The sequence below is a fragment of the Nocardioides sp. genome (assembly GCF_964228225.1).
Taxonomy (GTDB): domain Bacteria; phylum Actinomycetota; class Actinomycetes; order Propionibacteriales; family Nocardioidaceae; genus Nocardioides.
In genome coordinates, this window is sequence record NZ_CAXQZB010000049.1 from 111,935 (window position 1) to 168,508 (window position 56,574).

The 56,574-nt window shown below is 74.6% G+C and carries 50 protein-coding genes and 2 tRNA genes (1 of these 52 running past the window's edge); 21 read left to right on the top strand and 31 right to left on the bottom strand.

Annotated features, from left to right (window positions below; genetic code table 11):
- Together ACERUJ_RS12180 and ACERUJ_RS12185 are read left to right on the top strand one after the other, a co-directional pair.
- Positions 1-585 carry the end of an HNH endonuclease signature motif containing protein gene (locus ACERUJ_RS12180; protein WP_370248805.1) on the top strand. 687 nt of this gene lie to the left of the window's left edge, so only the last 585 of its 1,272 coding nucleotides appear in the window; the start codon falls outside the window, past its left edge; the stop codon is at positions 583-585.
- Between the two features lie 208 nt (positions 586-793).
- Positions 794-1,726 carry an NADP-dependent oxidoreductase gene (locus ACERUJ_RS12185; RefSeq protein WP_370248806.1) on the top strand — a complete coding sequence of 311 codons (933 nt, stop codon included), beginning with the start codon at positions 794-796 and terminating at the stop codon, positions 1,724-1,726.
- On the opposite strand, the gene ACERUJ_RS12190 is transcribed toward ACERUJ_RS12185, so the two are convergent.
- Together ACERUJ_RS12190 and ACERUJ_RS12195 are read right to left on the bottom strand one after the other, a co-directional pair.
- Positions 1,716-2,549, bottom strand: coding sequence for a hypothetical protein (locus ACERUJ_RS12190; RefSeq protein ID WP_370248807.1), 834 nt, complete (start codon positions 2,547-2,549; stop codon positions 1,716-1,718). The genes ACERUJ_RS12185 and ACERUJ_RS12190 overlap by 11 nt on opposite strands.
- A complete protein-coding gene (locus ACERUJ_RS12195) occupies positions 2,546-3,730 on the bottom strand; it encodes a hypothetical protein (protein WP_370248808.1) in 1,185 nt (394 codons plus the stop codon). Before ACERUJ_RS12195 ends, ACERUJ_RS12190 begins: the two co-directional genes overlap by 4 nt.
- 98 nt (positions 3,731-3,828) lie before the next feature.
- Between ACERUJ_RS12195 and ACERUJ_RS12200 the strand changes: the two genes are divergently transcribed.
- Entirely contained in the window at positions 3,829-4,845 is a 1,017-nt protein-coding gene (locus ACERUJ_RS12200; protein ID WP_370248810.1) for a hypothetical protein, read from the top strand.
- On the top strand, positions 4,842-5,606 hold the full coding sequence (locus ACERUJ_RS12205; protein ID WP_370248811.1) for a hypothetical protein: 765 nt from the start codon (positions 4,842-4,844) through the stop codon (positions 5,604-5,606). Before ACERUJ_RS12200 ends, ACERUJ_RS12205 begins: the two co-directional genes overlap by 4 nt.
- On the opposite strand, the gene ACERUJ_RS12210 is transcribed toward ACERUJ_RS12205, so the two are convergent.
- Both ACERUJ_RS12210 and ACERUJ_RS12215 read right to left on the bottom strand, forming a co-directional pair.
- Positions 5,593-6,633: an adenosine deaminase gene (locus tag ACERUJ_RS12210; RefSeq protein WP_370248813.1), complete on the bottom strand. Its 1,041-nt coding sequence runs from the start codon at positions 6,631-6,633 to the stop codon at positions 5,593-5,595. The two genes, ACERUJ_RS12205 and ACERUJ_RS12210, sit on opposite strands and share 14 nt — an antisense overlap.
- Positions 6,633-7,358, bottom strand: coding sequence for a DsbA family protein (locus ACERUJ_RS12215; RefSeq protein ID WP_370248815.1), 726 nt, complete (start codon positions 7,356-7,358; stop codon positions 6,633-6,635). Before ACERUJ_RS12215 ends, ACERUJ_RS12210 begins: the two co-directional genes overlap by 1 nt.
- A 102-nt stretch (positions 7,359-7,460) precedes the next feature.
- Here ACERUJ_RS12215 and orn point away from each other — a divergent pair, with 102 nt between their 5' ends.
- Together orn and ACERUJ_RS12225 are read left to right on the top strand one after the other, a co-directional pair.
- The gene (orn, locus tag ACERUJ_RS12220) at positions 7,461-8,093 is read left to right on the top strand and encodes an oligoribonuclease (RefSeq protein WP_370248817.1); all 633 of its coding nucleotides are present in this window, start codon (positions 7,461-7,463) and stop codon (positions 8,091-8,093) included.
- A 51-nt stretch (positions 8,094-8,144) separates the two neighbouring features.
- Positions 8,145-8,220, top strand: a tRNA-His gene (locus ACERUJ_RS12225).
- Between the two features lie 57 nt (positions 8,221-8,277).
- Here the strand turns inward: ACERUJ_RS12225 and ACERUJ_RS12230 are convergent.
- Entirely contained in the window at positions 8,278-9,054 is a 777-nt protein-coding gene (locus ACERUJ_RS12230; protein ID WP_370248818.1) for a pirin family protein, read from the bottom strand.
- A gap of 89 nt (positions 9,055-9,143) precedes the next feature.
- Entirely contained in the window at positions 9,144-9,602 is a 459-nt protein-coding gene (locus ACERUJ_RS12235) for a hypothetical protein (protein ID WP_370248820.1), read from the bottom strand.
- 116 nt (positions 9,603-9,718) lie between these two features.
- On the opposite strand from ACERUJ_RS12235, the gene ACERUJ_RS12240 reads away from it, so the two are divergent.
- On the top strand, positions 9,719-10,198 hold the full coding sequence (locus ACERUJ_RS12240) for a GNAT family N-acetyltransferase (protein WP_370248821.1): 480 nt from the start codon (positions 9,719-9,721) through the stop codon (positions 10,196-10,198).
- Between the two features lie 19 nt (positions 10,199-10,217).
- On the opposite strand, the gene ACERUJ_RS12245 is transcribed toward ACERUJ_RS12240, so the two are convergent.
- Positions 10,218-11,168: a pirin family protein gene (locus ACERUJ_RS12245; protein ID WP_370248822.1), complete on the bottom strand. Its 951-nt coding sequence runs from the start codon at positions 11,166-11,168 to the stop codon at positions 10,218-10,220.
- Positions 11,169-11,263: 95 nt separating this feature from the next.
- Here ACERUJ_RS12245 and ACERUJ_RS12250 point away from each other — a divergent pair, with 95 nt between their 5' ends.
- Positions 11,264-12,886 carry a phytoene desaturase family protein gene (locus ACERUJ_RS12250; RefSeq protein WP_370248824.1) on the top strand — a complete coding sequence of 541 codons (1,623 nt, stop codon included), beginning with the start codon at positions 11,264-11,266 and terminating at the stop codon, positions 12,884-12,886.
- A gap of 436 nt (positions 12,887-13,322) precedes the next feature.
- On the opposite strand, the gene ACERUJ_RS12255 is transcribed toward ACERUJ_RS12250, so the two are convergent.
- On the bottom strand, positions 13,323-13,682 hold the full coding sequence (locus ACERUJ_RS12255; protein ID WP_370248825.1) for a hypothetical protein: 360 nt from the start codon (positions 13,680-13,682) through the stop codon (positions 13,323-13,325).
- Positions 13,683-13,851: 169 nt separating this feature from the next.
- Entirely contained in the window at positions 13,852-17,409 is a 3,558-nt protein-coding gene (locus tag ACERUJ_RS12260; protein ID WP_370248827.1) for a hypothetical protein, read from the bottom strand.
- A 230-nt stretch (positions 17,410-17,639) separates the two neighbouring features.
- Between ACERUJ_RS12260 and ACERUJ_RS12265 the strand changes: the two genes are divergently transcribed.
- The 4 genes from ACERUJ_RS12265 to ACERUJ_RS12280 all read left to right on the top strand — a co-directional run bounded on the left by ACERUJ_RS12265 (position 17,640) and on the right by ACERUJ_RS12280 (position 20,636).
- Positions 17,640-17,712 (top strand) — tRNA-Lys (locus ACERUJ_RS12265).
- Positions 17,713-17,854: 142 nt separating this feature from the next.
- Entirely contained in the window at positions 17,855-18,361 is a 507-nt protein-coding gene (locus tag ACERUJ_RS12270; protein ID WP_370248828.1) for an Ltp family lipoprotein, read from the top strand.
- A 156-nt stretch (positions 18,362-18,517) separates the two neighbouring features.
- On the top strand, positions 18,518-19,429 hold the full coding sequence (locus ACERUJ_RS12275; RefSeq protein ID WP_370248830.1) for a sulfite exporter TauE/SafE family protein: 912 nt from the start codon (positions 18,518-18,520) through the stop codon (positions 19,427-19,429).
- 142 nt (positions 19,430-19,571) lie between these two features.
- Complete coding sequence (locus ACERUJ_RS12280) at positions 19,572-20,636, top strand: DUF732 domain-containing protein (RefSeq protein WP_370248831.1); 1,065 nt, start codon at positions 19,572-19,574, stop codon at positions 20,634-20,636.
- A gap of 52 nt (positions 20,637-20,688) precedes the next feature.
- Here the strand turns inward: ACERUJ_RS12280 and ACERUJ_RS12285 are convergent, their stop codons facing one another.
- The 7 genes from ACERUJ_RS12285 to ACERUJ_RS12315 are packed head-to-tail and all read right to left on the bottom strand — an operon-like array spanning position 20,689 to position 26,235.
- Complete coding sequence (locus tag ACERUJ_RS12285) at positions 20,689-23,061, bottom strand: penicillin acylase family protein (RefSeq protein ID WP_370248832.1); 2,373 nt, start codon at positions 23,059-23,061, stop codon at positions 20,689-20,691.
- Positions 23,062-23,113: 52 nt separating this feature from the next.
- Positions 23,114-23,437 (bottom strand): co-chaperone GroES, encoded by a 324-nt coding sequence (locus tag ACERUJ_RS12290; RefSeq protein ID WP_370248834.1) that lies wholly within the window; start codon positions 23,435-23,437, stop codon positions 23,114-23,116.
- A 46-nt stretch (positions 23,438-23,483) separates the two neighbouring features.
- Positions 23,484-23,732, bottom strand: a complete 249-nt coding sequence (locus ACERUJ_RS12295; protein WP_370248835.1) for a DUF3618 domain-containing protein — start codon at positions 23,730-23,732, stop codon at positions 23,484-23,486.
- Positions 23,729-24,514, bottom strand: a complete 786-nt coding sequence (locus ACERUJ_RS12300; protein ID WP_370248836.1) for an energy-coupling factor ABC transporter ATP-binding protein — start codon at positions 24,512-24,514, stop codon at positions 23,729-23,731. The genes ACERUJ_RS12295 and ACERUJ_RS12300 overlap by 4 nt, the downstream gene beginning before the upstream one ends.
- Positions 24,511-25,179: a cobalt ECF transporter T component CbiQ gene (gene cbiQ / locus ACERUJ_RS12305; protein WP_370248837.1), complete on the bottom strand. Its 669-nt coding sequence runs from the start codon at positions 25,177-25,179 to the stop codon at positions 24,511-24,513. Before cbiQ ends, ACERUJ_RS12300 begins: the two co-directional genes overlap by 4 nt.
- A gap of 1 nt (position 25,180) precedes the next feature.
- Positions 25,181-25,549: a PDGLE domain-containing protein gene (locus ACERUJ_RS12310; protein ID WP_370248838.1), complete on the bottom strand. Its 369-nt coding sequence runs from the start codon at positions 25,547-25,549 to the stop codon at positions 25,181-25,183.
- Positions 25,546-26,235, bottom strand: coding sequence for an energy-coupling factor ABC transporter permease (locus ACERUJ_RS12315; RefSeq protein WP_370248839.1), 690 nt, complete (start codon positions 26,233-26,235; stop codon positions 25,546-25,548). The genes ACERUJ_RS12310 and ACERUJ_RS12315 overlap by 4 nt, the downstream gene beginning before the upstream one ends.
- A 121-nt stretch (positions 26,236-26,356) precedes the next feature.
- Here ACERUJ_RS12315 and bcp point away from each other — a divergent pair, with 121 nt between their 5' ends.
- Positions 26,357-26,836, top strand: a complete 480-nt coding sequence (gene bcp / locus ACERUJ_RS12320; protein ID WP_370248840.1) for a thioredoxin-dependent thiol peroxidase — start codon at positions 26,357-26,359, stop codon at positions 26,834-26,836.
- 132 nt (positions 26,837-26,968) lie between these two features.
- Here the strand turns inward: bcp and ACERUJ_RS12325 are convergent, their stop codons facing one another.
- The 8 genes from ACERUJ_RS12325 to ACERUJ_RS12360 all read right to left on the bottom strand — a co-directional run bounded on the left by ACERUJ_RS12325 (position 26,969) and on the right by ACERUJ_RS12360 (position 35,703).
- On the bottom strand, positions 26,969-28,318 hold the full coding sequence (locus ACERUJ_RS12325) for an NAD(P)/FAD-dependent oxidoreductase (RefSeq protein WP_370248842.1): 1,350 nt from the start codon (positions 28,316-28,318) through the stop codon (positions 26,969-26,971).
- 59 nt (positions 28,319-28,377) lie between these two features.
- A complete protein-coding gene (locus ACERUJ_RS12330; protein WP_370248843.1) occupies positions 28,378-28,896 on the bottom strand; it encodes a flavin reductase family protein in 519 nt (172 codons plus the stop codon).
- Complete coding sequence (locus tag ACERUJ_RS12335; protein WP_370248844.1) at positions 28,893-29,417, bottom strand: NAD(P)H-dependent oxidoreductase; 525 nt, start codon at positions 29,415-29,417, stop codon at positions 28,893-28,895. Before ACERUJ_RS12335 ends, ACERUJ_RS12330 begins: the two co-directional genes overlap by 4 nt.
- A complete protein-coding gene (locus ACERUJ_RS12340; protein WP_370248846.1) occupies positions 29,414-30,559 on the bottom strand; it encodes an LLM class flavin-dependent oxidoreductase in 1,146 nt (381 codons plus the stop codon). Before ACERUJ_RS12340 ends, ACERUJ_RS12335 begins: the two co-directional genes overlap by 4 nt.
- 88 nt (positions 30,560-30,647) lie before the next feature.
- Positions 30,648-31,844: an SfnB family sulfur acquisition oxidoreductase gene (locus tag ACERUJ_RS12345; RefSeq protein ID WP_370248847.1), complete on the bottom strand. Its 1,197-nt coding sequence runs from the start codon at positions 31,842-31,844 to the stop codon at positions 30,648-30,650.
- A complete protein-coding gene (gene sfnG / locus ACERUJ_RS12350) occupies positions 31,841-32,971 on the bottom strand; it encodes a dimethylsulfone monooxygenase SfnG (RefSeq protein ID WP_370248849.1) in 1,131 nt (376 codons plus the stop codon). The genes ACERUJ_RS12345 and sfnG overlap by 4 nt, the downstream gene beginning before the upstream one ends.
- Positions 32,972-33,125: 154 nt before the next feature.
- Positions 33,126-34,457: an acyl-CoA dehydrogenase family protein gene (locus tag ACERUJ_RS12355; RefSeq protein ID WP_370248850.1), complete on the bottom strand. Its 1,332-nt coding sequence runs from the start codon at positions 34,455-34,457 to the stop codon at positions 33,126-33,128.
- Positions 34,458-34,464: 7 nt separating this feature from the next.
- Positions 34,465-35,703 carry an acyl-CoA dehydrogenase family protein gene (locus ACERUJ_RS12360; RefSeq protein ID WP_370248851.1) on the bottom strand — a complete coding sequence of 413 codons (1,239 nt, stop codon included), beginning with the start codon at positions 35,701-35,703 and terminating at the stop codon, positions 34,465-34,467.
- A gap of 157 nt (positions 35,704-35,860) precedes the next feature.
- Here ACERUJ_RS12360 and ACERUJ_RS12365 point away from each other — a divergent pair, with 157 nt between their 5' ends.
- The gene (locus tag ACERUJ_RS12365; protein ID WP_370248853.1) at positions 35,861-36,772 is read left to right on the top strand and encodes a LysR family transcriptional regulator; all 912 of its coding nucleotides are present in this window, start codon (positions 35,861-35,863) and stop codon (positions 36,770-36,772) included.
- Positions 36,773-36,955: 183 nt separating this feature from the next.
- On the opposite strand, the gene ACERUJ_RS12370 is transcribed toward ACERUJ_RS12365, so the two are convergent.
- On the bottom strand, positions 36,956-37,717 hold the full coding sequence (locus ACERUJ_RS12370; protein WP_370248855.1) for a sporulation protein: 762 nt from the start codon (positions 37,715-37,717) through the stop codon (positions 36,956-36,958).
- A 197-nt stretch (positions 37,718-37,914) separates the two neighbouring features.
- Between ACERUJ_RS12370 and ACERUJ_RS12375 the strand changes: the two genes are divergently transcribed.
- Positions 37,915-38,913: a DUF4349 domain-containing protein gene (locus tag ACERUJ_RS12375; RefSeq protein WP_370248856.1), complete on the top strand. Its 999-nt coding sequence runs from the start codon at positions 37,915-37,917 to the stop codon at positions 38,911-38,913.
- A 24-nt stretch (positions 38,914-38,937) separates the two neighbouring features.
- Here the strand turns inward: ACERUJ_RS12375 and hemE are convergent, their stop codons facing one another.
- Positions 38,938-39,987 (bottom strand): uroporphyrinogen decarboxylase, encoded by a 1,050-nt coding sequence (hemE, locus tag ACERUJ_RS12380; protein ID WP_370248857.1) that lies wholly within the window; start codon positions 39,985-39,987, stop codon positions 38,938-38,940.
- 69 nt (positions 39,988-40,056) lie between these two features.
- On the opposite strand from hemE, the gene ACERUJ_RS12385 reads away from it, so the two are divergent.
- Both ACERUJ_RS12385 and ACERUJ_RS12390 read left to right on the top strand, forming a co-directional pair.
- Complete coding sequence (locus ACERUJ_RS12385; RefSeq protein ID WP_370248859.1) at positions 40,057-40,668, top strand: DUF3000 domain-containing protein; 612 nt, start codon at positions 40,057-40,059, stop codon at positions 40,666-40,668.
- Positions 40,668-42,017, top strand: coding sequence for a ribonuclease D (locus ACERUJ_RS12390; RefSeq protein ID WP_370248860.1), 1,350 nt, complete (start codon positions 40,668-40,670; stop codon positions 42,015-42,017). Before ACERUJ_RS12385 ends, ACERUJ_RS12390 begins: the two co-directional genes overlap by 1 nt.
- Before the next feature lie 28 nt (positions 42,018-42,045).
- Here the strand turns inward: ACERUJ_RS12390 and ACERUJ_RS12395 are convergent, their stop codons facing one another.
- Positions 42,046-43,380 carry an extracellular solute-binding protein gene (locus ACERUJ_RS12395; protein ID WP_370248861.1) on the bottom strand — a complete coding sequence of 445 codons (1,335 nt, stop codon included), beginning with the start codon at positions 43,378-43,380 and terminating at the stop codon, positions 42,046-42,048.
- A gap of 274 nt (positions 43,381-43,654) precedes the next feature.
- On the opposite strand from ACERUJ_RS12395, the gene ACERUJ_RS12400 reads away from it, so the two are divergent.
- Positions 43,655-46,318 (top strand): reprolysin-like metallopeptidase, encoded by a 2,664-nt coding sequence (locus tag ACERUJ_RS12400; protein ID WP_370248862.1) that lies wholly within the window; start codon positions 43,655-43,657, stop codon positions 46,316-46,318.
- Positions 46,319-46,335: 17 nt separating this feature from the next.
- Here the strand turns inward: ACERUJ_RS12400 and ACERUJ_RS12405 are convergent, their stop codons facing one another.
- Entirely contained in the window at positions 46,336-46,953 is a 618-nt protein-coding gene (locus ACERUJ_RS12405; protein WP_370248863.1) for a hypothetical protein, read from the bottom strand.
- Between the two features lie 23 nt (positions 46,954-46,976).
- Positions 46,977-50,897: an ATP-dependent RNA helicase HrpA gene (gene hrpA, locus ACERUJ_RS12410; RefSeq protein WP_370248865.1), complete on the bottom strand. Its 3,921-nt coding sequence runs from the start codon at positions 50,895-50,897 to the stop codon at positions 46,977-46,979.
- Positions 50,898-50,996: 99 nt separating this feature from the next.
- Here hrpA and ACERUJ_RS12415 point away from each other — a divergent pair, with 99 nt between their 5' ends.
- Entirely contained in the window at positions 50,997-52,529 is a 1,533-nt protein-coding gene (locus ACERUJ_RS12415) for an FAD-dependent oxidoreductase (RefSeq protein ID WP_370248866.1), read from the top strand.
- A 27-nt stretch (positions 52,530-52,556) separates the two neighbouring features.
- On the opposite strand, the gene ACERUJ_RS12420 is transcribed toward ACERUJ_RS12415, so the two are convergent.
- Positions 52,557-53,525 (bottom strand): hypothetical protein, encoded by a 969-nt coding sequence (locus tag ACERUJ_RS12420; protein ID WP_370248867.1) that lies wholly within the window; start codon positions 53,523-53,525, stop codon positions 52,557-52,559.
- Between the two features lie 96 nt (positions 53,526-53,621).
- Positions 53,622-54,158 carry a hypothetical protein gene (locus ACERUJ_RS12425; protein ID WP_370248868.1) on the bottom strand — a complete coding sequence of 179 codons (537 nt, stop codon included), beginning with the start codon at positions 54,156-54,158 and terminating at the stop codon, positions 53,622-53,624.
- Between the two features lie 159 nt (positions 54,159-54,317).
- Between ACERUJ_RS12425 and ACERUJ_RS12430 the strand changes: the two genes are divergently transcribed.
- Entirely contained in the window at positions 54,318-55,046 is a 729-nt protein-coding gene (locus tag ACERUJ_RS12430) for a response regulator transcription factor (RefSeq protein ID WP_370248869.1), read from the top strand.
- A gap of 29 nt (positions 55,047-55,075) precedes the next feature.
- The gene (locus ACERUJ_RS12435) at positions 55,076-56,506 is read left to right on the top strand and encodes a sensor histidine kinase (RefSeq protein ID WP_370248871.1); all 1,431 of its coding nucleotides are present in this window, start codon (positions 55,076-55,078) and stop codon (positions 56,504-56,506) included.
- The last annotated feature ends 68 nt before the right edge of the window (positions 56,507-56,574 follow it).

Consider the following 56,574-nt stretch of genomic DNA (forward strand, 5'->3'; position numbering starts at 1 on the left):
CGTCGCTCGATGGCCCTCGGTGAACTCGGCCGCAAGCAGCTCGCTCTCGAGTTCCCGTCAGAGAATGCCGAGCCCAAAGGCCGCAGGGACCTCACCCTCTACGTCCACCTCTCCCAAGCCGCCCTCGAGGCCGGTGCCGGGATCGGGCGGTTGGAGAACACCCGCATCCCCGTCACCCTGGACCAGATCCGCGCCTGGTGCGGTGTCGCGGGCACCAAGGTGACCGTCCGACCCGTCCTGGATACCGGGGCAGCGCGTCACACCGACGCCTACGAAGCCACCCCGATGATCCGTGAAGCGGTGATCCTGCGCGATGGGACCTGCGTCGCCCCGTACTGCACGCGCCCCGCCCGGGGCGTCGACCTCGACCACATCGAACCGTTCGACCACGCCCACCCCGCCCGCGGCGGGCCCACGTCGACCGAGAACCTCGCGGCGCTGTGCCGCACGCACCACCGACTCAAGACCCACCACGACTGGACCTACGAACCGATCACCACCCCGGACGGCAGGTCGTACCTGTGGACCCTCCCGTCCGGCAGCCGCTACCTCCGCGGCCCCACCGGGACCACCCCACTCGACTGACGCGAGCACCGGCCCCACAGCACCGACAGGCGACACCCACCCCGGGTGCCGCCTGAACGTGCTGCCCTGAGGGCCGCCCGGGCGCGTATTCCCCGCCGGGGACGTCGAGAACGTCACTCCTGCGCGGGAAGGCGCTCCGGCGTCGGCGGGTTGGACGGAGAGTGGGGCCCGATCGGCCCCGGACCGACCAACGCGAGGAGACACGATCATGCGCGCAGCCAGCTACGACCGCTTCGGAGGAGCCGAGGTCCTCACCGTCGGGGAGCAGCCCGACCCGCCCGTGGGACCCGACGTCGTGCTGGTGCGGGCCAAAGCCACCAGCGTCAACCCGGTGGACTGGAAGATCCGCGAGGGCTACCTCCAGGGCGCCTACCCCCACCACCTGCCGATCGTCCCGGGCTGGGACGTCGCCGGCGTGGTGGAGGCGGTCGGCCCGTCCGCGCCCACCGACCTGAAGGTCGGCGACGAGGTGTGGGGCTACGTCCGTCGCGACGACGTCGCCCTCGGCACCGCGGCCGAGCTGGTGGCGGCGCCGGTGCGCACGGTGGCCCGCAAGCCCGCGGGCCTCGGGTTCGAGGAGGCGGCGGCCGTGCCGCTGGCCGGCCTCACCGCCTACCAGGGCCTGGTCGAGGCGCTCGAGGTCAAGCCAGGCGAGCGGGTGCTGATCCACGCCGCCTCGGGCGGGGTGGGCCTGTTCGCGGTGCAGATCGCCGCCGCGCTCGGTGCCGAGGTCATCGGCACCGCCTCCCCGGCCAACCACGACCTCGTCACCCGGCTCGGTGCGAGCGTCGTGCTGGACCACCGCGGCGGCCCGATCAGCGAGCAGCTGGCGGCCCACGGCGGTCCCGTGGACGCCGTGCTCGACCTCGTCGGCGGCGACGCGCTCAGCGACGCGCCCGCCCAGGTGAAGGACCCCCGCCGGATCGGCTCGATCGTCGACGGCGGCGCCGCTCGCGACCTCGGCGGTCACGCCATCTTCGTGCGCCCCGAGCCCACCCACCTCGACGCCCTCGCCGAGCTCGTCGACGCCGGCAAGCTGGAGGTCGTCGTCGCCGCGACCTTCCCGCTGGAGCAGATCGCCGACGCCCACCGGCTCTCGGAGCAGGGCAGCCCCGGCGGGAAGATCGTCGTCACGATCTGACGTCGTCGGGCAGCAGGGCCGCCTGCAGCGCGACCAGGCATCCACCGATCTCGCTGTAGGCGGCCCGCTCGCTCAGCGGCGCCAGGGCCGCGGCGAGATCCGCCTCGGCCTGCAGCACGCGCTGGCGGTAGGGCCCGTAGAGCGGCGTGAGGGCGTCGAGGAACGACGTGGCCCCCGACCCCAGCGCCTCGACCAACGGGTCCAACGCCGGCGCGAGCTGCCGGTGCAACGAGGGGTAGCGCGCGAGCAGCGGCCCCAGCACCTGCAGGAACGGCTGGTAGGCGGCCGCGGGCGCGAACGCCTCGCCGCTGAACGGCCCGAACGCCGGTGCGAGCGGCACCAGCGAGCGCAGTCCCCCGTCGTCCTCGGGGCCGGGCGCCGGCAGCGGCGCCGGGCACTCCTTGAACACCGCCGCGTCCGAGGCCGGCACCTCCCCCGGACCGCCCGGGTCGACCGGGTCGACCGGTGTCGGCTCGTCGGTGGGCTCGGGATCCGGGGTCGGCTCGTCGGTGGGCTCCGGCGCGGGACCCACCGGCGCCGGCGGCCCGGGATCGATCGGGACGTCGGTGACCAGCCCCGGCGGCACCACGGCGTCGGGCACGACCGGCACCGACGACGGCGCCGCGGGGAGCACCGGGGCGGGCGCGGCCTGCGCGTTCACGAGGGGGGCGGAGGTCGTGGTGGTGGTCTCGACCCGCTGGACGGCCGTCACACCGAGGGCGGCGAGGTCCACCACCACGATGCCCAGCACCACCGCGCGGGCGATCCGCAGCCGACGCAGCGAGAGGCCGCCGGCCCCGCCGGTGCCGCCCGCCGCACTCACGACGCCGCTCCGGCCGCGCCGATGCGTCGGTTGAGCACCGCCAGCGCACCGAACCCCAGGACCGCGACCACCAGCGCCAGCAGCAGCTGCCACCAGCGCAACGCCCAGCCGCGGTCGATCACCGTGTCGGTGACGGCCGGTGCGGCCGTCGAGGCCGACGTGCCGGCCACACCGCTGCCCGGCACGGCCGCGCCCGGGTCGGCCGGCGCCGGGAGTGCGGCGCCGGATCCGTCCGAGCCACCCGCGTCACCGGGCACCGCAGGGGCGGTCGGGGCCGGATCCGTCGTGCCGGGGGCGCCGGGGGTGCTGGGGGTGTCGGCCGGGTCGGCCGGGTCCGCCGGGTCCGCGGGCGCCGAGGAGGTCGGGTCGGAGGGCGTGGTGGTGGCGGGCACGAACGTGCCGGCGAGGTGCCACTGACCGGTGAACTTGTCGAACGGGCCGCCCTCCACCTGGCTGGACCAGGTGAGGACGAACGCGCCAGTGCGGGCGTCGTAGGTGCCGCCGACCGGGGTGGTGTTCCCGGGCCGCGAGCCGTCGGGCTTCGGGGACCCCTGCTGGAAGTACTGGTTGTTCCAGGTGACGCTGAACGCGCGCAGGTCGCCGCTGAGACGGGTGCCGCTCAGCGTGATCGTGGGCGCCTCCACCCGGGCGCGGGTCTGCACCTCCGGGCTGGAGGTCACCATGCCGAACGCAGTGCCGTAGAACTTCACCGGCGCGGTGATGCGGCGCGCCTGGGCGTTGCCGGCGCCGTCGAAGACCGGCGACGGCGCGGGCTGCAGGCCACCGGTCACGAGACCGCCGTCGGTGCCCGGCGCGAGCAGCGTGTAGGTCTTGTCGCTGCAGGCCGAGTCGTTGTTCGACAGGAACGGGCCGCCCTGTCCGCCGTCGGGCAGGATCATCCGCAGGTAGGTGCCGCTCACCCGGCCCCCGGCGCACGAGCCGGGGCTGAGCCGGAAGGTGCCCACGAGCTCCTGCGCGGGCGCGGCGGCCCGGGCGGGGGCGAAGGCCTGGTGAGGCGTGACGGCGGCGTCTGCGCCCACCGGGGGCAGCAGCGCGAACAGCGCCGAGGACAGCGCGGCGGCGGCCGCCGTGGCGCTGCCGACGCGCAGGGCGCCGAGGAGTCGCGGGGACCGGGCGCGGCGATCGCGCGGCACGGCGGGGGTCGGGAGCGTCGGGGACATCGTCATCCGATCTGGAGGGCGGTCGGCGGTGAGATTGGACAAACCATAGCGACTTACTACTGAATGGGCACATCGCCCCGCCACCCCAGGAGTTCCCCTTGCCCGACCCGGCCTCCCGCACCCGCCCCGCCCGCCGCGGCGCCCTGCTCGCGGCCCTCGCGATCGGCCTCGGCCTGATCGCGGCCCCGGTGGCCTTCGCGATGTTCGACCGCGCGCCGCAGGGGGCGACGATGATCGCCGACTTCGAGCCGTTCATGACCGCGCCCCGGCTGGAGGGGTTCCAGAACGACATCGCCACCATCGACGCCGCGGTGCGCGAGGTCGACGCCAGCACCGACCCCGTCGTCGTCGAGGCCCGCGAGGCGAGCGCCGGGTACGCACCGCTGAGCGAGCAGTGGCCGCAGATCCACGAGGACATGACCGGCCTGCTGGACGACGTGCAGGCCAACCTCGGCAACTACCAGGCGGTCGCGGCGCTCCCCGACTTCGCCCTGTTCCCCTGGTTCTTCCTCGTCCCCGGCGCGCTGATCACCGCGCTCGCCGGCCTCGGGCTGCTCGCACCGCGACGCCGGACCGCGCTCGTGCGAGGCGGCCTGGCCCTGCTCGGCGCCGGTCTGATCGCCGCACCGGTGGCGTTCCAGATGTTCGACCGCGCCCCTGCGGGCGGGCGGATGATGGACGCCTTCGCCACGATCCAGACCACCGAGAACGTCACCCGGATCCAGGGCTACTTCGCCACGATGGCCGCCGGACAGGGGGCGCTGCGCCTGGACGTCGTGCCCGCCGTGGCGCAGCGGATCGGCCCGGACGCCGCCGCCGAGACGCTGCCGGCCACCACCGCCCTCGACGCCGCCTGGATCGGCATCCTCGGGGACATGACGCCGATGATCGGCGCGATGAGCGACAACGTCGACTCCTACCAGGCGGTCGCCAGCCTCCCGCCGTTCCCGCTGTTCCCCTGGTTCTTCGTCGCCCCGGGCGTGCTGCTCCTGGCGATCGCCGGGCCCGGTCTGCGGGGCCGCCGCCCCACCGAGGAGGCCGCCACCCGCGCGCCCTCCCCCACCCCGTCCCCGGCCGACGCCCCGGCGCCGGGCCTCACCGAAGGAGTCCGATGACCACCCTGTCGACCACCGTCCTGCCCCCGCTGCGCCGCACCTCGCGGCGTCGTCGTCTGGCGACGCTGGCGCTGCTCGCCACGGCGACCGGCGGCGCACTCACCGCCTGCAGCTCCGACGACGGCGGGGACGCCCCGGCCGGGGGCGACGCCTCGCGGGCCGGCTCGGTGGCGCTGGTCGGCACCTTCGCCCTGGACCCCGGCGCCTGCGACGGCGCCCCGAGCGGCAGCTACTTCCGGATGGTCAACTCCGGCGGGACCCTCGAGGAGGGCCCGTACTTCCCCAACCCGGACAGCTCCTGCAGCGACCCGTCGATCACCCCGATCGCCCCCGGCACCGACGGCGGCCTCGTCACCGGGGGCTACCAGCCCTCGCCCGACCCCGCCTTCGACGACCAGGGCAACGCGCAGGCCGACGGCATCACGGCGCCGGCCGGCTTCGCGGCGATCCAGTTCGGCCTCTCGACCCAGGAGACCGACCCGCAGACCGGCACCGAGGTGCCCGCGCCCGAGATCCTCGCCGCCGACGGCGAGCTCAGCGGCCAGATCACCGCCTGGAGCGCGTCCTGGAACTCGCTGTACTTCAACCAGGGATCCCCCAAGCCCGACGGCTCCAGCCCGGGTCTCACCGCCCCGGTGTCAGGCACCTACGACGAGGAGACCGGCCGGTTCGTGCTGGAGTGGGCCAGCGCCGTGGTGGACGGCCCGTTCAACGGCTTCACCGGCGTGTGGCACCTCGAGGGCACCTTCACGCCGGCCTGATCCCCGCCACGGCGTCGAGCTCGGCGCCCACCCGGGCCCGTACGTCGGCGGGCGCGAACGAGACGGCCAGGCCGGTGCGCACCAGGTCGACCAGGCCCGCGTCGTCGAGCCCGAGCAGGTCGGCCGCGATGGCGTACTCGCGGTTGAGGGTCGTGCCGAACATCGGCGGGTCGTCGGAGCCGATCGTCACCCGCACCCCGGCCTCCACGAACCGGGGCAGCGGGTGCTCGGCGAGGGTGTCGACCGCGCGCGTGGCGATGTTGGAGGACGGACAGACCTCCAGCGCGATCCCCGTGCGCGCGAGGTGGGCGAGCAGCTCGGGGTCCTGCGCCGCCGAGCAGCCGTGGCCGATGCGCTCGGCGCCGAGCAGCCGCAGGGCGTCCCACACCGTCTGCGGCCCGGTGGTCTCGCCGGCGTGCGGCAGGGCGTGCAGGCCCGCAGCCCGCGCCCGGTCGAAGAACGGCTGGAACTGCGGGCGCGGCACCCCGATCTCGGGCCCGCCGAGTCCGAAGCCGATGAGCGAGGAGGGGCCGTGGTCGAGCGCGTAGCCGAGCGTGGCCTCGGCGGCGGGCACCCCCGACTCGCCCGGCACGTCGTAGATCCAGCGCAGCACGATCCCGAAGTCGCGCTCGGCGGCGGTGCGGGCGTCCTCGATGGCCTCGGTGAAGGCCTGGATCGGGATCCCGTTGACCACCGAGGTGTAGGGGGTGCAGGTCAGCTCGGCGTAGCGCACCTGCTGCTCGGTGGCCATCTCGCGGGCCACCTCGTAGGTGAGGTAGCGCACGTCCTCGGCGGTGCGGATCAGCGCGACCGTGGCGAGGTAGACCTCGATGAAGTGGGCGAAGTCGCGGAACTCGTAGAACGCCCGCAGCGCCTCGGGGTCGCTCGGCACTGTGCCGGGGTGCCGCTCCGCGAGCTCGGACACGATGCGGGGCGAGGCGGAGCCGACGTGGTGCACGTGCAGCTCGACCTTGGGCAGGGCACGGATCGCGTCGGTGATGACGGCGTCGTCGGGGTGGAGCAGCATCAGTCCTCCTGCAGCGCGGTGACGAGGGTGTCGGCGAGTTCCTCGGGGCCGCGGTCGGTGCCGAAGGCCTCGCCGTCGAGCACGACGGTGGGCGTGCCGGGGATGCCCTCCTCGATCGCGGCCTTCGTGGCCTGGTCGACGAGGTCCTCGAAGCTGCCGTCCTCGATGCCCGGGCGCACCTCGGACTCGACGGCGCCCGCCTGCACCGCGGTGGCGATGAGCGCCTCCGCGCCCGGGAACTCGTCGGCCTCCTCGGCCGGCTGGTCGGCGTAGAGCAGGTCGTGGAAGCGCAGCGCGACGTCGGCGCCGGCCGCCTCGCGCACCACGAAGAAGGCGTTGGCGGCGTCGGTGCTGTAGGGACCGAACCGGTCCAGGATCGCGATCGGGCGGTACTCCACCCGCACCCGCCCCTGCGCGACGAGGTCGGCGAGCCGGCCGTCGAGCTGCTTCTCGAGCTCACCGCAGACCGGGCACAGGAAGTCCTCGTAGAGCACCACCTCGTGCGGCGCGTCGGGGCTGCCGACCACCAGGCCGTAGTCGGTGCTGCCGAACGCCGCGGGCGTGACCTCGATCCGCGTGGCCCGGTTGTAGGCCACCGCGAGGAGCACGACCAGCGCGACCAGGCCGACGACGCCGGCGATCGAGAGCCAGCGACGTCGCGACTCCTCTCGGGCCTGGTCCGCCGCACTCGGGGCGGCGGGACGACGGGAGGGGGCGGCGGCCATCGGGCGGACCTCCTGGGATGCGGGACGGACGGGTCGTCCCGAGCGTAGTGGGGCCGGGCGCGCACGCCCTCGCCCCGAGGGACCCGGCTAGGGTGGCGGGTTGTGAACGAGCGCCTGGTGTGGATCGACTGCGAGATGACCGGCCTCGACCTCGGCGCGGACGCGCTGGTGGAGGTCGCGGCCCTGGTCACCGACTTCGACCTCAACGTGCTCGGCGAGGGCGTGGACGTGATCATCCGCCCGCCCGACGCCGCCCTGGAGCAGATGGTGCCGTTCGTGCGCTCGATGCACGAGTCCTCCGGCCTGCTCGACGCCCTGGCCGACGGCGTGAGCCTCGCCGAGGCGCAGGACACCGTGATGGCCTATCTGCGCGAGCACTGCGGCCCCGACGCGCGCCCGCCGCTGGCCGGCAACACCGTCTCCACCGATCGGGCGTTCCTGGCCCGCGACATGACCGACCTCGACGCGTTCCTGCACTACCGGATCGTCGACGTGTCCTCGATCAAGGAGCTCGCCCGGCGCTGGTACCCGCGGGCCTACTTCGCCGCCCCCACCAAGCGCGGCAACCACCGGGCGCTGGCCGACATCCAGGAGAGCATCGAGGAGCTGCGCTACTACCGCGACGCCGTGTTCGTGCCGCAGCCCGGCCCCGACACCGACACCGCCCGTGCCCTGGCCGCCCGACACGGCGGGGCGCTCACCGGGCTGGGCCCCGATTCGGACCCCGAGGCCTGATCCGTCTACACTCGTCCCGGCTCGCCGCTCCTGAGGAGCGAGGACGCCATGGTGGGTGTAGCTCAGCTGGTAGAGCACCTGGTTGTGGTCCAGGTGGTCGCGGGTTCAAGTCCCGTCACTCACCCCACGACGCACGCCGAGGCCCGGAGACCGACAGGTCCCCGGGCCTCGGCGCGTCTGCGGGTCAGGCCGCGAGCGTGGCGTGCATCTCCCAGACCAGGATCTCGGCCCCACCGGGCAGGTCCGCGGCGCGGACCCGCTGGCCCCCGGTGGCGGTGAAGCGCACGGCGTCGCCCTGGGCGAGCTCACCGGCGCCCTCGAGCACGACCTCGCCGCGGGCCACGAACAGGTGCAGGAACGGCGCGTCGGGCAGCTCGACGCTGCGCCCCGGCTCCAACCGGGCGGCGTAGAGGGCGGCGTAGCGGTTGCGGATCCGGATGGCGGCCTCGCCGTCGTGCTTGGCCATGCCGGACGCCACGGGCACCAGCCCGCTGGCGAGGTGGGCGTGCTCCAGCTCGAGCTGCTCGTAGCCGGGGTCGATGCCGTTCTCGTCCGGCACGACCCACATCTGCACGAAGTGCACCGGGTCCTGGTGGGCCTCCCCGGCCAGGCGCCAGGAGTCGTTCTTCTCCGAGTGCAGGATGCCGCGCCCGGCGCTCATCCGCTGCGCCAGCCCGGGGTAGATGATCCCGGAGTGGCCGGTGGAGTCCTGGTGCACGAGCGAGCCGTCGAGCACCCAGGTGACGATCTCCATGTCCCGGTGGGGGTGGGTGTCGAACCCGGTGCCGGCCTTCACGACGTCGTCGTTGTTGACCAGCAGCAGGCCGTGGTGGGTGTTCGCGCGGTCCTGGTGCGGACCGAAGGAGAAGGAGTGGTGGGAGTCGAGCCAGTCGTAGCGGCTGGCGAATCGGTCCGCGGCGCGGCGGATGTCGACCTGCGGGGTGAGGTTCACGGTGGCCATGACGGCGTCCTCGGGTCTCGGGAGCGGGTGGTTGATCACTCAACCATCACGCGCCCGTGGATCTTCCCGCCGGTGGCCCCCGGCGGGGCTCAGCGGCGGGTGAGCCGGAAGGCGCTGGTGCGCACCTGCTCGGACTCCTCGCGACCGTCGTAGTTGGTGACCCGCAGCTCGATGGTGTGGCGCCCGGGGCGGGTGACGGTGTCGCACACCGTCCAGGTGCGCGAGGCGCGGCGCGGGTGCTCCCCCGAGACGAAGGTCTGGTTGGCGATCCGACGACCGCCGGGGTTGATGAGCACCAGCTCGGCCATCCAGCCGTCGCCGGGCGCGGTGATGCGGTACTGGAAGCGGTAGTCGTGGCAGCCCGGGCGCAGTCGCTGGTCGGGGGCGCTCGCGCGGCCGTAGGACGGCGCACGGTCCGGCTGCTGGGCGAGCGGCAGGACGGGGGCGGCGGTGACATCGGCGGCCGGGGCAGCGTGGGTGGCGGCCGGCACGGCGAGCACGGTCGCGGCGGCGAGCAGGGCCGCGGCGGGAGCGAGGTGGCGCTTCATGATCTGAGTGTGACGCGGTGTCGCGCTGACCGGCCATGACGGCGCCCACACCCGGCCTGTGACCGTCGTCTCCGAGCGCGGCCCGGCAACGGCACCGCATCGGTCACACTGGCGAGGTGACCGATCCTGCCGGCCTGACCTGGACCGAGGTCGAGCCCGACGGCGCGGCCGCCCGCGACGTCTTCGAGCGCTACGTCGCCGAGCTCGACGCGATCCTGCCCGGTGGCTTCGCACCCGGCCCGGTCGTTCCGCCCTCCACCGTGCTGCTGGCGATGGAGGGCGCCGAACCTGTCGCCGGCGGCGGGCTGCAGTGGCTGCCCGACGGCACTGAGGGACCGGAGGCGGAGGTCAAGCGGATGTGGGTCGCACCCGCGTGGCGCGGCCACGGCCTCGGGGCCCGGCTGCTGGCCGAGCTGGAGGCCCGGGCGGCCGCGGCGGGGGCCCGGACGGTGCGCCTGGACACCCACCCCGCGCTCACCGGGGCGATCGCGTTGTACCGCAGGTCCGGCTACGCCGAGACGCCGCGGTACAACGCCAACCCGCACGCCGGGCTCTTCTTCGCCAAGCGGCTGGACCCGGCCCGAGACCCGGCCTGAGATTCGGCCTGCGACACGGTCAGTGGCCGGGGATGTGCCCGAAGCGGCCCTTCTGGAAGTCCTCGTAGGCGGCCATGACCTCGGCCTTGGTGTTCATCACGAACGGACCGGCCCACGCCAGCGGCTCACGGATCGGCTGCCCGCCGAGCACGACGACGTCCAGCGCCTTGTGCCGGCTCTCCTGACGCTCGTCGGCGGCGATGGTGAGGAAGTCGCCCGCGCCGAGCACGGCGGTCTGGCCGGTGCGGATCGGCTGGGCGTCGACGCCGACGCTGCCGTGGCCGTTGAGCACGTAGACCAGGGCGTTGTAGTCGACGTTCCAGGGCAGCTCCAGGCGCGAGCCGGGCTCGAGCGTGGCGTGCACCAGCGTCATGGGGGTGTAGGTCGACCCCGGGCCGGCGTGGCCGTCGAGCTCGCCGGCGATCACCCGCACCAGCACGCCGGCGTCGGGCGTGGTGAGCAGCGCGACCTCGCCGCCGCGGATGTCCTGGTACTTGGGGTCGGTCATCTTCGCGGTGCGCGGCAGGTTCACCCACAGCTGGATGCCGTGGAACAGGCCGCCCTGCTGCACCAGCCACTCCGGCGGCGCCTCGATGTGCAGCAGGCCCGAGCCGGCGGTCATCCACTGGGTGTCGCCGTCGGTGATCGTGCCACCGCCGCCGTGGGAGTCCTGGTGGTCGAAGACGCCGTCGATGATGTAGGTGACGGTCTCGAAGCCGCGGTGGGGGTGCCACGGCGTGCCCTTGGGCTCACCGGGCGCGTACTCCACCTCGCCCATCTGGTCCATCATGATGAACGGGTCGAGGCGGGCGAGGTCGATGCCCGCGAAGGCGCGGCGCACGGGGAACCCCTCCCCCTCGTAGCCCTGCGGGGCGGTGGTCACCGACCACACGGGCCGCGGCTGGTCCCCCAGGCCGGGGGCGCGCAGACGGGACAGGACGGTCAGATCGGCGACGGTCTGGGCGGGCATCGAAGGCTCCTCGGGTGGACGGGCGGGACACCGGTGACAACAGTAGTTGAATCTTCTACATTCCCCCAGGGGGTCGGGGCGGCTACCGTGACCGCGTGAGCTCCGCCCACCCCGATCTCCCCCGCGCGCCCGCCCCCGAGGACCGGCCGCCCGCACGCGCCGACGTCGTGATCCTCGGCGGGGGCCACAACGGCCTCGTGGCCGCCGCCTACCTCGCCCGCGCCGGGGTCCGGGTCACGCTCGTGGAGCGGCTGCCCCACCTGGGCGGTGCCGCGATCTCCGCGCCCGCGTTCAGCGGCCACCCGGTGCGCCTCTCGCGCTACTCCTACCTGGTCTCGCTCATGCCCACCCGGCTGATGGACGACCTCGACCTCGACCTGCGGCTGCACTCCCGGCGCACGGCGTCCTACACCCCGGTCGTGCGCGACGGCCGCGCCGGCGGACTCCTGGTGGAGCGGGTCGAGCGCGACGCCACCCGCCGCTCCTTCCGCGAGCTCACCGGCGGGGAGCAGGAGTTCCGCGCCTGGCGCCGGTTCTACGACGACGTCGGCACGCTCGCCCGCGCCGTCGCCCCCACCCTGATGGAGCCGCTGCCCACCGAGCGCGCCATCCGGGACCAGGTCGACGACGCAGTGTGGCGCGACCTGGTGCAGCAGCCGCTGGGCGAGACCATCGAGCGGCGCTTCCTCGACGACACCGTGCGCGGCGTGGTCGCCACCGACGCCCTGATCGGCACCTTCGCCTCCCTGCACGACCCCTCGCTGGTGCAGAACCGCTGCTTCCTCTACCACCTGATCGGCAACGGCACCGGGGAGTGGCGCGTGCCCGAGGGCGGCATGGGCGCGGTCACCGACGCCCTGGCCGCCGCGGCCCGGCGCGCCGGGGCACGGCTGGTCACCGGCACCGAGGTCACCGCCGTGCGCACCGGCCCCGGGGGCGTGGAGGTGGCGGTGCGCGACGCCGACGGCGACTACACCGTGCAGGCCGCCCTCGCCCTGGCCAACGTCGCCCCGACCGTGCTGCACGACCTGACCCGCGACGACCTCGACGACCGCACCCCGCCGCCCGCCCCCGAGGGCGCCCAGCTCAAGATCAACCTGCTCCTCACCCGCCTGCCCCGGCTGCGCTCGGGGATCGACCCGAGCGTCGCCTTCGCCGGCACCCTCCACCTCGGCGAGGACTACTCCCAGCTCGAGGCCGCCTACCGCGACGCGGCGGCCGGCCGGGTGCCCTCGGTCATGCCGGGCGAGGTCTACTGCCACTCCCTCACCGACCCCTCCATCCTCGGCGGCGCCCCGGAGGGCACCCACACCCTCACCTACTTCGGCCTGCACACCCCGGCGTCGCTGTTCGCCGCCGACCCCGAGGCCACCCGGGCGCGGGCGGTGGAGCGCGCGCTGGCCACCCTCGACCGGCACCTGGAGGAACCGATCGCCGACTGCCTGGCCCGCGACGCCGACGGGAGGCCCTGCCTGGAGGCCAAGATCCCGCAGGACATCGAGCGCGACCTCGCGATGCCGGGCGGACACCTCTTCCACGGCGACCTGGAGTGGCCGTGGGTGCCGAACCGCCTGCGCCTGGACACCCCGGCCCAGCGCTGGGGTGTGGAGACCGCGCACGCGCGCATCCTGATCTGCGGCTCGGGCTCGCGTCGCGGGGGCGCGGTGTCCGGGCTCGGCGGCCACAGCGCGGCCCGCGCGGCGCTGGACCTGCTCTGAGGCGGGGCCGGCGCCGGCCCCGCCGCAGTCGAGGGCGGCGGCGATGCCCGCGCGCAGGCCGGTGAGCCGGTCGCGGTAGCGCTCCAGCAGCGCCGCGGCGCCGCCGGGCCCGGGGGCCACCGGCGCGGCGACGACCAACCGCAGGTCCACGGCCGTGCCGACCGTCACCGGCCGCTGCGCGAAGAAGGCGCCCAGCCGGCGCTGGAACGCCTCGGGGCCGTGGAGCGCCAGCAGCGCCCGGAGCTCGGCCACCGTGATCTCGGCGTAGGCCCAGACCGAACGCGGAGCGGCGTCGTCGAGCACGGCGAAGACGTAGGTGGTGCCGGGGCCGCGCAGCAGGCCCACGCGCGGCACGTCCCAGTGATCGAGCACGGCCCCGGGCTCCAGGTCCGTCGCCGGCGTCCACGGCCGGGCACCGACCTCCCAGGCGAGCACGTCACGCATCGGTGCCCACCCAGGCTCCGGCGTCGACGAAGCAGCGGTCGAGGAGCTGGGCCGCGGCGTCGTCCCAGCCCCCGCCGCGGGTGAGCGACACGTGCAGCGGGTTGCGGGGGGTCGGCGTGCGGGTGAGGGTGAAACCCCGCGCCCGCACCACGCCCGCCGGGGCGTGGCGCACCCGGTCACCGGTCGCGGGACGACCGGTCGAGCGGATCCGCTCCGCGGCCGCCTCGACGCGCAGGCGACCCACCAGCACGCTCACGGCGTCCTGGTCCTCGGCCACGGGCCGCGCCGGGGCGACGGCGTCGGCGGGGACGTACTGGGTCAGGATCTCGGCGTCGCCGATCGGGACAGGCACGACCGTCTTGTAGTGGGCGCCGGTTCGTGGATTCAACCGCTGACATCCTTCTTGCCGGGCTCTTGCGCGGCGGCGACCCGCGCGCTTGTGGAGAGGGCGCCCGTCCCCGCCGGTGGGCGGGGGCGGGCGCCCTCGTGGACCGGGGCCGATCAGGCTCCGGGGGTCCGCACTAGTTCGTGCGGGTCACGTTGCACAGCGCGTTGCGCACGTTGAGCGTCACCGGGATCCCGATGAACTCCGCCCGCACCTCCAGCTTGGTGGCCGGCACGCAGTTGACGACGCCGGTGCCCCCGGTGCCGCGCAGGCCCGTCGGCACGCCGAGGGTCTCGGTCACCTCCATGTCGGTGAAGGCCTTCGTGGCGAAGAACCCGTTGCCCGGCTCGAAGGTCAGCCGCGTCCCGTCGAGCTCGGTGACGATCCGTCCGCCCTCGATCGGCCGCACGCACCCGGCGTCACCGCACTCACCACCGAACTCGGTGGTGTTGAGGTAGATCCGACCGCCGCTGCCCCCGAAGTTGCCGGTCAGGTCCAGCGCACGCAGGCGCAGGTTCTGCACCGTCAGGCCCGAGGCCGGGTCCACCAGGTTGAGCGTGGTGGGCTCGCTGGCGAGGAACCGCACCGTCCCCAGCCCCGGGTCGTCGACACCGAGGTCGGGCAGGCACGCCTCGTCGCCGGCCATGCAGACCTCGAGCCGGGTCGGCAGCGGGCCCGCGATCGACCCGCTCAGACCGCCGAAGTCGAAGGTGAGCGAGTTCGTCGGCTCGTCGGCGGTGTAGACCAACCGCGTCGATCCGGAGGCGTCCTCGACCAGGCGCAGCCGCAGGTTCGGCACCAGGTGGTCGAGGGTGGCGTTGACCTGGGAGGTCGTGGCGCCGGCCTCGTCGATCTCGGCGATCGCGATGCGGAACACGCTGCCCGCCGTGGTGTCGAGCAGGATCTCCGGAGCACTCCCGAGGGAGGCCTCGATCGTGCGCAGGCCGGAGACGCGGGCCGCGAGCGCGGTCGACGTCGGCGACTGCTGGAGCACCAGGCCGTCGCCGCCGCCGGGCACGGCCAGGCGGGTGCCGTTGTCCGCGAAGATCTCCAGCAGCCCGATCTGGTCACCGCCGGTGCCGAAGCGGACGACGTCGTCGGCCACGGCGACCTCCAGCAGGCTGGGCACGTCGACCAGACGCAGCGACAGGTCGGTGGCGCCGTCGAAGATGCCGTCCTCGGCGTAGCCGTCGACCGTGATCTCCTGGATCGGGTCCGAGCCCGCCACGCGCAGCGAGCCGTCGGCCCCCAGCGCGAGGTCCAGGTCGCGCGGGGCGTCGCTGATCCGGGCGTCGAACTGCAGCCCGTCCTGCTCCACCAGGGCCCGCAGCGGCGTCGGCGCCAGGGTGAGCCCGATGCCGATCTCGTCGCCGGTGCGCAGGCGCAACCCCTCGAAGCCCGGCAGGCGCAGGGCCACCGAGGAGGTCTCGCCCTCCTCGAGCAGCCGCAGGTAGGCGGCGTCGTCGAGGGTCAGGATCGAGCGGCCGGTGGCGTACCCGGCCTCGAAGACCCCGATCGGACCGCTGGCCGTCAGGGAACCCTGACCCGCGGCGTCGAGACCGAAGGCGATCGTGTCGGGCACGTCGGTGAGCGCGAGCCGGATGTCCTGCTCGGTGCGACCCTCGACCACCGAGCGCGCGGTGAGGTCGATCGAGGCCAGGCCCTGGTCGCTGGTGAGCTCCGCGCTCAGACCCTCGGCCTGGTCGCCCGAGAGGGCGAGGTCGAGGTCGCCGTCGACGCTGTCGATGCGGCCCTGCGCCACGAAGACCTCGGGACCGCCGGTGTCCTGCACCAGCGAGAGGTCCACGACGGTGGGACGGTCGGCGTTCAGCGAGACGCCGATGTCGGAGCCCTCGCCGAGGTCGATGCCGATGCTGCTGCTGGTCGGCGCGGTGCTGTAGCCGACCGCGAAGCGCTGCTCGCTGCCGTCGTTGGTGCCGGTGGCACCGCCGGGGGTGATCGCCCCCGTGACCGAGAGGGCCGAGCGCCCGCGGCTGGAGACCTTCAGGCCCACGCCGCCGTCGCCGATGACGATGTCGCCGACGAAGTCGCGCGGGGCGTCGCTGAGACGGGTGTCGTAGCCGAGCCGGAAGGAGTCGGTGCTGCCCGGGATCGTGAGGACGGCCTGCAGGCTCAGCGGCAGGACCGCCTCACGGGAGTCGATCCGGCTGATCCGCAGCCGCGGCACGACCGCGCTGGGCGACAGCTCGGCGAGGGTGAGCTCCGCGGTGACGTCGGAGCGTCCGTCGCCGGTCACGTCCAGCGGCTGGGGCACGCCCACCACCGACGCGAACGTGCGGGCCCGACGGGTGCCGTCGGGCGCCACGACGATCGAGCGCCACTCGAACCCGGCCACGTCCACCAGCGGGGCGAGCGGCGTGGAGCCGGCCACGTTGGCGACGACCGCGCTCACGACCCCGTCGGCCACGTCGCCGGTGCCGCTGAGGATGGTGGTGGCCGAGCCGGTGAGCGTGCTCAGCAGCTGCTGGGCGCCCACGAGGTCGGTCACGGCGCTGACCCCGGCGAGCCCGAACACGGGGTCCAGCCCGGAGGCGGCGGTGGTGATCGCGGCGTTGAGCACACCGGCGAGGAAGCCGACGGTGCTGCCGATGAGGCCGGACTGGAAGGCCGGCCGGGCGGCGGCGTCGTCGCCCACGAAGAACGAGACGGTGTCGCTGCTGGGACGACGCACGTCGTCGCCGGCGTAGTCCGCGCGCACCTCGACCAGGCGGGAGGGGTCGCTCAGCGGCACCCGGCGGGTGACCACGCCGGCGGCGTCGGTGGTGACGTCGGCGGCGTCGGCGCCGAAGGCGAGCGTCACGGGCTCGTCCTCGACCGGCAGGCCGAAGCGGTCCGAGCCGGGGGTGACGTCGACCAGCACGGCCTCCAGACGCGCGCGCTCACCCGGCTCGCCGCGGCTGTCGCCGCGGTAGAACACCTGGGTGGTGCGCTTGGTCAGGGTCGTGGTCGCGGTGCCGGCCGGGCCGGGCGAGTAGCGGTTCGACGTGCCGACGGTCGCGGTCACGCTGAGCGGTCCCGCCGGGAGGTCGGGCAGGTCGAGGGTCGCGGTGGCCCGACCGGCGGCGTCGGTGGTCACCTCGACCTCGCCGGCGCCGGGCACGGCGAGGGTGACCGGCTGGTCCGGCACCACGGTGCCGGCGATGCCGGGGCTGGAGGCGATGGTGCTCACCGCGATCGTGAGGTCCTCACCGGTCACCACCGAGGCGGGCAGGGTCACGACGGCGGTGGCTTTGTTGTCGAGGGTCACGACGCGCGGCGTCTGGGCGACCTCGCCCTGGGTGGTGCACCCGAGGTTACCGAACCCGCTGCGCACCGAGTTCCGGGTGAAGCTGGCGATCCGGTAGTCCCCGCGCGGCAGGCCCGCGGTCGGCCACGTGGTGGTCAGGCTGCCCGCGCCGCTGCGCGACGCCTGGTGCACCAGCGCGTTGTCGCTCACGCGGGTGACCGTGAGCCGCGAGGAGGAGTTGTCCCGGGCGATGCAGGTGTTGGCGCTGCCGGACTCGTTGATGGCGACGTTCCCCTCCACGACGCCGGCAGCGGGGGCGGTGAGCGCGGCGTGGGCGGGGGCGGGTACCGCGGCGAGTGCGGTGATCGGGAGGGCGAGCACGAGCAGGCCGCGGCGCAGCGATCGCGGCGGGCGAGGTCTGCGGGCAGGCAGGGGCGATGGACTCAAGGGAGCACTCCTGAGGAGAGACCGGCGAACCGGAGGACAGGGAGCGACGGGTCGCCCGAGATACCCGCCTAGGTACGGAATCTTGCAGATTCCTTGCTCTGTGTAAACGGCATATGTCGGATTGCTCACACCACAAGACCGACGAAGGATCGGTCGCGACGGGCGGTCGGCCGTCCCGATTTCGCACCGCTCGACGGCGCTGGTAACGTTTCTTCTCGCGTTCACCGCACGCGCCATTAGCTCAATTGGCAGAGCAGCTGACTCTTAATCAGCGGGTTCGGGGTTCGAGTCCCTGATGGCGTACCGCACCACGAGAGCCCCCGTCCGATCCGGACGGGGGCTCTCGACGTCTCCGGGGAGTTCCCTCGGACCCCGCTCCTACGGTCCCGGCATCACGCCACCGCCTCCCGGGCGGAGGCGGCTCCCCTCTCGTCAGGAGACCACCATGAAGCACACCCTCGTCCTCGCCGTCGCCGCACTCGGCCTGGCCCTCTCCGCCTGCGAGCTCCCCGAGGAGGACGCCGCCGACGCCCTCGACGACGCCGCGGGCCGGCTCGAGGACCGCGGGACCGGGTCGGCCGGCCCGCAGGCCGGCGGCTCCGGCTCCGAGGACACGGGCGGGACGGAGTTCACCCCCGAGCAGGACAACGCGATCCGCGCCGGCCTGGACTACCTCGAGTTCTCCGGCTTCTCCCGCGACGGCCTGATCCAGCAGCTCTCCTCCGCCGCCGGCGACGGCTACCCGCGCAAGGTCGCGGTGTTCGCCGTGACGACCATCGAGAAGCAGGGGGCCGTGGACTGGAAGGCCGAGGCGGTCGAGTCGGCGCGCGGCTACCTCGACTTCTCGACCTTCTCCTGCGACGGCCTGATCGAGCAGCTCTCCTCCGCGGCCGGCGACGGTTTCACCCGCGAGGAGGCCACGTTCGCGGCCCGCAAGGTCGATCTCTGCTGAGCCACCCGGCGCCGATCCGGCGCCGGATGTCGCGCACGTCTCATCGGACGATCGGGATCATTGACTTGCTTATCTCTACATCTTTTGTAGAGTTGAGCCAGTCGATCGAGACAGCAGTCCCGCTACCCGATCATCCGATGCAGGAGGACCTCCGCCATGTGGCTCGTCGCCGCCTTCGCCCTCGCCGGGGGCCTCGCCCAGTTCGTCGACGGCACGCTCGGCATGGGATTCGGCGTCACGTCGGCGACCGTGCTGCTCGCGCTCGGTGTGGCGCCGGCCACGGCGAGCGCGGCCACCCACGCCGCCAAGCTGCCGACCACGCTCATCTCCGGCCTCTCGCACTGGCGTGCGGGCAACGTCGACCGGGCCGTGTTCCTGCGGGTCGCGGTCCCCGGCGCCGTCGGCGGCTTCCTCGGCGCGGTGGTGCTGACCAACATCAGCCTCTCCGCCGCCAAGTCCGGCATGGCGGGTCTGCTGATGTTCTTCGGTCTGGTGATCCTGCTCCGGTTCGGCTTCGACCGACGCCTCATCCCCACCCCCGCCAACGGCCACACCGCCCGCTGGCTCAGCCCCATCGGTGCCCTGGGCGGCTTCGTCGACGCGACCGGCGGCGGCGGCTGGGGCCCGGTCGTGACCCCGAGCCTGATGACCGTCACCCGGTTCGAGCCCCGCCGCGTCGTCGGCACCACCAACGCCGCGGAGTTCGTCGTCGCCCTCTCGGTCTCCACCGGGTTCATCACCGGCGCCGCCCACGAGGACATCCCCTGGCTGCCCGTGCTGGGTCTGGTGATCGGTGGCGTGATCGTCGCCCCCATCGCGGCCCGGCTGGCTGGTCGCCTGCCCCACGCGCCGATGGGCGCGATGGTCGGCGGCCTGGTGATCCTCGTCAACGCCGTCAACGTGCTGGCCGCCGTCGCCGACCTGCCCTGGTGGCTCGACGTCACGCTGATCCTGGCCTGGTGCGCCTTCATCGGTCGGATCGCGCTCGGGGCATGGCACCGCGAGCGGGCCGCCCGTGCCGCTGGCGAGGCCGCCGACACCGACCGCAGCGACCCGCTGCCCGCCTGAGCTCCGCCGCCGTCACGCCGGGTCCCCCTGCGGGCCCGGCGCGCCCGGCCTTCCCCGGCACTGGCAGGATGGGGCGGTCGCCCCGTCGCCGGCCCCGGCCCCACGGGCGTCGTCCGCGTGTCGTCGAGCAGGACCGGAATCCGTGAGCAGCCCCACCCCCGCCGAGCATCGTGCGACCTTCGCGACCCCCGAGGCCGGACCCGGCGGCAAGTACCGGTGCCGCGTGGTGTGCGCCTGCGGGTTCGAGCGGACCGCCTCGAGCAAGGTGAGCGCCGCCCAGGCCCGCGCCAACGCCCGGATGCAGCACACCCGCCACCTCCAGCACGTCCGCGAGGAGGAGGTGGCCGCCGCTCCCGCGGCGCCCGCCGAGCCCGCTGCGGAGTCCGCTCCCGAACCCACGCCCGAGGCCGAGGCCACACCCGAGCCCGAGGCCACACCCGAGCCCGAGGCCGCACCCGAGCAGGAGGCCACTCCCCCGCAGGGGCCCGGGACAACACCCGCGCCCGAGGCCGCTCCCGAGGTCGAGGCCGCACCGGTGCGCGACGTCACGACCGAGGAGCCGCGGCCGGGTGCTGCGGCGACGCCGACCACCCGGCCGGCCGGCGTGCCGATCCCGGCGGCCACCCGGCCGCGGGCCCCGCAGGCCCGACCGACGTCCGTGCGCCCGGCGGACGTGCCGCCCGCCCGCCCCCCGGTCGTCCCGGCGGTGGAGCCCACCGAGCCCACGCAGCCCACGCAGCCCCAGAAGCCCGGTGGGGCGGCGGATGCCGCGGCCCCTGACCTGGCGGCACCGGCGGCGCGGCCCGCGGTCGCGATCGGGATCGTGCTGGCCCTGGTGATGGTGCTGGTCGGTCTGGCGCTCGGGCTCACCCTCGGTGACGGCACCGACCCCACCGCGGCCCCCACCGCGACGCCCACCCCGCGCCTGACGGCCCTGCCCGACGTCGACCGCGGCGGCTACCTGGACCACCTGCGCAGCGTCGACCCGGTCTTCAGCGACATCCCCGACGCCACCCTGGTGCTGGCCGGGCGGGAGGTCTGCGACCACTACTCCGCCGGGCTCAACGTCGTGGAGATCAGCTCCGCCCTGCTCGGCACCGGACTGCTCGACGCCCCCCAGTCGCGCGCCCTGATCGCGACCGCCGTGCCGGCCTACTGCCCGCAGTACGACGACACGGTCCTCACCGAGCTCGCCGCGCTGGGCTGACCACCGGGCTGATCACCGGAGAGGGCGCCCGAGCGCCCGTCCCGGCGACGGATCAGCCGCGCACCACCTCGCTGCGCAGCAGGTCGGCCTCGATCTGGGCGTCGGTCCAGGCGAAGCGCACCCACCGCTCGGCGGAGAACAGCTCGGTCTGGTCCTGCGAGAACGGCGAGCGGGGGTTCTCGGACTGGCTGTAGGTCAGGATCGTGCGGGCATCGAGACGGCCGCCGTCGAGGAAGCTGATCGCCTGGATGTGCGAGGAGCCGTAGGTGATCGGGCGGTAGCGGTCGCGGTTCTGCACCGGGAACCGCGAGGCCAGCGCGTTGGCGTTGCCGACGGCGTCGCCGGTGCCGCCGCCGAGCGGGAGCGGGTCGGCACCGCGGTCCCCCGCGACCTGTAGGTCGCCCCAGGCGGCGTCGAGCGGCACCTTGGCCGCCCGCAGCCCGTCGATCGCGGCCTGCATCGCCGCCACGAGCTGCGGCGAGTCCTCGTTGAGGGTGCGCGGGGTGGCGAGCGGACGGGCGGGGTCGAAGGGCACCTTCCACAGCGCGTCGGCGGGGGCGGCGGCGATGAAGGCCTCGAAGAGGTGGGTGCCGACGCTGTCGGCGTCCGAGCGGCCGTCCCAGCGCGCCAGCACGCGACACGCCTCGTCCTCGCCGGTGCGGGCGCACAACCGGTCCAGCGCGCCGCCCTCACGGGCGACCTCGGCCGCGCGGAGCCGGTTCTCGTACTGGTGGCCACGGAAGGAGCGCGGGGTCTCCTTGCGGCCCCCGCGGATCCGGTCGATGACGTACTGGGAGACCATGCGCGTGCGCATCGTGCGCTCACACCGCTCGCAGCCGATGATCGTCGGGAACCCTTCGAGCCGCTCCGCGGGGTTGGGCAGCCAGTAGGAGTCGTTGGCGTTCATCACCCAGTCGTCGCGGAACGCCTCGGGCAGCCGCCGCGGGCCCAGGATGCCGGGACGCTGGGCGTCGGCGTCCGCGCCCCAGGCGCAGCGCGATCCGGCGAACGTGCCGTCCAGGCCGGGCAGCCCGACCAGCTGGTCGAGCAGCAGGCCGACCGGGGTGAGGCACTGCTGCTTCATCTCGTTGGTCACGTGCGGCACCACGGAGTGGTCGGCGTAGAGCACCCGTCCGGCCCGGTCGGCGGCGGTGGTGTTGACCCACGGCATGCCGCCCATGGCGTCCTGACGACGCAGCAGGTCGCGCACCGACGTCGCCCGGCCCATCTCCAGGAACGTGTCGACGGTGCGCAGGTGCTCGGCGTTGGCGTCACGGATGGCCCACACGCTGGTGAGCGACCACGGCATGAGCGTGGCGGGCGAGTCGACGACGTAGCCCTGCGGCGTGCGGTAGACGTCCTCGGTGACGGTGCGCAGACCGCCCCCGGGGGTGCGCACGCGCACCTTCACCAGCCGCCGCTCCAGCTGCGCCGGTCCGCCGTCGGTGAGGTAGGTCGTGGGGCCGAGGGCGCGGTACTCGTAGGGCGTGAAGCGGTAGGCGGTGGACACGGTGTGGCTCCACGCCACGTCCTTGTTCCAGCCGATGTTCACCGCGGGCGAGCCGATCAGCGAGGCGCCGGCGACGTCGTACTCCCCCGGGATCGTGAGGTGCTGCTGGGTGAAGTGGTAGCGCCCGCGCCACGGGAAGTGCGGGTTGCCCAGGAGCATGCCGCGCCCGGTGGAGGTGATCGCGCGACCGGCGGCGGTAGCGTTGGAGCCGAACGGCGCCTCGGGGTCGCGGCCCAGTGCGGTGAGCAGCGCATCGACGTCGACGTCGGCCGCGCTCACCGGCACCTCCGGCAGGCCGGGGTCGTCGAGGCTGGGCGGGTCGGCATCGGCGATCTGGGGCACGAAGACGCCGGTGGAGGCCAGCAGGTTGGCGAGGTACACGCCGTACCAGAGGTCGACCGGGGTCGCCTTCTGCTTCAGCCACGGCTCGCCGGCGCAGGCGGGATCGGTGACCTCGTTGCGGGCCAGCCAGGCGTTGAGCCCGGCGGTGTAGCCGGCGACCATCCGCTTGGTGACCGGCCGCGGACCCGCGGGTGAGCGCAGCAGCTTCTCCACCACCCGGCGGTTGTGGAGGTCGCCCACCACGGTGTCGACCTGCAGGTTGGTGGCGTCGAGGGTGACCTGGTCGCGGTAGCGGGCGGAGGGCCCGAACCAGCGCGACCGCTCGCCCCGACCGGTGATGAGGGTGTCGAGGAGGGTGCAGATCGAGTTCTCGGCCGCGGCGTACCCGCTGCCGAAGCCGAGTGAGCCGAAGTCGTCGGCGGTGATGTGCGGGATGCCGTGCTCGGTCCAGCGGATCTGCGCCTCGTACCGCGCGGCCCGGGCAGGCGGCGGGGCGGGCGCGGCCTGGCCCGGCGATCCGGGCAGGGCGCTCAGCAGGGGCGCGAGGAGCAGGAGGGGGAGCAGTCGGCGCATGACCGGCTCAACGCCGGAGTGTGACGGTGGTTACGCCCGTCTCGCGTGGGGGCTACAGGTACAGGCCGGCGGCGGTCTCGCCGAGCCGGTCGGCGGCGACGGCGTGCACGTCGCGCTCGCGCATGACGACGTACACCTCGCCCTGCACCTCGACCTCGGCCTTGTCCTCGGGGTCGAAGAGCACGCGGTCGCCCACCTCGACGGCACGCGCGTGCGGACCGACCGCGGCGACCCGCGCCCACGCGAGGCGGCGGGCACCCATCGCGGCCGTGGCGGGGATGACGATGCCCCCCGACGAGCGCCGCTCGCCGGCCTCCTGGTCGAGCTCGCAGAGGATGCGGTCGTGCAGCATCTTGATCGGCTGCTTGTCGGTCATCGGACCCGTCCTGCTCGGGGGTGGTGCCGCCGCGGGGCGTCCGCCCTCAGCGGGCGACCTTGCGGACCACGACGAACAGCACCGCCGTGCCGACCAGGCCGCCGACGACCTTGAGGATGTTCTCGGTGCGCGGCTGACCCGTGGCGGGGTCGATGAAGAACGCCTTGGCCGAGGCCACCTCGCGGCTCGCGATCGTCTTGGGATGCGAGCGGTGGAGCAGCTGGTCGATCGTGACGGCCAGGCGCTCTCGGGTCTCTTCGATCTCGCGCTCGAGATCCGACAACTCGTTGCTCACCGGGGCAGGCTACCAATGCGGGCGGGGTCGAAGCCGAACGGGAGTTCCAACCGGTGGGCAGCCATGGTCGCGGCGTCGCTGAGCAGGGCCGCCGTCGGGGCGTCGGCGACGATCCGACCCTCGCTCAGGATCACCGCGCGCGGGCAGAGCTCCAGGGCATAGGGCAGGTCGTGGGTGACCATCAGCACCGTCACGTCCAGGGAGGTGAGGATCTCGGCGAGCTCGCGACGCGAGGCGGGGTCGAGGTTCGAGGACGGCTCGTCGAGGACGAGCACCTCCGGCTCCATCGCCAGCACCGTGGCGAGGGCGACCCGGCGCCGCTGCCCGAAGGAGAGGTGGTGGGGCGGGCGGTCGGCGTACTCCCCCATGCCCACCAGGTCCAGGGCGCGGGCGACCCGCTCCTCCAGCGCCTCGCCCCGCAGGCCCAGGTTGGCCGGCCCGAAGGCGACGTCGTCGCGCACCCGGCCCATGAACAGCTGGTCGTCGGGGTCTTGGAACACCACCCCGACCCGGCGCCGGATCTCCTGCAGGTGTGCCTTCTCCACGTTCAGCCCCGCCACGCCGACCCGCCCGGCGAGGGGCAGGTGGATGCCGTTGAGGTGCAGCACCAGGGTGGTCTTGCCCGCACCGTTGGGCCCGAGCAGCGCCACCCGCTCCCCGCGGCGCACCTGCAGGTCCACCCCCCGCAGGGCCGCGTGACCGTCGGGGTAGGCGAAGCCGAGCCCGACGACGTCGAGCACGAGGTCGGTGGCCGGCGCTGCGTCGTCCGAGGAGGCGCTCATCCCGGCATCCTGCCCTGGTAGCCGCGAGCGAGCATCGCCAGGTGCACCCGCTCGCCCCGTTCGTAGGCGCGGATGAACAGTGCCCCGAGGGAGCGGGCGAGCGCCGGCCAGTGGCGTGGCGAGCGTGGCTCGCACCCACGCGAGCGCATCGCGACGAGCATCCGGCGGTACTCCTCCACCACGATCTCCAGGTAACGCAGCATGAAGGCGACGATCTCGACCAGCAGCGTGGGGAGCCGCAACCGCGCCAGCGCCGTGACGATGTCGGCGGCCGGGGTGGTGGCGGCGAACAGCAACGAGGCGAGCACCCCCAGGGTCCCCTTCACGAGCAGCGCCGCACCCGCCTGCAGGCCGGGCTCGGACACGGCGACACCGAGCACCTCGACGTCGGGACCGTGGCCCACGAACGGCAGCAGCAGGGCGAAGACGACGAACGGGACCTCGACCACCAACCGCGGCAGCAGGTAGCCCCACGGCACCCGCGAGACCGCGACGGCCCCCACGAGCACGGCGGCGTAGAGGACGAAGGCGGGCCACCAGCCTCGCGGCGTGGCGACGACGGTGAGGGCGAAGCCGAGGAGCAGGAGCAGCTTGTGATGCGCGGCCGCCCGGTGCAGCGGGCTGTGGCCGTGGAAGTGGAGCAGGTGCCCGTGTGCGGCGCCCACCTCAGCCGCGGCCGGCGGCAGCGGCGTCCGATCGCTCGCCGGGCGCCGGCTCGGCGCCCTCCCGTCGTCGCACGGCGAACCCGATGCCGCCGGCGACCAGCAGCACCAGCAGGGTGCCGACGACGCCGGGGATCGCCACGCTCACGCGCTCGTTGTCGACCCCGGCCGTGCCGTAGTCGGCCAGCGGGCTGCCGGCCGTGGGTGAGTCCTCGGCGGTGTCGAGGAAGCCCGAGCTCTCCGCGACGTACTCGAGGCCGTCGGGGTGGCTGCTGGCGTAGTACGAGCCCACGCCGGCGATGAGCAGCGCGACGAGGATGCCGCCGAGCAGGAACGCGCGGGTGCCCACGCGCGGGGCGTCGCCGCGGCTCACGCCGTCACCGTCTCACGCAGCTGCTGGTGGCGGGCGGCGACCAGCGACCGCGCACCGTGCACGAGGTCGGGGCGGGTGGCGACGACGGCGCTGACGACCAGCCCGGTCACCAGCGCCTCACCGATCCCGATGAGGGTGTGCCAGCCGAGCATCGTGACGAGCACCGCACCGGTGTCGACCGGGGCCTGACCGCCGATGGCGAACAGGCCGGTGAACACGGCCGCGGCGGCCGGCACGGAGACGAACGCGCCGAGTGCGGCCGCGACCGGCAGCGACTCCAGGCGGTCCGGGAGCAGCCGGCGCAGCAGCACGAACACGCCGTAGCCGATGACGACGGTGACGATCCCGATCAGGGAGATGTTGGTCCCGAGCGCCGTGATCCCGCCGTCGGCCATCAGCAGCGCCTGGACCAGCAGGACGACCGCCAGGCAGAGCACGGCGGTCCAGGGGCCGACCAGCACGGCGGCCAGCGCGCCGCCCATGAGGTGGCCCGAGGTACCGGCTCCCACGGGGAAGTTCACCATCTGTGCGGCGAAGACGAAGGCGGCCACCAGGCCGGCGAGCGGCGCGGTGCGGTCGTCGAGCTCGCGGCGGGCGCCGCGCAGCGCCAGGCCCACCGCCGCGGCGGCCACCGCTCCCGTCGCCACCGAGATGGGGGCGTCGAGGAATCCGTCGGGCACGTGCATGGGCTGACTCCTGAGGGGTGTGCGGGGTCGTGGTGCCGGCTCGCTAGGTTGGAGCCGCTGCAGCCCATCATGGCTGTTGCAAAGAGTTCGCAACAACCACTCGTTCGGATGGGAGTCCCTCGTGACCGACGCCGCCCGCCTGTCCCCCGGCGACGCCGCCCCCGCCTTCAGCCTCACCGACGACACCGGCGCCACCGTGTCGCTGGCCGACTTCGCCGGCTCCAAGGTCGTCGTCTACTTCTACCCGGCCGCGATGACGCCGGGCTGCACCAAGCAGGCCTGCGACTTCTCCGACTCCCTCGAGTCGCTGCGGGGCGCGGGCTACGAGGTGATCGGCATCAGCCCCGACAAGCCCGAGAAGCTCGCCAGGTTCCGCGAGCGCGACGGCCTCACCCTGCGCCTGCTCTCCGACCCCGACAAGTCGGTGATGACCGCCTACGGCGCGTTCGGGGAGAAGAAGCTCTACGGCAAGGTCGTCGAGGGCGTCATCCGCTCCACCTTCGTCGTCGACGAGGACGGCAAGGTCGAGGTCGCCCAGTACAACGTGAAGGCCACCGGTCACGTCGCCAAGCTGCGCCGCGACCTCGGCCTCGACGCCTGACGCCTCCCCCACCCCGGCTCCCGGGTGGGATGCGGCGACGGTTTGCTCGGTCAGCCGAGCAAACCGTCGCTCCAGACGTCTGAAAGGTCCGGAAACCGACAGTTTGCTCGGCCCAGTACGCGGCTTCGCCCGTCAGCGGGACGCGGGGGCCGGACCGAGCGTGCTGAAGGCGGCCGAGGCGCTCGCGAGGCAGGCGGCGATGCCGACGCCGTCGTAGACGGCGCCGCACACGGCCAGCCCCGGCACCCGGGCGACGTCGGCGCGGAGGCGCGCGACCCGGGTGCGGTGGCCGACCGCGTACTGCGGCAGGCCGTCGGGCCAGCGCTGCACGTGGGACGCCACGGGCCGGGCGCTCAGGCCGGTGGCCGCGGCGAGGTCGGCCAGGCTCAGCGCCACGAGGTCGGCGTCGTCGCGGTCGAGGACGCCGGGCTCCCCCGCCCGCCCGAGGCTGGTGCGCAGGTGCACGACACCCCCGGCGGCGAGGCCGGCCTCGCGCACCCAGTCCCACTTGGCGAAGGAGAACGTCGAGGCCTTGATGCCGTGGCCGTCCACCGGCGGGCACAGCAGTCCGGAGGCGTCGTCGAGTCCGGCGGGCAGGTCGGCGGCACGGAACGCGAGGGTCACGACCACCACCGACGCCGCGGCCACGGCCCCGAGCTCGGCGGCCGCCCCGGGTGCGAGGCCGGCGAGCAGTCGCGCGCTCGGGCCTGCTGGGGTCGCGAGCACGACCGCATCGGCCCGCTCGGTGCCCGCGGACGTGGCGAGCACGAACCCGTCGTCGTCGCGGTGCAGCGCGGTGACCTCGACCCCGGTGCGGACGACGAGCCCGGCAGCCAGGGTCGCGGGGATCCGGCCCATCCCTCCGGCGACGGAGGCGAAGACCGGCCCGGTGAGGGTCGGCGCCGCGGGCGGCAGGCCCGCCCAGAGCTGGGGCACGGCCGCGCGGGTGGAGATCGCTCGGGCCTGGCCGGCGTAGACCCCGCCGAGCAGCGGCTCGACGAGCCGGTCCACGACCTCGTCGCCGAACCGGTGGGCCACCAGGTGACCGACCGAGATGTCGGCGTCGGGGTCCTCGGGGTCGATCCCCGCCGGCATCCCGAGGACCGGGGCGCTCGCCCGCGCGAGGCCCGCGGCGCTGAGGATGCCCGAGGCGGCCAGGGACTCGGTGTCCAGCGGCGCCCCCATGAGCGTGCGCGGCAGCGGGCGCAGCGCGCCCCGGGTCCACACCCGCGAGGTCGCGGCGGTGGGATGCACCCGCGGCAGCCCGAGCGCGTCGATCAGCGCGACCCCCTCGGGACGACGGGCCAGCACGGCCTCGGCCCCCACGTCCACGACGACGTCGGCCACCGCCTCGGTGCGCAGCTTGCCGCCGGCCACCGCGTCGGCCTCCAGCACGACGACGTCGTCGCCGGCCGCCGTCAGCTCCCGGGCGGCCGCCAGACCCGCGACCCCGCCCCCGACCACGATCGTGCGACGCTGCATGGCTCCATCATGCTCGCCCCCGGGTCCCGGGCGCGCGCGGAGGGTGCGGCGGAGGGTGGTCAGGCGGTGGCGCTGAGCCGGCCGAAGCGGGAGCGGTGGAACACCAGGGGCAGGGAGGTGTCGGACTGCTCCACGGCGTGCAGCCGCAGCAGCACGATCACGTGGTCGCCGGCCTCGACCTCGCGGTACACCGAGGTCTCGAAGCGGGCCAGGCCGTCGTCGAGGGTCACCGCGCCGTGGTCGGAGGCCGAGAACGCGACGCCGTCGAAGCGGTGCTCCACGGGGCCGGCCAGCTGCCGGCACACGTCGCCGTGGTGGTCGGCCAGCACGGTGACGCCCAGCCGCTCACCGCGCCGCAGGTCCGGCCAGGTCTTGGAGGACTTCGCGATCGAGAACGACACCAGCGGGGGCTCCAGGCTCACCGAGGTGAAGGAGGAGGCGGCCAGGCCGACCGGGGCGCCGTCGACCTCCGCGCACACGGCGACGACGCCGCTGGGGAAGATCCCGAACGCCTGCCGCAGCTGGGCGGGGTCGAGGTCCTGGTTGGTGGACAGGCGGCTCACGGGGGCGGTGGTCATGCGGGGGCTCCGATCCGGGTGGCGAGCAGGGTGGTGACGACGTCGCGGTGCCGGGCGAGCCACGGCTCGTAGGCGGACGCGGCGTCGTGGTCGGCGTCGAGCAGGAACAGACCGGCGGTCGGCACGAGGGCGCCGATCTCGGCGAGCAGCGGGCGCAGGTGCACCTCCACCGCCAGCGCGTGCGCGGGGGCGCCGCCGAGCATGAGGGGCACGGCGAGACCGGTGAGCCCGCTGCCGTGGCCGGGGGCGAAGCGGTCGAGGAAGAGCTTCAGCAGGCCGCTGTAGGTGGCCTTGTAGGTGGGCGAGGCGACGATCACGAGGTCGGCCGCCGCGACCTCACGCACCAGCGCGGCCACGTCGGCGTCCTGCCAGTCGAGCAGACCGGCGCCGACGGTGGACAGGTCGATCACGAGGTCGGCCTCGTCCCGGCCGGTGAGCTCGCTGAGCAGGCGACGCGCAGCGGCGAGGGTGCGTCCCCCGCCGAACGGGTTGCCCACGACGACGGCGGTGCGGGCGCTCACGACGCCGCCGCCCCGAACGGCACGGCGGTACGCACGACGGCCGGGGCCGGGTGCTCCCACAGCCCGCGGCGGGCGAGCTCGGGCAGCACGCCCTCCCCGAAGCGGTAGGACTCCTCGAGGTGGGGGTAGCCGCTGAGCACGAACTCCTCGATCCCGACCGCGGCGTACTGCTCGATCAGGTCGGCGATCTCGGCGTGGCTGCCCACGAGCGCGGTGCCCGCGCCGCCGCGCACCAGCCCGACGCCGGCCCACAGGTTGGGGTGGATCTCCAGGCCGTCCTTGGTGCCGCCGTTGAGGGCGAGCATCCGCCGCTGGCCCTCGGACTCGCTGCGTCGCAGCCCCGACTGCACGCGGGCGATCTCCTCCTCGGAGATGCCGGCGAGCAGGCGGTCGGCCTGGAACCACGCCTCCTCGGCGGTGTCGCGGGCGATGGTGTGCAGCCGGATGCCGAAGCGGAGCTCGCGGCCCTCGTCGGCGGCGAGCTTGCGGATCCACTCCACCTTCTCCCGCACCGCCGCAGGCGGCTCGCCCCAGGTGAGGTAGACGTCGGCGTGGCGCGCCGCCACGAGGCCGGCGGCCGGCGAGGAGCCGCCGAAGTAGATCTCCGGGACCGGGTCGGGGATCTGGCCCAGCCGGGCCTCGCTGACCTGCAGGTAGCGGCCCTCGTAGGTGACCTCCTCCCCCGCCCACAGGCGCCGCACGATGGTGAGGAACTCCTCGCACCGGGCGTAGCGCTCGTCCTTGTCGAGGTAGTCGCCGAACATCCGCTGCTCGTGGCTCTCCCCGCCGGTCACGACGTTGAGCAGCAGCCGGCCGCCGCTGAGGTTCTGGAAGGTGCCGGCCATCTGCGCGGCCAGGAAGGGTGCGGTGAGTCCGGGCCGGAAGGCCACGAGGAACTTCAGCCGCTCCGAGACCTGGCTGAGCATCGCGGTGGTGAGCCACGCGTCCTCGCACCAGGCGCCGGTGGGGGTGAGCGCGGCCTCGAAGCCCAGCTGCTCGGCGCTGCGGGCCACCTGGCCCAGGTAGGGCACGTCGGCGGGACGTCCGGCGGCGCCGGCGTGCACGCCGTGACCGCCGCCGACCACCTGGCGTCCGTCACCGCCGTTGGTGGGCAGGAACCAGTGGAAGCGGAGTCGGGTCATGATGCGTCCTCTCGAGAGGCGGGCGTGCGTGCCCGCAGGTGCGTACAGGGATGTGGGCCGCAGGGGCCGGAAGACCGGGAGACCGGCGTCAGAGCTGACCGTGGCGGGGCGGCCGGACGCCGTCGACCGCCCACCGGCCCAGGTGCTGGATCTTCCAGGCGGCGGGGTCGTGCAGGGAGTGGACCCGGGCGTTGCGCCAGTGCCGGTCCAGGGCCAGCGAGCGCAGCGCCGAGCGGGTGCCGGCCACCTCGAAGAGCCGGGAGGACACCTCCACGGCGGCGCGGGCGGTGGCGGCGCGGGCCGCGGCCGTGGCCAGGCTGGCCTGCGCGGCGGTCTCGTCGGTGAGGTCGGCGTCGGCCCGGTCGATGGCCCGGGCGGCCTCGGCGGTGAGAGCCTCGGCGGCGCGCGTCTGCAGCTCCATCTCACCGAAGGCCTGCACCACGAGCGGGTCCTCGGCGTGCCGCTCCACCCCGGCGTCGGGGTAGGGGCGCGACTTGGTGGTGACGAACCGCGCCGCCTCGGTGACCGCGGCCCGGGCGATGCCGGCGTCGATGGCGGCGTGCAGCACCTGGGCGAACGCGCCGTAGGTCTGCGGACCGGTGAAGGTGAGGTGCCAGGGCGTGATGAGCTCCTCGTCCACCGCGACGCCGTCGAGGGTGACGGTGCCGCTGGCGGTCGTGCGCTGCCCGAGCCCGTCCCAGTCGTCGCGCACGCTGACGCCGTCGGCGTGCCGCTCGACCCAGGCGACGTGCATCGGGCCGTCGTCGCCGAGGTGGGCCAGGACCGGGATCCAGTGCGCGAGCAGGGCCCCGGTGCAGTAGCCCTTCTCGCCGTCGAGCACCCAGCCGCCGCCCTGCGACGCCGGCCGCGGCCGCAGGGTGGTGCGGAAGTCGCGCACGTGCTTGGTGCCGAGCTCGGACTGGGCGTTGCCGAACCGCTTGCCGGCCAGCACCTCGCCGAAGAGTCGACGTCGCTGGGCCGGGGTGCCCTGCTGGCGCAGCGCGTTGACGTAGACGAAGTGGCTGTGCGGGATCTGGGCGATGTTCGGATCGCCGGTCGCGAGCAGCCGCACGACCTCGGTCAGCGTCTCGGTGGACAGGTCGGCGCCCCCGTGCTCGGCGGGCACGGTCACGGCGAGCAGCCCTGCGTCGGAGAGCTGGTCGAGCTCGGCTGCGGGCACGACGCGCTCGATGTCGCGCTCGGCCGCCTCCTTCTCGAACTGCTCGGCGAGGTCGGCGGCCACCGCCAGTGCGCGCGCCGCACCGAGCACGGGGACGGCGCTCACCCGACGCGCTCCAGCTCCGCGGCCTCGAGCTCGCGCACGATCGGCAGCACCTCGCGACCGAAGTACTGCACGTCCTCCTGGAAGTGCAGGAAGCCGAGCAGGAAGAGGTCCACCCCGACCTTCTTGTACTCGAGCATCCGGTGGGCGATCTGCTCGGGCGTGCCGATCAGGCCGGTCCGGAAGCCGTCGTTGTACTGCACGAGGTCGGCGAACTCGGAGTCCTGCCACATGCCGCGCTTGTCGCCGGTGGACTGGCCGGCCTGCTTGACCGCGGACCCGAAGCCCTCGACGGCCTCGCGGTCGGCCTTGTCGACGATCTCGCGCAGCACCTCGCGCGCCTCGGCCTCGGTGGAGCGGCCGATGAGGAAGCCGTTGACACCGAAGCGCACGTGCCCGGCACGACCGTGCACCGCGGCGACGTCGCTGACGTCGCGCACCTGCTCGGCGATCCCCTCCGGCGTGTTGCCGTTGGCGAAGTACCAGTCGGTCACGCGACCGCCCATGCCGCGGGCGTCGGTGGAGTTGCCGCCCATGAAGATCTCGGGGTGGGGCCGCCCGGGGACCTCGACGGGCTTGGGCTTGAGGTCGAAGTCGTGGAGTCGGTAGAAGTCGCCCTGCAGCTCGGCGTGGTCGGAGGTCCAGATCTCGCGCAGGTAGCGGATGAACTCCTCCGAGCGGCGGTATCGCTCACCGTGCTCGAGCCAGGGCTCGCCGAGCTTGGTGAACTCGTCCTTGAACCAGCCGCTGACGACGTTGACGCAGAACCGTCCGCCGGTGAACTGGTCGGCGCTCGCGACGAACTTGGCGAGCACGCCGGGCTGCCACAGACCGGGGTGCACCGCGGCGATCACCTTGAGGCGCTCGGTGGCCAGGGCGATCGCCAGGCTGATGCTGGTGGACTCGTGCTGGTACGCCGCGCCGTAGGAGGCGATGTAGCGCACCTGCGAGAGGGCGTAGTCGAAGCCGTTGTCCTCGGCCAGGCGCGCCAGCTCGATGTTGTAGTCGAGCTTCCAGTCGGTGCGCTGCTCGATGTTGCTGACCACGAGGCCGCCACTGACGTTCGGCACCCAGTAGGCGAACTTCAGCGGCGCCGCCGGAGACGGGGAGGGCTGCTGCGATGCGGACATGTCGGACTCCTCGGGGATTGGTGCTTATCTGTAGTGAGATTATCGAGTTATAGGGCGAGAGCAAGCCGGCGGGCCCCCTCGCGGCGTCGGAAGCGACGACGGGGTGACAGGCAGCACCTGTCACCCCGTCGCACCCGACCGGCCGCTCACGCGGTCAGCGACGCGGCCACTCCTGGTCCCGGCGGGTCGCGCCGATCGACCACGCGTACGGCGGCGGGGCGCCGTTGACGAGGTGGTCGCCCACCACCCGGGCCTTGAACAGCCGCGGGTTGTGGGAGGCGACCGTGCGGGCGTTGCGCCAGTGCCGGTCCAGGCCGGCACTGCGCGCGGTCGCCGAGGCGCCCAAGGTGTCGAACAGCTCCGTACAAGCGGTGAGCACCTGCGCGGTGACCGCCACCTGGGCGGTGCCGGCCTCGATCTCCGCCGCCTCCGCAGCCGCCCGCACCTCACGGTCGCCGGGGTCGCGCCCCGCGAGGTCGGCCACGCGCTGGAGCGACTCGGCCACGCGCGCCGTCGCGGCCTCGGCGACGAAAGCCGCGGCTGCGACCTGACCCACCTGCGCCAGGATCTGGGCGTCGTCGCGCACCCGCGGGGCGTTGCCGTGGGAGTAGGTGCGCTCGCGGCGCTGCACGTGCGCGACGGCGTCGCGGCGCGCGGCGCGCCCGATGCCGGCGAGGGTCGCCAGCAGGTTCAGCTGGTACAGCGCGGCCTGGTAGGGGAACCGGTCCGCGAAGGGCAGCACGTCGACCGCCGGCACGTGGGCGCCCTCGAACGTCGTGGTGCCGCTGCCGGTGCCGCGCTGACCGAAGCCGTCCCAGTCGTTGAGGACGTTCACCCCCGCCTGCCGGGTGTCCACCAGGGCGATCACGTCCTCCCCCGCACCCGAGGGCCCGTCGGACCCGCCCGCCTGGTCGAGCCGGGCGTGCACGTCGGCGTACTCGGCGTAGATCGTGCCGGTGGTGTAGGCCTTCCGGCCGTCGAGGCGGTAGTCGCCGTCGGCGCGTCGCGTGAGCAGGGTGTCGGAGGTCCCGAGCGTCGCTCCGGCCTCCGACCACGCGTTGCCGGCGATCTGGCCGGCCAGGAAGCGGGTGAACCAGACCTGCTGGTCCGCGCCCCGGGCGTGCTGCCAGAGCCGGTCCTCGACCAGGGCGAAGTGGCCACGGAAGACCTGGGTGAGGGTGGCGTCGGCCGCGGCGCCGTCGATCCAGAGCTGCGTGAGCTCGGGGATCGACGCGCCGCGACCGCCGTGGGCGACCGGCACGCGCAGGGCGCCGAAGCCGGCCTCCTTGAGCCGGCGCACCGGCTCGATCGGGAGCTCGTCGTCGAGCTCGCGCCGCAGTGCACCCTCGGCGAGCTCGGCGAGGAGCGGGGCGAACTGCGCGCCCAGGTCCCGCCCGGGGGCCGGCCGGTCGGGCCGGACCTCGGGCCGGGAGCCGGTCGCGGCCTCGGTGCGGGCGGCGGACCGGCGATGGGGGGTGAGGGTCATGTCGGGCTCACGTGTACCAGGTCGGCTCGGGCAGCTCGCCGAGCAGGAAGTAGCGGCCCACCTCGGCGCGCTTGTGGGCCACCGGGTCGTGCAGGGAGTGGGTGCGGATGTTGCGCCAGGCCTGGTCCAGGCCGACCGAGCTGTGCGTGGCGCGGGCACCGGTGACCTCGTAGACCTTGGTGCCGATGTCGAGCCCGACGTCGATCGCCACCTGCTTGGCGGCCGCGATCAGCACGGCGGCCTCGCCGCGCTCGGCCGCCGTCACGGTGTCGGGGTGGGTGTTGATCGACTCGATCGCCGCGGCCGCCCGCTCGGCCAGCGCCTCCGCGGCCCACAGCCGGCTGCGCAGGTCGCCGTAGATCTCCTGGACGTAGAACTCCTCGGTGGCCACCCGCTTGGGATCGGTGGCGTAGGGCCAGGCGCGCGTGCGGTCGCGGGTGTAGGTCGCAGCGGTGGTGAGCGCCCCCTCGGCGATCCCGAGGTAGAAGTTCGCGAACACGATCTGGATCAGCGGGACGTTGAGGGTGTTGTAGACCCGCGGCACGAACTCGCGGCGGCCGTCGGCGCGCTGCACCCAGCCCGCGGCGGCCTCCCACGGCACGCGGACGCCGTCGACGACCACCCCGCCGCTCTCGGTGAGCCGCTGCCCCAGGCTGTCCCAGTCGCCCTTGAAGCGCAGGGCCGGCTGGTCGGTCGGCACGATCGCGAAGATGTGCTGGTCGGTGCCCTCGAGCACACCCTCGAGCACGGTGACGTCCGAGATCCGGCCCCCGGTCGAGAACGACTTCTCACCGCGGAACACCAGCTCCCCGCCCTCCTCGGTGATCACGAGGTCGGCGTCGCGCGGGTTCACCGCACCGCCGTAGAACCACTGCTGCTCGGTGGCCTGCTGCTCCACGGCGGCGATCTGCTCCGGGGTGGCGACCAGTCGGGCCGCCCACGCCCACACGTAGTGGTAGCCGAGCAGCTGCCCGATCGAGCCGTCGCCCGCGGCCACGGCCCGCACGACCCGCAGCGCGGTGGTCCAGTCCTGGCCGGCGCCGCCGTGCTCGCGCGGGCCGAGCAGGGTCACCAGGCCGGCGTCCTTGAGCAGCTGTACCTCGCGGTGCGGCGGCTGGTTGGCGCGGTCGCGCTCGAGGACGTCGACGGCGAGCTGGGTGGCCACCTGGCGGGCGCGCTCCACCCACTCCTCGCTCGTGCGCGGCACCGCGCCGGCGAAGGGGTGGGCGTGGGACTGCACGGTCATGGGATCTCCTTGTCGTAGACTACGTCTGACCTTTCTCGATCAAGTTAATAGACTTTAAGACGCCGGGGACAAGCCCGGCGTGCGCGGAATCCCCGGCCACCCCCGGACGGCCCCGCCTCTCACCCCCACCCGCACAGCAGCGAGCACAGGAGCTCCCATGCGCATCGAACAGTTGGAGTACCTCAACGCCGTCACGCAGCACGGCTCGCTACGGCGCGCGAGCGAGCACCTGCACCTGTCCCAGCCCGCCCTCAGCGAGGCGATCGGCAAGCTCGAGCGCGAGCTCGGCGTCACCCTGCTCGACCGTCGGCGCTCGGGCGCCCGGATCTCGCGGGAGGGCCAGGAGCTGCTGGCCCACATGACGGCCGTGCTCGACGCCGTCGACCGGCTGCGGTCCGCCGCGGGCGACCGGGGAGCGGAGACCCGGCAGGTGCGGGTGGGCACGGTGCATGCGGCCACCACCACCCTGCTGGCCCCCGCGATCGAGCACCTGCAAGCCCGTCACCCCGGCACCGGGGTGGAGCTGCTCACCCTCACCCAGACCGCGATCGACCAGGGGCTCACCGAGGGCTCCCTCGACCTCGGCCTGGTCAACGTCCTGGGCGGCGACGACCCGCCGGTGGGACTGGTCTCCACCGACCTCGTGCACGGGCGCCCCGTGGCGGTGCTGCCCGCGGGGCACCCGCTCACGGCCCAGCGCAGCGTCAGCGCCGACGACCTGCGCGCCCACCGTTTCGTGGGGATGCGTCCGGGCTACCTCATGCACCGCTTCGCCCACCGCCTCTTCAGCGACCAGCCGCCCCGGGTGTGCCACCTCAGCGACGGCGCCGAGATGGGCAAGACGCTGGTGGCCGAGGGGCTGGGCGTCACGATCCTGCCCGACTACAGCGTGCACGGCGATCCGCTCGAACGCGCCGGACTCGTGACGACGCGGCCGCTCACCGGCGACCAGACGATCGTCACCCTCGTCCTGCGCCACCGGCGCGCGGTGAGCGCCCCCGCCCAGGTACGCACCCTGCACCGGGCGCTGATGAGCGGCGCCCGCGACTACACCGCCCGCGCCGGCTGAGGCGGCGCACCAGCACGGACCGCCCGGGAGCGCACGTCCCGCGACGCTCCGTGACGGTCGTCGAGGAGGCGCCCCAGCGCCGTCACGAGACGCGGCGAGACGAGGGGCAAGCACCGCTCCGGACGGCCACCGCCCGCGACCGGTGCGGTCGCGGGCGGTGGTGGTGGAACGGCGGGGCTCAGCTCACCAGCCGCGACCCTCGAGTCGGCTGATCTGCTCCTGGAGGGCGTTGCCGATCATGTGGGCGTCGATGGCGTGGTGCGGCACGCCGAAGCGGGCGAGGGCGTCGCCGCCGGCGGAGAGGAAGCCGCCGCGCCGGTCGGCCTCGAGCACGACCTGCACCTGCTGGGGGTCGGCGAGGAAGGTGACCTCGAGCTCGCGGATCCGGCCGCCGTAGCCGCTCGGCACGAACTCCAGCTCCTGGTAGAAGGGCAGCGTCGACCCGGGCAGCCGGCCCTTCTCGAGGTCGGCGCCCTTGAACCGCCAGCCGCGCGAGGCCAGGCCGTCGAGGATGGCCTGCTGCACGGGCAGCGGCGTGATCTGCACGGGGTCGCGGTCCTTGGGGTCGACCGCGCCCTTGATGTCCACCTGGGTGCGGACCGAGACCTGCATGCCCTTGAGCTGCCAGCCACCCACCGTGGTGATCGGCGCCTCCCACGGCACCTGCAGCGAGACCCGGGCCTGGAAGGGCTGGTTGGCCTGCAGCGTCATCGGGCCCGAGACCGGCTGGGTGGCGAAGGTGACGGTCTCACGCCACTCCTCGTCGCCCCGCTCCACCTCCACGACCGACTCGAGCATGACCTTGACCTGCTCGATCTCGGCGGCGTCCTTGCCCCCGGTCATGTTCAGGGTGCCGGTCAGCAGGGCGCCGGGCGTGGTCTGCGGGGTGTCGAGCACGAGGTCGACGGTCGGACCGCCGACGCCGAAGCGCGAGAGGAATCCCATGGGGTCTGCTCCTTGGATCTCAGGGGTGGTGGGCGGGTGGGGCCCCGCCGCGGCCGCGGCCGCGCGTGCGGACCGTACCGCGGACCCTCACCCTGACAAACCGAACCAAACCCGCCACCCCGGTGGAACCGCCGCGGGGGACCGGCCGTCGCACCCCCATGGAACCCGCAGCCCTCCGCTCCCCGTCCCCCGTCGCCGTGCCGCCGACGTCGCCGACCGGCGAGCACGCCCGCTCCGCCCGAGCACGACTCCTGCTGCCGCTGGCGGCCGCCGCCCTGCTGCTGCCGCTCGCCGCCTGCGGCTCCGCCGACGACGCGACGTCCGCCGACGCCGCGAGCGCCGTGCAGGTCGGCGCGGAGCCCGCCGCGCCCGCGCCGGCGGGCAGCGACCTCGCACGGTCCGGAGAGGACGCGATGGCCTACGACGCCACCCTCGCCTCCGGCGGCTCGGTCGCGGCTCCCGCCGACTCCGTGGGCCAGGAGACGACGGTCCCGCGGGAGCCGGCGATCATCCGCACCGGCACGGTGTCGCTGCGCGCCGACGACGTCGACCGGGCGCGCTTCGACGTGCAGAAGATCGTCGACGGTGCCGGCGGGGAGGTGGCCGACGACCGCACGAAGGCCGACGACGACGGCGGCGCCCGGTTCTCCCGCTCGGTCGTGCGCGTGCCGGTGGCCGTGTTCGACGAGACGATGCAGGCCCTCGAGACGCTGGAGAGCGCGACCCGCCTCGGCGCCACGACCGCCGCGGAGGACGTCACGACCGAGGTCATCGACACCGGGGTGCGGGTGGCGCTCCAGCGGCGCTCGATCGCCCGCATCAGCGCGCTGCTCGACCGGGCCGCGAGCATCCGCGACATCGTGAACCTGGAGAACGAGCTCGCGCGGCGCGAGGCCGACCTGGGGTCGCTGGAGCAGCAGCAGGACTACCTCGCCGACCGGACGTCGATGGCCACGATCACGATCGCCATCGAGCGCACCGACCCCGACGCCCCGGCCCCCGAGGAGGAGCGCGACGGGTTCGTGGGCGGTCTCGAGCGCGGCTGGGACGCCTTCTCCGACGCCGCCGGAGCCGGCCTCACCGCCCTGGGCGTGGCCGTGCCGTTCCTCGGGCTGGGTGCGGTCGTGGTGGGCGGTGTCGCGGTGGCGCGGCGGCGTTCCCGCCCGGCCGCCGGCCCGGCGTCCGGCCCGGCCTGAGCGGGCCGCGGCCCGGGCCGCGCGTCAGACGGGGTAGGCGTGCACGAAGTCGACCAGCCGTGCGAGCTGGTCGGGATCGGTGCTCGGCAGCACGCCATGCCCGAGGTTGAACACGTGGCCGTGGGCCGCGCGGCCGGCCTCGATGATCGCGGCGGCGCGGTCGGTCATCACCTCGGTGGGCGCGAACACGAGGGTGGGGTCGAGGTTGCCCTGCACCGCCCGGGCGCCGACGACGTCGATGGCCGAGCGCAGCGGAGTGCGCCAGTCGACGCCCACGGCGTCGGCGCCGGCCTCGCCCATCGCCCCGAGGAGGCTGCCGGTGCCGACGCCGAAGTGGATGCGCGGCACGCCCAGCGCCCCGGCGCGCTCCAGCACCCGCGCGGAGTGCGGCATCACGTGGGTGCGGTAGTCCTCGGGGGTCAGGGCCCCCGCCCAGGAGTCGAAGAGCTGCACGGCCGAGGCGCCGGCGGCGACCTGCACCTCGAGGAACGCCGCGGCGATGCCTCCGATCTTGCGCATCAGGGCGTCCCAGACCTCGGGCGCGCCGAACATCATCGCCTTGGTGCGGGCGTGCTCCTTCGACGGACCGCCCTCCACCAGGTAGGAGGCCACGGTGAACGGGGCGCCGGCGAACCCGATGAGCGGGGTCGCGCCGAGCTCGCCGACCAGGCCGCGCACGGCCTCGGTGATGAAGGGGACGTGCTCGGGGGTCAGGTCGGGGATGGCGGCGACGTCGTCCAGGGTGCGCACCGGCTCCGCCACCACCGGACCGACACCCGCCTTGATGTCGAGGTCGACCCCGACGGCCTTGAGCGGCAGCACGATGTCGGAGAAGAAGATCGCGGCGTCGACGCCGTAGCGGCGCACGGGCTGGAGGGTGATCTCCACGATCAGCTCGGGGGTCATGCAGGACTCCAGCATGCCGACGCCCTCGCGCAGCGCCCGGTACTCGGGCAGCGACCGGCCCGCCTGGCGCATGAACCAGACCGGGGTGTGGCTCACCGGCGCCCCGCGCAGGGCGGCGAGGAACGGGCTGTCGGCGGTCGGGGCGGGAGCGGGAGTGGTGGCGGACACGCCCCTAGGGTCCCACTGCGACCGGCGTGTTCGCATATCGCTGCCGCCCCGGCCGCCTACGCTGGGGGCATGGTCGTCCGTCGTGAGAGCACCTCCGGGGCGCCGGTCGTCCCGGCGCTCTTCCACGACGTCGTCGACGCCCTGGCCCTGGCGCGGCTGCGCCCGGAGGTGCTGTGCGAGGCGATGCCCGCCCCGCAGCGCATCGCCCCCCACGCCACCGCGCTCTCGGCCGACGTCACCCTCGCCGACGTCGACGTCGCCACCGGGCGGCTGATCGTGCTGCACGACCCCGCGGGCAACGACGCCTGGAACGGCACCTTCCGCTGCGTGTCCTACGTGCGCGCGGAGATCGAGCTCGACATGGCCGCCGACCCGATGCTCGGCCAGGTCGCCTGGAGCTGGCTGCTCGACGCCCTGGAGGGCGACGCCGACGCCACCGCGCTCTCGGGCACGGTCACCCGGGTCGCGACGGAGAGCTTCGGCTCGATGGCCGAGGACGAGGGCACGGCCCAGATCGAGATCCGGGCCTCCTGGACCCCCACGGTCGCGGCGGGCGCCGACATCGTCCCCCACGTCGAGGCGTGGGGCGAGCTGCTCTGCACGGCCGCGGGCCTGGAGCCCGTGCCCGAGGGCGTGGCGGTCATGCCCAGCAGACGCGGCCAGCGAGGCGCCACCCGCTGATGACCTCCGCCCCTGCGTCCCCGTCCGAGCCGGCACCCGATCTCCCCGACGACGTCGAGACCCCCCGCGAGCTGCTGGTCCTGCGCGACGGCCTGCCCGAGCTCACCGACACCCCCGAGGCCCTGGCCCGGGTGTGCGAGCTGCTGGCGGCCGGCACCGGCCCGGTGGCCATCGACGCCGAGCGCGCCTCGGGCTACCGCTACTCCAACCGTGCCTACCTGGTGCAGCTGCGGCGCACCGGCAGCGGCACGGCGCTGGTGGACCCGATCGCCTTCGACTCCCTCGCGCCGCTGCAGGAGGTGCTGGCCGGCACCGAGTGGATCCTGCACGCCGCCACCCAGGACCTGCCGTGCCTGGCCGAGGTCGGGCTGCGTCCCACGGCCCTGTTCGACACCGAGCTCGCCGGCCGCCTGCTCGGCTACCCCCGCGTGGGACTGGCGACGCTGGTGGAGGAGAAGCTCGGCTTCCGGCTCCGCAAGGAGCACTCCGCCGCCGACTGGTCCACCCGCCCGCTGCCGGCCTCCTGGCTGGAGTACGCCGCCCTCGACGTCGAGGTGCTGGTGGAGCTGCGCGAGGTGCTGGCCGCCGAGCTGGTCGCCGCAGGCAAGGACGGGTGGGCCGCAGAGGAGTTCGCCGCGCTGTGCGACTTCGCCCCCGCGCCGCGTGCGGAGGCCTGGCGCCGGGTCTCGGGCATGCACCGGATCCGCGGACGACGCTCGCTCGGCGCGGTGAAGGCGCTGTGGGAGGCCCGCGACGAGATCGCCGCCACCCGCGACGTCTCCCCCAGCCGGATCGTGCCCGACAGCGCCCTGGTGGCCGCCGCCACCGCCCTGCCGGAGGATCGCGCCGCGCTGATGGAGACCAAGGGGTTCCACGGCCGCGGTGCCTCGCGGTACGCGTCGCGCTTCGTGGCCGCGATCACCGAGGTGCTCGCCCTGCCCGAGGACGACCTGCCCGCCCGCGCCCCGCGCGGCGACGGCCCCCCGGCCCCCCGGGCCTGGGCCGAGAAGGACCCGGTCGCCGCCGAGCGGCTGCGTCTGGCCCGCGAGGCGATGACCGCGCTGAGCGAGGAGCACGGCATGCCGGTCGAGAACCTCCTCACCCCCGACACCCTGCGCCGGGCGCTGTGGAACCCGCCGCGCACCCGCGAACCGGCCGCGCTGCACGATGCCGTGGTCACCCAGCTCACGACCCAGGGCGCGCGCGCCTGGCAGGCCGCCCTCACCGCCCCGCTCGTGGTCGAGGCGGTGCTGGCCGCCGACGCCGCCGCCGCTGCGGCGGCGGCCGAGCGCGCAGCCGCGACCGCGGAGGGCGGGGATCCCGAGGCGACCGAGGCCACCGAGGCCTGACGTCCGCCGTCCGCCGGTGAGCGGACACTCAGGGTGTCGGGCCGGACGACGGCTCGGGCTCGAGGACCCGTCGCGAGGCCTCGTCGATCGCCTCGAGGTCGGTCGCGAGGTCGCTGAGCAGCGGGGCGGTGATGAGGTCGGCCAGCATCGGGTCGACGACGTCCTCCAGCGCCTGCTGGTCGGGGAAGCTGGGGAAGACCACGAGGTCCTCGCTGCTGCGGTTGAACGCGCCGGCGTTGGCGGGCTGACGGCGCGGCTGCAGGAACGCGGGCGACCGGGCGACGGTGACCTTGGCGGGCACGACGAACCCGGCGCGGGCGACCTGCTCGACGTGGGCGTCGTCGAGCATGGCGACCAGGAGGTCGGCCGCGCGCTGCTCCTGCGGCCCGGCCGCGACGCACAGGCCCGTGAGACGGCCCACGGTGGACTCGGTGTCCAGCCGCGGGATCGGCATGACGTCGAAGGAGAGTCCCGGCACCGCCCGCAGCCGCGGCACGAGGGTGCGGTCGCCGACGATCATGCCGAGGTCGCCGCGCTCGAACCAGGTGACCGGGTCGGCCTCGTCGAGCTGGGCGGTGGTGAGGGTGACCTCCTCGTCGCGCAGCAGCTCCAGCAGCGGGGTGAGCGTGTCGAGGTTGGCCCCGCCGGCCAGGGTGAGGGTGGTGGGCGCGCGGTCGTCGTCGGTGAGGCGCCCGCCCCCGGCGTAGAGGAACGGGGCGATGCTGGCGAGGTCGGGATCCAGCGCCACGCCCTTCGCGCCCGTGCCGGGACGGGAGGCGTACCGGGCGGCCGCGCGGAAGGAGTCGAAGTCCCAGCCCTGCGCGACGTCGTCGGGCGCGGGCAGGCCGCGGCGGGCCATCGCGCGGAAGTCGACGAGGTCGGTGTTGTAGTACACGACCGACGGCGAGAGGTCCCAGGGCAGGCACTGGAGGTCGTCGTCGGAGGAGAACGCGAGCATGGCCTCATGGCTGAAGAGATCGCCGAGGTTGACGTTGCGATCCTCGACGAGGTCGAACAGCGGCGTGTTCCAGCCCTGCTCCACGACGTGGCCCAGGTCCTGCGCCGGCACGAGGAACAGGTCGGGCACGGGCGCGCCGGCGTCGAGCGAGGCGCGCATGGCGGCGGCGTCGTCCCAGGTGGTCAGGCTCACGCGGGCGGCCGAGGCGCCGGCGTTGTAGTCGGCGACGACGGCGCGGTAGGGCGCCACCTCGGCGGCGCTGCCGAACACACCGAGGGTCAGCTCCACCGGCGGTACCGGCCCGGGCCGGTCACCCTCGGCGTCGCTGCACGCCGCGAGCGGGAGCAGCGCCAGCACCAGACCGCACCCCGCGAGGAGGGTGGAGCGGGTGGTCGCGGCGCGCACTCGGGGCCTTCCGGAGAGGGATGTGGTCGAGTGCGCCGGACCGGGAGCGCCTCACGGCGCGTGGCCGCTCGTAGCGGCTGATGTTGGGACCCGGGGCTGCCGCAGCCCGACGCACTCGAATCTCCAGACTAACCCACCGGTGGCAGGGCACGCTGTACCCGAGCACCGACACCGGGCAGGATGCCCCTACCGGCATCGGCGGTCGGGCGGCGTTCCCGGCCAGGGCCACGTGGCCCGCCCCGTCCCACCCCACGCCCAGGAGCCCAGCAGCGTCGTGACCCGCCTCCCCCGCCTGCCCGCCCGACCGACCCGAGCCGCGCGCGGCACCCGACCCGACCGCACGACGCGGGCGGTCGCCACCCTGGTGCTCCTGGCGGCCGGCGTCCTGGCGGTGCCGCTCGCCACCGCCCAGGCGGGCCCCGGCGCCGGCCCTGCTCTCACCGCCGCCCCGACCACGACGGGCTGGGAGGGCAGCGCGTTCGCCCCGGCCGGCGACGTGGCCCTGCGCCGCGCCGACGCGCGGGTGCGGCCCGCGGCCTACACCGCCAGCCGCGTCGACACCGACGCCCTGCGCGCGCAGCTGCCCGCGCCCGGCACCACCGCCGTCGTCGCGATCCCCGACCCGCAGGGGCGGCTGCGGCGCTACCGGCTCACGCCGACGGTCACCATGGAGCCCGGCCTGGCCGCGGCCCACCCGAACATCCGCACCTTCAGCGGCACCGGCCTGGACGACGACACCCGGCTGGCGCTCGACGTCGCCCCGACGGGGGTGCACGCCTACGTGCGCGGCAGCGTCGGGGGCGGCTGGTTCCTGGACCCCGCCTACAACGCCCGCGGCACCGACCTGCACCTCAGCTACGTCGCGGCCGCGCTGCCACGACCCCAGGCGCGTCGCGCCGAGGGGGCCGTGCGCGCCCTGCGCGAGCTCGCGGAGTCGCGGGCCGACTCCCGCGCGGCCCGGGGCCCGGACCGCACCGCCGGTCGGCGCGTGGTCGCGCGCACCTACCGGCTGGCCCTGCTCAACGACCCCACCTACGCCGCCTACTTCGGCAGCGCCAACGTGCTGGCCGAGAAGGTCACGCTGATCAACCGCGTCAACGCGATCTACGGCGACGACCTCGCGGTACGACTGGTGCTCATCGACGGCACCGACCGGCTCAACCTCGACACCCAGGCCGCCGCCACCGGTCCCGACGGCCCGTGCGGCGCCCACCCCTGCTTCGACCCGGCCGACGACAACGGCACCGCCACCACCACCGACGACGTGCCCGGGCAGCTGGACTTCTGCGACGACCCCGCGCTCGGGCGCACCCGCACCGTGCTCGGCCAGCTGGTGGGCGCCTCCGCCTACGACATCGGCCACCTCGTGCTCGGCGTGAACGGCGGCGGCATCGCGAACGTCGGCGTCGTCGGCGGCGACTACAAGGCGGGGGGCTGCACCGGCCTGCCGCGTCCGCAGGGCGACTTCTTCGCCATCGACTACGTGGCCCACGAGATGGGCCACCAGTTCGGGGCGAACCACACCTTCGCCGGCGCGCTGGGGCCGTGCGGCGGCAACATCGCGCGCAGCTCGGTCGAGCCGGGCTCGGGGGCCACCGTCATGGCCTACGCCGGCATCTGCGGCCGCGACAACCTGCAGGACCACACCGACCCGGTGTTCTCCTTCAACTCCCTGCGCGAGATGCGCAAGGTCACCACCGGCACGCCGTACGACAACGTCGAGGTGCAGACGGTCTCGCTGCGCGGCTTCGACACCGACGGCGAGCAGATCGTGCTCGGCTTCCCCGGGACGGCGCAGACCCGCACGCTCACCCGCGGCTCGACCTACACCCGCGCCGGGGTGGCGACGGCGATCGAGGAGCTCACCGGCGTCGACAACGTCACCGTGGTGGAGTGGGGGTTCGACGAGTTCCTGCGGGTCCCGCCGCGCTCCCTGCTCGACGACACCGGCTTCCAGGTGATCTTCAGCGCCGAGCCGTCGGTGCTCCTCGCCGGACCGGCCGACACCGACCTGGCGTCGCTGACGGTCTCCAGCCCCAGCCCCGGCGTCTCGGGGTTCGTCGGCGAGACCGCGCGCGGCGGGCCGTCGCAGAACCGCGGCGTCGCCCGCACCGTGGCCAACCGCAACCCGGTGGTGACGGCCCCCGCCGACCGCACGATCCCGATCCGCACGCCGTTCCGCCTCACCGGGTCGGGTCGTGACGCCGACGGCGACCGGCTGGTCTACCTCTGGGAGCAGACCGACACCTCCGCCGCGAGCCGCCAGCTCGCCACCAGCGACCGCCCGAACGGTCCCCTGTTCCGCGTCTTCGGACAGGCCGCGCAGGTGAGCCCGGCCGACGCGCTGCGCAGCCCCTCCCCGGGGCAGAACCTGCCCGGCCGCACCCCCACCCGGTGGTTCCCCGACCTCGCCCAGGTGCTGGACGGCAACACCAACGCCCGCACCGGCCGCTGCCCCGCCCCGCGCGGCCCGCTGTCGCAGACCCTCCCGGCCCGCCAGCTGGAGTGCTACTCCGAGGTCCTGCCCACCGCGCGGTACCGCGGCACCGACCGGCGCTACGCCCTGCACTTCCGGCTCACCGCGCGCGACCGCGCCGATGCCGGCGGACAGGGCTACGCCGACGTCACCCTGCGCCTGGACCGCGACGCCGGTCCGTTCCTGGTGACCTCGCAGGCGCGGGCGGTCACCTACCGGCGCGGGGAGCGGATCACCGTCCGGTGGGCCGTCAACGGCACCCGCCCCCTGGCCCGGCAGGTGCGCATCCGGCTCTCCACCGACGGCGGCCGCACCTTCCGCACCACCCTGGCCCGCACCGCCAACGACGGCCGCCAGGAGGTCCGCCTCCCCCGCCGCACCACCGGTCGCGCCCGGATCATGATCGAGGCGGTCGACAACTACTTCTACGCCGTCAACCGCACCGGGTTCCGCATCCGCTGAGGCCGCACGGGCGCCCGTCAGAGGCGACCGGCGAGCTCGAGGTGGCCGGCGGCCTCGAGCTGCTCGGACACCAGGAGCATCCGCCGCACGCCCGGGTCGGGGTCGGCGGGGTGGGGGGCGAGGGTGGCGCGGCCACCGGCGACGACGCGGGCGAAGGCCGCGGCCCGGAACAGCACGTCGGCGAAGTCGGAGGTCGCGATGCCGCGCAGCACCTGGTCGATCATCGTGCGCAGCTGGTCGGGGCCGGGCGGGTCGGCGACGCCGGCGAGCAGTTCGGCCACGGGCACGCGCCGGCGGCCGGCGTCGAACTCCGTCGCGGCGCGCGCGGGCTCGGCGTGCACCCAGGCCCGCAGCAGGTAGAGCCGCCACAGGCAGCCGGCGAGGGTGTCGGGGGCGCCTTCGGCCCACACCTCGGCGATCGCCTCGATGCCCTCGGTCTCGGCCAGATGCAGGAGCCGGTCGGCGACGGCGTCGTCGGCGCTGGCCCGCGCACCGCGCACCAGCAGGGTGGCGGCGCGGTCGGCGGCCTCGCTGACCAGGGCGGGGTCGACGCCGCCCTCGATCTCGTCGAAGAAGGCCTCGCGCTTGGGCACCGGGCGGTGGTGCGCACGGGGGCCGTGGGGCTGCTGACTCACCCGTCCACCCTAGGACGCGGGTCTCACCCCAGGGCGCGGCGGATGCGCTGGTCGCTCACCGGGCCGTCGGTGCCCAGCTGCTGGGCCCACAGCGAGACCCGCCACTCCTCGAGCATCCAGCGCACGCTGCGCAGCCGCTCGTCGGGCACCCTCCCGGGCGGGAGCGCGGCCAGCCGGTGGAGGTAGGCGTCCTCCAGGGTCGCGACCTGGTCCTGCAGCTGGCGGTCGCGGCCGATCGCGGGGCCGCCGTCGTCGAGCCGGGCCCGGCGCTGCTCCAGGGCGCGCAGGTACACCGGGAGGCGCCGCAGCCGCCGCGCCCCCGCCTCGCCGACGACGCCGCGGTGCACCAGGCGGCCCAGCTGGGCGCGCATGTCGGTCATGGCCGGCAGCAGCGGGAGGTCGACGCGTCCGGCCAGCAGCCGGTCGACGGTGCGCCACCGCTCCAGCACCTCCACGACGTCGCGCAGCACGGCCGCCACCGCCTCGCGGTGGTCGCGGGCCGCGACGGCGACCAGGGCACCGAACGCCTCGGCGTCGCGCACCGCCGGGTGGTGGTCCACGACGTCGCCGAGCACCGCCAGTCGGCAGTCGGCGAGCAGGTCGGCCACCGAGGGGTAGGGCGAGCCGGCGAGCCCGAGCTTCGTGCGGTTGTCGAGCGACGCGACGAGGTCGGCCGTCGGGTCGGGCACCGCCAGCGCGAGCAACCGGCGCACCCCGAGGCGGTGGGCGGCCGCGGCCTCCTCCTCGGCTCCGAAGACCGCGAGCCCGACGGTGGCGCCCTCGTCGGTGAGCGCGGGGTGGGCAGTGACCTCGTGGCCGGCCCGGCGCTGGGTGAGCGTGGGGGCGACCGCACCGAAGGTCCAGCCCGTCTCGCCGGTGCGCGTGAGCCCGGTGTCGTCGGCGACCTCCGCGAGCGCCTGCTCGAACTGCCCGCGCAGCGGCGCCTTGAGCGCGTCGAGGTCCTTGCCGCGGGCCTGCTCCCGCCCCTCGTCGTCGACGACCCGGAACGTCGGGCGCAGGTGTGCCGGCACCTTGCTCCAGTCCCACGCCTCGCGCGGGATCACGACGCCGGCCGTGGCCCGCCCCCAGCGCTCCAGCGCGTCCAGCAGCGGCTCCTCGCCTGCGGGCACGGTGCGCAGGAACTCCCGGGCGCGGTCGGGGGCCGGCACGAAGCTCACCCGCAGCGGCTTGGGCAGGCTGCGGATCAGGGAGGTCACGAGCTCCTCGCGCACCCCGGGCACCAGCCACGAGAAGTCGTCGTCCTCCACCTGGTTCAAGGTGGCGACGGGCACGTCGAAGGTGAGGCCGTCGTCGGTGGCGCCGGGCTCGAAGTGGTAGCTGATCGGGAACGTGAGGCCCTCGCGCGAGCCCTGGTAGAGGTCGGGGTAGTCGGCCTCGCGGACGTCCTCGGCGGTGTCGCGGGTGAGCATGTCGGGGTCGAAGGTGAGCAGCTCGGGGTCGCGTTGCCGCGCCCGCTTCCACCAGGAGTCGAAGTGCGCACCGCTCACGACGTCGGCCCCCACGCGGGCGTCGTAGAAGTCGAACAGGGTGTGCTCGTCGACCACGATGTCGCGGCGCCGCGCCCGGTGCTCGAGCTCGGCGGCCTCCTCCAACAGCTCGCGGTTGCGGTGGAAGAAGCGGTGCCGGGTGTGCCACTCCCCCTGCACCAGCGCGTGGCGGATGAACAGCTCACGCGCCACCTCGACGTCGATGCGCCCGTAGTTCACGAGCCGGTCGGCCACCAGCGGCACGCCGTAGAGCGTGACCCGCTCATGGGCGAGCACGGCAGCCTGCTTGCGCGACCAGTGCGGCTCGGAGTAGGTGCGCTTGACCAGGTGGGCGCCCAGCCGCTCGGCCCACTCGGGCTGCACCGCGGCGTTCTGCCGCGCCCAGAGCCGACTGGTCTCGACCAGCTCCCCGGCCATCACGAACGTCGGGTTCTTGCGGTGCAGCACGCTGCCGGGGAAGACGGCGAAGCGCGCCCCGCGCGCGCCGAGGTACTCCCGCGGGCCCCGGGGCCGCTCCCGGCCGGCGCCCTTCGCGGGTTCGCGCTCCTCCAGCAGGCCGATGTGGGACAGCAGCCCGGACAGCAGCGCCTGGTGGATGCCGTCGGCGTCGGGGGTGTCGGCGGGGTGACCGACGTCGATCTTCATCTCCTTGCACACCTGGCGCAGCTGGGACTCGAAGTCCTGCCACTCCCGCACGCGCACGTAGTTGAGGAACTCGCGCCGACACATCCGGCGGAACGCGCTGGAGCTGAGCTCCTTCTGCTGCTGCTTGAGGTAGCGCCACAGGGTGAGCCAGGTGAGGAAGTCCGAGCCCTCGGTGGTGAAGCGGGCGTGCTGCTGGTCGGCCTGCGGCCGCTGCTCGACCGGGCGTTCGCGCGGGTCCTGCAGGCTCAGCGCCGCCGCGATGACGAGCACCTCCCGCACGCAGCCCAGCCGCTCGGCCTCCAGGATCATCCGGCCCAGCCGCGGGTCGATCGGCAGCCGCGCCAGCCGACGACCGATCTCGGTGAGCTGCGGGCCGTCCGGCGCCGCGCCGCGACGACGTCGTCCGCCGCGCTCGGGCGGAGCCGGTGCCGGAGTCGGCGCCGGGCGGGCGGCACCGGCGGGCCGCCCGGGCCGGATCGCGTTGAGCTCCTCCAGCAGCTGCTGGCCGGCCTGGATGTTGCGCTTGTCCGGCGGCTCGACGAACGGGAACCGGCCCAGGTCGCCCAGCCCGAGGGAGATCATCTGCAGGATCACCGAGGCCAGGTTGGTGCGCAGGATCTCGGGGTCGGTGAACTCCGGACGGGCCTCGAAGTCCTCCTCGCTGTAGAGCCGGATGGCGACGCCCGGTGCCACGCGGCCGCAGCGGCCCGAGCGCTGGTTGGCGCTGGCCTGGCTGATCGGCTCGATCGGCAGGCGCTGCACCTTGGTGCGCACCGAGTAGCGGGAGATGCGGGCCACGCCGGTGTCGACGACGTAGCGGATCCCGGGCACGGTCAGCGACGTCTCGGCCACGTTGGTGGCCAGCACGACACGCCGCCGCGATCCGCTCGGCGCGAACACGCGGTGCTGCTCGGCGGCCGAGAGCCGGGAGTACAGCGGCACGATCTCGATCGCGCGCAGGCCCCGCCGGTCCTCGGCCAGCGGGGCGAGGGCGTCGGCGGTGTCGCGGATCTCGCGCTCGCCGGGCAGGAACACCAGGATGTCGCCGGGTCCCTCGGCGGACAGCTCACCGACGGCCTCGACGACGGCCTCGGTCTGGTCGCGCACGATCGCCTCGCCGTCCTCGTCGTCCTCGGCGAGGTCCATCAGCGGCCGGTAGCGCACCTCCACGGGGTAGGTGCGCCCCGACACCTCGACCACCGGCGCCGGGGTGCCGTCGGCGGCGGCGAAGTGCCGGGCGAAGCGGTCCACGTCGATGGTGGCGGAGGTGATGACCAGCTTCAGGTCGGGGCGGCGGGGCAGCAGCCGCTTGAGGTAGCCGAGCAGGAAGTCGATGTTGAGGCTGCGTTCGTGGGCCTCGTCGATGATGATCGTGTCGTAGCGGCGCAGCTGGCGGTCGCGCTGCAGCTCGGCGAGCAGGATGCCGTCGGTCATCACCTTGACCCGGCTGCGGCGGGAGGTGCGGTCGGTGAAGCGCACCTGGTAGCCGACCAGGTCGCCGAGCTCGGTGCCCAGCTCGGAGGCGATCCGCTCGGCCACGGAGCGGGCGGCGATCCGCCGGGGCTGGGTGTGGCCGATGAGCCCGCTGCTCCCCCGGCCCAGCTCGAGGCAGATCTTGGGCAGCTGGGTGGTCTTGCCCGACCCGGTCTCGCCCGCCACGACGACGACCTGGTGGTCGCGGATCGCGGCGGCGATGTCGTCGCGGCGCTGGGTGACCGGCAGGTCCGGCGGGTAGGTGATCGCGAGGGGGGGCGGGGTGCCGGCCGGCTCGCTCGCGGGTGCGCTGGACATGACCGGACCATCATCGCGCATCCGCGCGGCGGGGTCGTCCTCGCGGGGCCCCCGCGACAGGCCTTGCCTAGAACACGTTCTACTTGGCAGGCTCCGCCCATGAACAGCGAGCACGACGTCGACGTCATCGTGGTGGGCTCCGGGGGCGGCGCCCTGACCGGTGCGGCCGTGGCCGCCCGCGCCGGTCTACGCGTGGCGGTGCTCGAGCGCACCCCGCTGCTGGGCGGCACCTCCGCCTACTCCGGCGGCGCGTGCTGGCTGCCCGGCACCGCGGTGCAGCAGCGCGCCGGGCTGCCGGACTCCACCGAGGGTGCCCGCACCTACCTCGACGCCGTGCTCGGCGAGGTCGAGCCCGACCGCCGCGCCCGGCTGGAGGCCTTCCTCGCCCACGCCCCCGACCTCGTGGCCGAGCTCGAGACCGACCCCGACCTCGACTTCGAGTGGCTGCCCTTCCCCGAGTACTACGACGCCCCCGGCCGCGTGCCCGCCGGCCGCTCGATCCAGCCGACCGCGATCACCCGCGAGGACCTGCGCCCCGAGATCGCCGCGCTCGTGCGCCCCCCGGTGGAGCGCGACCGCGCCGGCCAGCCCGGCCGCCGCACCCTGTCCGGCGGCCAGGCGCTGATCGCCCGGCTCGCCATGATCGTGGCCCGCGAGGGCGGCGACCTGCGGGTGGGCCACCGGGTCACCGGGCTGGTCACGCAGGCCGACCGTGTCGTGGGCGTGCGCTTCGACGGGCCCGACGGGCCCGGGGAGCTGCGCGCCCGCCGGGGCGTCCTGCTCGCCGCCGGCGGGTTCGAGGGGGACGCCGCCGCCCGGACCGCCCGCGGCGTGCCCGGCGACGTCGCCTGGAGCATGGCGCCGGCCGCCGCCAACACCGGCGACGCCATCACCGCCGCCGCCGCGCTCGCCGCCGCCACCGACTACACCGGTCAGGGCTGGTTCTGCCCCGGCCTGGCCCAGCCCGACGGCGGCGGCTCGTTCACCCTGGGCTTCCGCAGCGGGATCATGGTGGACCAGCACGGCCGTCGCTACGGCAACGAGTCGCTGCCCTACGACCGGTTCGGCCGACTCATGGCGGCCGCACCCGAGCGGGTGCCGTCGTGGTTCGTCTTCGACGCCGCCGAGGGCGGCCGGCTGCCCGGGATCGCGATGCCCGAGGGCGACCCCGAGGCCCACCTGGCGGCCGGCACGTGGGTGCGCGCCGACACGATCGCCGGGCTCGCCGCCGCCACCGGGCTCCCCGCCGCCGAGCTGGAGGAGCAGGTCGCGCGCTACAACGGGTTCTGCGAGACCGGCGTGGACGCCGACTTCGGCCGCGGCAGCGACGAGTACGACACCTTCTTCACCGGCGGCACCGGCCCCAACCGAGCGCTCAGCCCCGTGCTCACCCCGCCGTTCACCGCCGCGCGGTTCGTGCTCTCCGACCTCGGCACCAAGGGCGGACTGGTGACCGACCCCGAGGGCCGGGTGCTGCGCGAGGACGGCACGCCGATCGCGGGCCTGTACGCCTCCAGCAACACCACCGCCTCGATGTTCGGCGCCCACTACCCCGGCCCGGGCGCCCCGCTCGGCTCGGCGATGGTGGTGGCCTCGCTCGCGGTGCGTGCGATGGCGGTCAGCGCCCCCTGACCCTCGCCGGGAGGGCGCCGACCGTGCTCACCGGGCGCTCAGCCCGCGGAAGGTCACCTCGACCTGGAACCGGTCGACCCGCCACCGGCTGCCGTCGGTCAGCCCGAGCTGCCAGTAGACCGCCCGCTCCTCCCCGTCGCGCCAGATCAGCGGATCGGCGTCGTCCACGGTCCTCAGCTCCAGCCGGGACGTGCGCTGCCAGGGGTAGGACAGGACGAACCGCCCGCGCGGCGGCTGGAGGTAGCCCATGATGATGTACGGCGTCCGGCGCCCGGGCAGGCCGCGACCCTGCGCCGAGAGGCGCAGCCGCGCGTACCCCGGCCGGAGGTCGTAGGGCACCTCCGGCAGCCGCAGGCCGAACACCGCGGCGACGACGCTCCGGCGCGGGTCGGTGCAGCCCACCTGCGACTCGAACGCGAGCGCGCCACCACCCAGACCGCGCAACCGGGAGCATCCGCCCACGGACCGGTCGACCAGCGCACGCTGCGCCGCGAGGGTCACCTTCACGGTGCGCCGCACCACGCGCTGGGCGCTCACCGCGACCGGGAAGCGCAACGTGCGCACGTTGCCCGGCACGTCGGTGAGGTCGACGAGCAGGGTGTAGCGCCCCGGCGGCACGGTGTCGCCGTCCTCGTCCTGGCCCCGCCACCCGACCCGGTAGCCGCGATCGTCGCCGCGGACCGGCAGACCCGACCGGACCACCCGACCGGCCCGGTCCAGCACCCGGCCTCCGATCACGGCGTCCTCCTCCAGGTCGAAGCCCAGCAGGACCGCCACCTCGTCACGGAAGTCGTCGGGATGGGGGTAGAGCGTCGTCCCGGCCGCGAGCACCGAGACGCCGTCCACCCGCAGGTCGGCGCGCAGGCCGACCCGGTCGGTGACGGCGAGTCGGCCGTGGTCGACACCGTGAGATCCACCATCGTCGACGAGGGGAGCCTGCAGACCCCCGGCTCGTTCCCCGTCCTGACGGTGGTGGTCCCCGAGGGTGTCCGGCACGTTCGGGGCTACGAGCTCGAGGTCGACGCCGGCGCCCGGATTTCGGAGGTGGGAGTCAGGAACCGGGGGTCCGCGACGGGGTCCCGGTCCTGCGGCTCAGCTGCGCTGGAGGGAGGGCGCCGGGGTGGTCGAACCCTCAGGCGGCGCGGCGGGGGCGTCGTCGGTCCCGGGCGGTACCTGGCCGTCCATGCCCGGCGGCAGCTGGCCGTCCATACCGGGCGGCATCATCCGCCCGTCCCCGTCACCGTCCCGATCGAGGGAGTGGTCGCCGTCGAAGTCGCGGGACCCACCCGGCACCCCACCCGGCATCCCACCCGGGCCGCCGCCCATCATCCCGGGCCCGCGCCCGCGGTCGCCGTCGGCGCCGTCGCCGGCGTGGCCGAGTGCGAAGCCGGCGCCGCCACCGAGCAGCAGCGCCGCCGCGGCGACGCCGCCCACGACCGGCAGGCCCCAGCGGCGCCCCGAGGTGGCGCGCAGGCGCGCGCGCCATCCGGAGGCGGCCGGTGCGGCGGGCTCCGGGCTGGGGGGCAGGTAGGCGGGCGCGGCACCCGGTGCCGCGGCGTCGAGGGGCCGCGTGGGATCAGGCTGGCCGGGCTGAGCGGGCTGGTCGGGCTGGCGGGGCAGATCGGTCATGGCCCCGAGCGTGCGGACCGATCCTGTGCCCGGGCTGTGCGCAGACTCGGAACCGGATACGCGATCACGGGCCCCGGACCTCGACCCGCAGCCCCCACCCGCAGCCCCCACCCAGCAGCTTCACAGCACGCACACAGCCGCATCCGGCAGGCTGGGCGCGTGCCCGAGCCCTCCCTCACCCGTCCCGACGGCAGTCCGCTGCGCGTCCTCGTCGTCGACGACGAGGTCAACATCGCCGAACTCCTCGCCATGGCGCTGCGCTACGAGGGGTGGGCGGTCGAACAGGCCCACAGCGGATCGGCCGCGGTCACGATCGGGCAGCGGCAGCAGCCCGACGTCGTCGTGCTCGACTGGATGCTGCCGGACTTCGACGGCCTGGAGGTGATGCGCCGGCTGCGTGCCACCGACCCCCACGTGCCGGTGCTGTTCCTCACCGCGCGCGACGCGGTCGAGGACCGGATCGCGGGCCTCACCGCCGGCGGCGACGACTACGTGACCAAGCCGTTCTCGCTGGAGGAGGTCGTGGCGCGGCTGCGCGGACTCGTGCGGCGTGCGGGCGCGCAGCGCGCTGCGGAGAGCAGCCTGCTGGTGGTCGGCGACCTGACCCTCGACGAGGACAGCCGCGAGGTCGTGCGCGGCGGGGCGGAGATCTCGCTGACCGCCACCGAGTTCGAGCTGCTGCGGTTCCTGATGCGCAACCCCAAGCGGGTGCTCAGCAAGGCCCAGATCCTCGACCGCGTCTGGAACTACGACTTCGGCGGCCAGGCGAACGTCGTGGAGCTCTACATCTCTTACCTGCGCAAGAAGGTCGACGCCGGACGTGCGCCGATGATCCACACCATGCGCGGCGCCGGCTACGTGCTCAAGCCTGCCGCCGAGGACGGCTGACCCCGGTGTCGCGCCCACGACGGGCTCCCGTGCTGCGCTCGCTGTCCTCGCGGCTGATCGCGACGGCGGTGCTGCTGGTCGTCGTCGTGACCGTGCTGATCGGTGCGGCCACCACGATCGCGATGCGCAGCTACCTCACCGACCAGCTCGACGAGAAGGTGCTGTCCTCGGTGACGCGCATCGGACGCCCACCGCCCGACGGCGACGATCCGCGGGTGCCGGACGGTCCGGGGGCGGCGGAGTACCCCGCCGCCGACCCGACCCGGCTGGAGGGTCCGGTGAACCTCGGCGCCGGGACGCTGGTGGCCCTCCCCGAGCTCGGTGACGGCCGGATCCTCAGCGAACGCCGCTTCGAGGGCGAGCAGCTGTCCGCGGCCGCCCTGGCGACCCTGGCCCGGGTGCCCGCCGACGGTCGCGTGCACGAGGTCGGGCTCGACGGACTGCCCGACTACCGCGTGGCCGCCACCCGCACCGACACCGGCCAGCTGCTCGTCAGCGGACTGCCCACCGACGACGTCGACGACGCCGTCACCTCACTCATCGCCGTGGAGGCGGTGCTGGCACTGCTGGCCCTCGCGGTGGCCGGGGTCGCGGGGCGCTGGGTCGTGCGGCGCCAGCTGCGCCCGCTCACCGAGGTGGCGCACACCGCGCACACGGTGGCGACCCTGCCCCTGGACTCCGGGGAGATCGGGGTGACCGACCGGGTGCCGGCGTCCCTCACCGACGAGCGCACCGAGGTGGGGCAGGTCGGCGCGGCGCTGAACCGGCTGCTGGCCCACGTGGAGTCCTCCCTCGCCGCGCGTCACGCGAGCGAGCAGCGCGTGCGCCAGTTCGTGGCCGACGCCTCCCACGAGCTGCGCACCCCGCTCACGACGATCGCCGGCTACGCCGAGCTCGCGCGCCGCCGCCCCGACGACAGCGGCGCGGCGGCCCTGGCGCTGAGCAAGGTCGAGGAGGAGTCGGCCCGGATGACGGCCCTGGTGGAGGACCTGCTGCTGCTGGCGCGGCTCGACTCCGGCCGTCCGCTGGAGCAGGCGCCGGTCGACCTGTCGCTGCTGCTCATCGAGACCGTCTCCGACGCGCGCGTGCTGGCCCCCGACCACCGGTGGCGCCTGGACCTGCCCGAGGACGCGGTGGAGGTGACCGGCGACGCCGACCGGTTGCGCCAGGTGGTCACGAACCTGCTCACGAACGCCCGGAAGTACACCCCGGCCGGCACCACCGTGACGGTCACGGCCGACGCCGGCGGCTTCAGCGTGCACGACGACGGCCCGGGGTTCCCCTCCGACCTCGTGCCGGTGGCCTTCGAACGCTTCGCCCGCGGCGACGCGGCGCGGCACCGCGAGGGCGGGGTGGGACTGGGGCTCTCGCTGGTGGCGGCCATCGTGGCGGCCCACGGCGGCCGGGTGACGCTGAGCAGTGTGCCCGGCGACACCCGGATCCGGGTCGATCTGGGTTAGAGTGGGTCGTCGATTGTCAGACAATCTGACATTCTGTGATCCGCCCGCACGGCCCCGCCGTGTCATCC

Excerpts from the sequence above, each read along its gene's own strand:
- ACERUJ_RS12185 (WP_370248806.1), top strand. The coding sequence starts at position 794 with ATGCGCGCAGCCAGCTACGACCGCTTCGGAGGAGCCGAGGTCCTCACC.
- ACERUJ_RS12195 (WP_370248808.1), bottom strand. The coding sequence starts at position 3,730 with ATGTCCCCGACGCTCCCGACCCCCGCCGTGCCGCGCGATCGCCGCGCC.
- ACERUJ_RS12205 (WP_370248811.1), top strand. The coding sequence starts at position 4,842 with ATGACCACCCTGTCGACCACCGTCCTGCCCCCGCTGCGCCGCACCTCG.
- ACERUJ_RS12210 (WP_370248813.1), bottom strand. The coding sequence starts at position 6,633 with ATGCTGCTCCACCCCGACGACGCCGTCATCACCGACGCGATCCGTGCC.
- ACERUJ_RS12215 (WP_370248815.1), bottom strand. The coding sequence starts at position 7,358 with ATGGCCGCCGCCCCCTCCCGTCGTCCCGCCGCCCCGAGTGCGGCGGAC.
- ACERUJ_RS12230 (WP_370248818.1), bottom strand. The coding sequence starts at position 9,054 with ATGGCCACCGTGAACCTCACCCCGCAGGTCGACATCCGCCGCGCCGCG.
- ACERUJ_RS12235 (WP_370248820.1), bottom strand. The coding sequence starts at position 9,602 with ATGAAGCGCCACCTCGCTCCCGCCGCGGCCCTGCTCGCCGCCGCGACC.
- ACERUJ_RS12245 (WP_370248822.1), bottom strand. The coding sequence starts at position 11,168 with ATGCCCGCCCAGACCGTCGCCGATCTGACCGTCCTGTCCCGTCTGCGC.
- ACERUJ_RS12270 (WP_370248828.1), top strand. The coding sequence starts at position 17,855 with ATGAAGCACACCCTCGTCCTCGCCGTCGCCGCACTCGGCCTGGCCCTC.
- ACERUJ_RS12275 (WP_370248830.1), top strand. The coding sequence starts at position 18,518 with ATGTGGCTCGTCGCCGCCTTCGCCCTCGCCGGGGGCCTCGCCCAGTTC.
- ACERUJ_RS12285 (WP_370248832.1), bottom strand. The coding sequence starts at position 23,061 with ATGCGCCGACTGCTCCCCCTCCTGCTCCTCGCGCCCCTGCTGAGCGCC.
- ACERUJ_RS12290 (WP_370248834.1), bottom strand. The coding sequence starts at position 23,437 with ATGACCGACAAGCAGCCGATCAAGATGCTGCACGACCGCATCCTCTGC.
- ACERUJ_RS12300 (WP_370248836.1), bottom strand. The coding sequence starts at position 24,514 with ATGAGCGCCTCCTCGGACGACGCAGCGCCGGCCACCGACCTCGTGCTC.
- ACERUJ_RS12315 (WP_370248839.1), bottom strand. The coding sequence starts at position 26,235 with ATGCACGTGCCCGACGGATTCCTCGACGCCCCCATCTCGGTGGCGACG.
- ACERUJ_RS12325 (WP_370248842.1), bottom strand. The coding sequence starts at position 28,318 with ATGCAGCGTCGCACGATCGTGGTCGGGGGCGGGGTCGCGGGTCTGGCG.
- ACERUJ_RS12330 (WP_370248843.1), bottom strand. The coding sequence starts at position 28,896 with ATGACCACCGCCCCCGTGAGCCGCCTGTCCACCAACCAGGACCTCGAC.
- ACERUJ_RS12340 (WP_370248846.1), bottom strand. The coding sequence starts at position 30,559 with ATGACCCGACTCCGCTTCCACTGGTTCCTGCCCACCAACGGCGGTGAC.
- sfnG (WP_370248849.1), bottom strand. The coding sequence starts at position 32,971 with ATGTCCGCATCGCAGCAGCCCTCCCCGTCTCCGGCGGCGCCGCTGAAG.
- ACERUJ_RS12355 (WP_370248850.1), bottom strand. The coding sequence starts at position 34,457 with ATGACCCTCACCCCCCATCGCCGGTCCGCCGCCCGCACCGAGGCCGCG.
- ACERUJ_RS12360 (WP_370248851.1), bottom strand. The coding sequence starts at position 35,703 with ATGACCGTGCAGTCCCACGCCCACCCCTTCGCCGGCGCGGTGCCGCGC.
- ACERUJ_RS12365 (WP_370248853.1), top strand. The coding sequence starts at position 35,861 with ATGCGCATCGAACAGTTGGAGTACCTCAACGCCGTCACGCAGCACGGC.
- ACERUJ_RS12370 (WP_370248855.1), bottom strand. The coding sequence starts at position 37,717 with ATGGGATTCCTCTCGCGCTTCGGCGTCGGCGGTCCGACCGTCGACCTC.
- ACERUJ_RS12385 (WP_370248859.1), top strand. The coding sequence starts at position 40,057 with ATGGTCGTCCGTCGTGAGAGCACCTCCGGGGCGCCGGTCGTCCCGGCG.
- ACERUJ_RS12390 (WP_370248860.1), top strand. The coding sequence starts at position 40,668 with ATGACCTCCGCCCCTGCGTCCCCGTCCGAGCCGGCACCCGATCTCCCC.
- hrpA (WP_370248865.1), bottom strand. The coding sequence starts at position 50,897 with ATGTCCAGCGCACCCGCGAGCGAGCCGGCCGGCACCCCGCCCCCCCTC.
- ACERUJ_RS12415 (WP_370248866.1), top strand. The coding sequence starts at position 50,997 with ATGAACAGCGAGCACGACGTCGACGTCATCGTGGTGGGCTCCGGGGGC.
- ACERUJ_RS12425 (WP_370248868.1), bottom strand. The coding sequence starts at position 54,158 with ATGACCGATCTGCCCCGCCAGCCCGACCAGCCCGCTCAGCCCGGCCAG.